This window comes from Agrobacterium sp. CFBP 3001 (assembly GCF_027871605.1).
GTDB classification, from domain to species: Bacteria; Pseudomonadota; Alphaproteobacteria; order Rhizobiales; family Rhizobiaceae; genus Agrobacterium; species Agrobacterium leguminum.
In genome coordinates this window covers 56,838-98,503 of the sequence record NZ_JAQAHD010000018.1, presented here as the reverse complement: position 1 = coordinate 98,503, position 41,666 = coordinate 56,838, and the positions used below count along the sequence as shown (strand labels likewise).

Genomic DNA, 41,666 nt, shown 5'->3' with positions numbered 1-41,666 from the left:
ACGTCAGAAAATGCCGTGCGCATCCAGATCGCTGTCGCCCTGATCGCTTACCTGCTCCTGCGATTGGCGCAGGCTGACCAGAAGACCGTGCCAAGCCCACTCGCCTTCGCCCGGCTGGTACGCGCAAACCTCATGCACCGGCGACGCACCGATCGGCTTCTAAACCCGCCACCAGACAAACCCAGAAACCAAAACCAGATGGCCTTCCAATGGCCGCAAATTTAAACCGGACAGTAGTGGGACAAGCCCGAGCATGACGTGGAAAGAGCGCACATCGCCCGATCCAGCGCCTATATTACTGACCCTTTCCGTTCCTTACTCCGCAGCTGCCAGCAGCTTCTTTTCGCGGGCCGCACGCAGGCGCTCGAAATCGTCTCCGGCATGGTGCGAGGAGCGGGTCAGCGGGCTCGACGACACCATCAGGAAGCCCTTGGTGTAAGCCACCGTCTCATAGGACTTGAACTCTTCCGGCGTCACGAAGGCCTCGACCTTGTGGTGCTTGCGGGTCGGCTGCAGATACTGACCGATGGTCAGGAAGTCCACATCGGCGCTGCGCAGGTCGTCCATCAGCTGCAGCACTTCGTTGCGCTCTTCACCGAGACCGACCATGATGCCCGACTTGGTGAACATGGTGGGATCGAGTTCCTTCACCCGCTGCAAGAGGCGCACGGAGTGGAAATAGCGCGCGCCGGGGCGAACCGTGAGGTAATTGCCCGGAACGGTTTCCATATTGTGGTTGAAGACATCGGGCTTGGCGGCCACGACACGCTCCAGCGCGCCGGGCTTCTTCAGGAAGTCGGGCGTGAGGATTTCGATGGTCGTCGTCGGAGAAGCGGCGCGGATCGCCCAGATCACCTTTTCGAAATGTTCAGCACCGCCATCGGCGAGATCGTCACGGTCAACCGAAGTGATGACGACGTGAGAAAGGCCCATCTGCTTGACGGCCTTGGCGACGTTCTCCGGCTCGTTCATATCCAGCGGATTGGGCTTGCCGGTCGCGACATTGCAGAAGGCGCAGGCGCGGGTGCAGATTTCACCCATGATCATGAAGGTCGCGTGCTTCTTGTCCCAGCACTCGCCGATATTCGGACAGCCGGCTTCCTCGCACACCGTCACCAGCTTGTGCGAACGCACCAGTTCACGCGTCTCGTGATAGCCCTTGGAGGTCGGCGCCTTGACGCGGATCCATTCCGGCTTGCGCATGACCTCGGTATCGGGCTTATGCGCCTTTTCCGGGTGGCGAATGCGCTTTTCGTCGGACGACGTCCTGTCGAGAATAGTGACCATTAAAAACCTGCTTCCATCGCCCCTGGCGACCTAAACATCTGTTGGCCCGATGCTTTAGAACAATTCCAGAAAAAGCGTAAGCCCCTTCCGGCCACGAAGCCTGTCAGCGCCGTACTAGCTTCGCCAGAAACAGCAAAAGGCTGGCGCCGAGGAACGAGGTGACGAAATAGCCGAGCCTGCTGTCCTGCACGAAAACATCGAAGGTTCGCAGCACGGCGACAGCGACCACCGAACCGACAATGCCAAGGACGATGTTCATGAAAATGCCGAAGCGCATATCCATGAGCTTGCCCGCAAGCCAGCCGGCGAGACCGCCGATGATGATTGCTGCAATCCAGCCTACACTTTCCATTCCCACGCTCCCTGAAAGAACCAGCCCCTTTTAAGGAGCCTGCATCGAGACATATGGGACACCCGGCATGGTTAGACAATGCCGGGTATCACGGAGCACTTATGCGTTCAGCACACGCCCATAGGCGTCAAGCACGCTTTCTTTCATCGATTCCGAAATGGTCGGATGCGGGAAGATCGTGTGCATCAGGTCTTCTTCAGTGGTCTCGAGGTTCATCGCAACAACGAAGCCCTGAATGAGTTCGGTCACTTCCGCACCGACCATATGCGCGCCGAGCAGCTCACCCGTTTTCTTGTCGAAGATGGTCTTGACCATGCCCTGGTCTTCGCCGAGCGCAACCGCCTTGCCGTTTGCCGCAAAGGAGAAGCGGCCAACGCGGATGTCGCGACCCTGCTCCTTGGCCTTGGCTTCGGTCAGGCCCACCGAGGCGACCTGCGGATTGCAATAGGTGCAGCCCGGAATCTTGAGCTTGTCCATCGGATGCACATTCGGCAGACCGGCGATCTTTTCGACGCAGATGACAGCTTCGTGCTCGGCCTTGTGGGCGAGCAGCGGCGGGCCGGCGACGTCGCCGATGGCGTAGATGCCGGGAACGTTGGTCTTGCCGTAACCGTCGATAACGATAAAGCCGCGATCGGTCTTCACACCGGCAGCCTCAAGGCCGATGCCTTCGATGTTGGCAACGACGCCGACGGCGGAGATCATGCGGTCGGCGGTGATCTTCTCGGAAGAACCGTCCTTCTTCTCAAGCGTCGCGGTGATGGAGTTCGCGCCCTTCTCCACCTTGGAAACCTTGGTCTCCAGATGAATTTTCATGCCCTGCTTTTCGAGCTGCTTCTTGGCGAAGGTGGAGATTTCCGCATCCTCGACCGGCATGACCTGGCTCATGATCTCGACGACGGTGACGTCGACGCCCATGGTGCGGTAGAAGCTGGCGAATTCGATGCCGATGGCGCCCGAGCCCATAACGAGCAGGGACTTCGGCAGTTCTTCCGGCTTCATTGCCTCGAAATAGGTCCAGATCAGCTTGCCATCGGGCTCAATGCCGGGCAGCGCGCGCGGGCGGGCGCCTGTGGCGACGATGATGTGCTTGGCTGTGTAAGTGCCCTCGCCCAGCGTGTTCTTCGGCACGGGACCTTGCGGCTGAACCACCGGCTTGGTGGACTTGCCGACCACGATCTCACCCGGCTTGGTGATCTTTGCTTCACCCCAGATGATGTCGACCTTGTTCTTTTTGAACAGGAAACCGACGCCATTGTTCATGCGCGCTGCAATGCCGCGCGAGCGCGCCACGATTGCCTTGACGTCAGGCTTGATCGAGCCTTCCAGCGTCAGGCCGTAATCCTTCGCATGGGTGGCGGTGTGCATGACATCGGCGGTGCGCAGCAGCGCCTTGGTGGGAATGCAGCCCCAGTTGGAGCAGATGCCGGCCAGATGCTCACGCTCCACGACGGCAACCTTCATGCCGAGTTGGGCTGCGCGGATCGCGGCTATGTAACCGCCCGGTCCCGAACCGATGATGATGACGTCATATGATTGAGCCATTGGAAATCCTGCCTTGTCCTATCGGGTCGCGAGCAGCGCCACGACCGGGAATTGTTCTTAAAGTCCGAGCATCATGCGGACGACGGGCTCCAGCCCTCGCCCGATGGCCCGCGTATTTTCAGCATCGAGATGGACGCCATCCACCGGCGTCGTTCGGGCAACGGAGCCCGCATCAAAAAAGCCGCAATCGAGCTCGTCGGCCAGATCCCGATAAACGGACGCCAGCATTGCCGATTCATCGATCGCATCACGAAAGATCGCGCCCATGAAAGGATTTGCCGTCTCGCAAAGCTGCGGCGGAGCGACGATCAGCACATCGGGCGCTTCCCAGTCCGGCACCTGCCAGATGTGGTTGCGCGTGAGCTTCACCAGCCGCTCGACGCCCTTCATGGCAACAATCGCCGACCCATGGATCGCCGGTTTCATGTCGTTGGTGCCAAGCATGATAATCACCAGATCAAGAGGCGCATGGCTGTGCAACAACGTCGGAAGAATCCGCGCACCGTTGCGGTCGCAATCCGCGGTATTGTCGTCATAGGCGGTGGTGCGACCGCCAAGACCTTCGTGGATGACATGCACGTCAGGGCCAAGCGCCTTTTGCAAGACGCTCGGCCAGAGATCGTCATGGCTATGCCGGCCACCCGTTTCCGCGTTCGATCCCCATGTCAGGGAATCGCCAAAGCAGAGGACCGACTTCACCATGTCACTCTCCGATCAAACCAGCATGCCCATCGGGTTTTCGATGTAGCGCTTGAAGGCGCCGATCAGTTCGGCTCCGAGCGCGCCATCGACGCAACGATGGTCGGTGGAGAGCGTGACGGTCATGACGTTAGCGATCTTGATCTCGCCGTTCTTGACGACCGCGCGTTCTTCACCCGCGCCGACTGCCAGAATGGTGGCATGCGGCGGGTTGATGACGGCGGAGAAGCTCTTGACGCCCATCATGCCCATGTTGGACACGGCGGTCGTGCCGCCCTGATATTCCTCGGGCTTCAGCTTGCGCTCCTTGGCGCGCTTGCCGTAGTCCTTCATCTCGTTGGAGATGGTGGAGAGCGACTTCTCTTCCGCCTTGCGGATGATCGGCGTGATCAGGCCACCCGGAATGGAAACGGCAACGCCGACATCCGAATGCTTGTGCTTGACCATGGCGCTTTCCGTCCAGGAGACGTTGGCGTCAGGCACGTCACGAAGCGCCAGCGCCAGCGCCTTGATGACCATATCGTTGACCGACAGCTTGTAGGCTGGCTTGCCGTCCTTTTCAGGGGCAGCGGCGTTAAGCTGGGCACGCAGCGCCAGAAGCGTATCCAGTTCGCAATCGACAGAAACGTAGAAATGCGGAACGGTCTGCTTTGATTCAACCAGACGCTTGGCAATCACCTTGCGCATGCCGTCATGCGGCACGAGCTCGTAAGAACCCTGTTCGAACAGCTTGAGAACGGCTTCGTCCGACTGGCCCTTAGCGAGGGCCGGAGCCGGTGCGCCTGCGGATGCGGCAGCAGCTGGTGCGGCCTTCGCACCGCCGGAAGCGGCAGCCTTTTCCACGTCGGTCTTGACGATACGGCCATGCGGGCCGGAACCGGAGACGGCCGTGAGGTCGAGACCGGCTTCCTTGGCGAGACGACGTGCCAACGGCGAAGCGAAGATGCGCTCGCCGGACTTTGCGACCGGAGCCGGCGTGGACGATGCGACAGCCTGATCGGCCACGGGCTTTTCAGCATTGGCCGGGGCAGGTTCTTCCTTCGGCGCTTCAGCCTTTGCAGCTTCCTGCTTCGGAGCCTCGGCCTTCGCGGGAGCGGCAGCGCCGCCCTTTGCCGCCTCGGCAACATCCTCGCCATCGGCGGCGAGGATTGCAATGAGGGCGTTGACCTTGACGGCTTCCGTGCCGGCCGGAACGACCAGCTTGGCAACGGTGCCTTCGTCGACGGCTTCCACTTCCATGGTCGCCTTGTCGGTCTCGATCTCGGCGATCACGTCACCGGGAGCGACCTTGTCGCCTTCCTTGACCAGCCACTTGGCCAGATTGCCCTCTTCCATCGTAGGAGAAAGGGCAGGCATGGTGATGTTTATCGGCATCGAAACGCCTCCCCTTACTTGTAGCAGACGGTTTTGACGGCCTGAACGACTTCATCGACGTTGGGCAGAGCCAGCTTTTCGAGGTTTGCCGCGTAAGGCATCGGAACGTCCTTGCCGGCAATCGTCAGGATTGGCGCATCGAGATAGTCGAAAGCGGCGCGCATCACCTGGTTGGCGATGAAGTCACCGACCGATGACTGCGGGAAACCTTCCTCGACGGTGACCAGACGACCGGTCTTCTTGACCGATTCGATGACGGTGGGCAGATCCATCGGACGGATGGTGCGCAGGTCGATCAGTTCGACATCGATGCCGAGCTTTTCGAGTTCCGCAACGGCCTTGATGGCATAGGTCATGCCAATGCCGAAGGAAACGATGGTCGCATCCTTGCCCTTGCGGTGAATGCGCGCCTTGCCGATAGGCAGCACGAAATCATCGAGCTTCGGCACTTCGAAGCTCTGGCCGTAGAGAATTTCATTCTCGAGGAAGATGACCGGGTTCGGATCGCGGATAGCCGCCTTCAGCAGACCCTTGGCGTCGGCTGCCGTGTAAGGCATGACCACCTTGAGGCCCGGAATATGGCTGTACCATGCGGCGTAACATTGCGAATGCTGTGCGCCGACGCGGGCAGCGGCACCCGAGGGGCCACGGAACACCATCGGCGCGCCCATCTGGCCACCCGACATGTAAAGCGTCTTCGCCGCCGAGTTGACGATCTGGTCGATCGCCTGCATGGCAAAGTTGAAGGTCATGAATTCGACGATAGGCCGCAGGCCCGTCATCGCCGCACCGACGCCGATACCGGCAAAGCCATGCTCGGTGATCGGGGTGTCGATAACGCGACGCTCGCCGAATTCCTGCAGCAACCCTTGAGTGATCTTGTAGGCGCCCTGATATTCGGCGACTTCTTCACCCATGACGAAGACTTTTTCGTCGGCGCGCATTTCTTCGGCCATGGCGTCGCGCAGCGCTTCACGCACCGTCGTCATCACCATTTCCGTGCCTGCCGGAATATCCGGATCGGCTGCGGCTTCGATCTTCGGTGCTGCCGGAACCTTGGCGGCTTCCTTGGCAGCGCTCGGCTCCTCGGTCGCTTCGCGGGTCTTGCCGCCGGCCGCATCCGAATCGGAATTTGCGGCTTCGGCCTTCGGCTCTTCTTTCTTCGCGGAGGAAGAAATGTCGTCGGCGCTTTCGCCGTCCTGAAGGAGAACGGCGATTGCCGTGTTGACCTTGACGCCTTCGGTGCCAGCCTCGATCAGCAGCTTGCCGATGACGCCTTCATCCACAGCTTCCACTTCCATGGTCGCCTTGTCGGTCTCGATCTCGGCGATCACGTCACCGGATGTAACCTTGTCGCCTTCCTTTTTAAGCCATTTGGAAAGCGTGCCTTCCTCCATGGTCGGAGAAAGGGCGGGCATAAGAATTTCTACTGGCATTGGTTTCCCTTTCCCGATCAGAGCAGAATGTCGGTGTAAAGCTCGGATACATCCGGCTCTGGGTCGTTCTGGGCGAAGTCGGCGCTATCGGCAACGATATCACGGACATCCTTGTCGATGGCCTTGAGTTCGTCTTCGCTTGCCCAGCCCTGCTCCAGAAGCCGTGCCTTGACCTGCTCGATCGGGTCATGTTCGGAGCGCATCTTCTGCACTTCATCCTTGGAACGGTATTTCGCCGGGTCGGACATGGAGTGACCACGGTAACGGTAGGTCAGCATTTCCAGAATGATCGGACCCTTGCCGGAGCGGCAATGTTCCAGTGCCTGGTCGGCTGCGGCCTTGACGGCGCGCACATCCATGCCATCCACCTGAACGCCGGGAATTCCGAAGGACTGGCCACGCAGCGAATAGTTCGACTGGGCCGTGGCGCGGGCGGTCGAGGTGCCCATGGCGTAACGGTTGTTTTCAACGATATAGATGATCGGCAGTTTCCAGAGAGCAGCCATGTTGAAGCTCTCATAGACCTGGCCCTGGTTGGCCGCGCCATCGCCGAAATAGGTCACGGAGACATTGTCGTTGCCGCGATATTTGTTGGCGAAAGCAAGACCGGTTCCAAGCGAAACCTGAGCGCCGACGATGCCGTGGCCGCCATAGAAATGCTTCTCCTTGGAGAACATGTGCATGGAGCCGCCCTTGCCTTTCGACAGACCGCCGCGGCGGCCGGTCAATTCGGCCATGACGCCACGCGCGCTCATGCCCAGAGCCAGCATGTGGCCATGGTCGCGATAGGCGGTGATGACCTGATCGCCTTCCTTCTGCGACATCTGCATGCCGACAACAACGGCTTCCTGACCGATGTAGAGGTGACAGAAACCACCGATAAAGCCCATACCGTAGAGCTGGCCGGCCTTTTCCTCGAAGCGGCGGATGAGCAGCATTTCACGGTAAGCGTGAAGTTCGTCTTCCTTGGAGAAGTCGGGGCTGTTCTTGCCGGTGAATTCGGTTGCAGCCTTTGCCGTGGTCTTGCGGCCGGATACGGTCGCTGATTTTCGCGGCGCCATTCATCCCTCCCTGAGTTGCCATTTGAATGGATAGAGTGGCGCGTACCATATGCAAGAAAATGCCATGCAGCAATGCTTTAAACGCATGGCACATATTCACGCTAAGATGCTGTGAATAAATCAGAAATGTTAAATTAACTTGATTCAGGTTAATCAGAAATATGTGTTCATGATGACGATTTCGTCCGTGCGGGACATATTCAGCTGGTAACGGGAAATCTCGTCGATCATGTCCCGCTCCAGCGAGCCATCGCTCATCAATTCCACCTGCCGCTCCAGCGCCACACGCGCCTGCGTCAGCTTTGCAAGCTCCGCAGTGCGGGTGATACGCTGCCGCTCCAGCCGCTCCGTCGCCTGCAGGCCGAAGTCGCCATGGATGGAATGATAGCCGAAATAGGAAAGAAAAGCGATCGTGATGGCCGGAACGATCAAACGGCCGAATCGTCTCTTTTTATGATGTCTGGTCCACATGCCGGAGAGAAGCCTTAAAACGCATAACGTGAGTTTCGAGACTAAGGCGGATTGTTTAACTATCCGTTGACCTTAACGGGCGATTGGCAAATGGGCATTAAAAAGCCCGCCGAAAGGCGGGCTGGATTGGCAAAGACGCTAAAAGAACGCTCGTCATGCCGGACTTGATCCGGCATCCAGCCACAGCGCGTCTGCGCTGTGAGAAGAGTCTTTCGCGATCAAGGACTTGATCGCGCTGGACCCCGGATCAAGTCCGGGGTGACGGAGTGCGGACCATACCACTCGCCGCTTAAACGAACCCGCCAGGCAACGGGCCACATCAAGAAACCCGAACGCGAATTAACCGCGCAGGATCGAACGGCCGGCGTAGGCAGCCTGCGGGCCCAGCATTTCCTCGATGCGGATCAGCTGGTTATACTTTGCGAGCCGGTCGGAACGGGCAAGCGAGCCGGTCTTGATCTGACCGCAGTTCGTCGCAACAGCGAGATCGGCGATGGTGGAATCTTCGGTTTCGCCAGAACGGTGAGACATGACGGCGGTGTAACCGGCCTTGTGCGCCGTCTCGACCGCATCCAGCGTCTCGGAGAGCGAACCGATCTGGTTGACCTTGACGAGGATGGAGTTTGCAACGCCCATCTTGATGCCGTCGCGAAGACGCGCGGAGTTGGTGACGAAGAGATCGTCGCCGACCAGCTGGCACTTGTTGCCGATGAGATCGGTCAGCGTCTTCCAGCCTTCCCAGTCGTCTTCGGCCATGCCGTCTTCGATGGAAATGATCGGGTACTTGGCAACGAGTTCGGCCAGATATTCCGCCATTGCGCCCGGCTCCAGCGTGCGGCCTTCGCCTTCGAGAACGTATTTTCCGTCCTTGAAGAATTCGGTCGAGGCACAGTCGAGACCGACGAACATGTCGTCGCCCGGGCGGTAGCCGGCCTTTTCAATCGACTTCATGATGAAATCGAGCGCGGCCGGTGCGCTTTCGAGACCCGGTGCGAAACCGCCCTCGTCGCCGACATTGGTGTTGTGACCCTGTGCCGCCAGTTCTTTCTTCAGCGTATGGAACACTTCAGAACCCATGCGCACGGCTTCGCGGATGTTTTCCGCGCCGACCGGCAGGATCATGAATTCCTGGAAGTCGATGGGGTTATCGGCATGCGCGCCGCCATTGATGATGTTCATCATCGGAACCGGCAGCAGATGTGCGTTCGGGCCGCCGACATAACGGTAAAGCGGCAGGCCGGAAGCTTCGGCGGCAGCCTTGGCGACAGCGAGCGATACGCCAAGAATGGCGTTGGCGCCGATGCGCGACTTGTTCGGCGTGCCGTCGAGCACGATCATCGTCTGGTCGATCTGGATCTGGTTTTCGGCGTCGAAACCGCCGATGGCGTCGAAGATTTCCGTATTGACGGCTTCGACCGCCTTTTCCACGCCCTTGCCGAGATAACGCTTGCCGCCATCGCGCAGCTCAACCGCCTCATGCGCGCCGGTGGAGGCGCCCGAAGGAACGGCGGCACGGCCCATGGAGCCGTCTTCGAGGTAAACATCGACTTCAACGGTCGGGTTGCCGCGGCTGTCGAGGATTTCGCGCGCGATGATATCGGTAATGGCAGTCATGGTCTCTCCCTTGGGAATGGAACAGATATTTTCCGTCGCCTGTCTTAGACGATGGCGAAGAAATTACAATGACGACGGGCGGCAGAAACGGCCCGCCCGCCATTAAAATCGATTGGCACAGACTGTGCCCGCCGTAACGCCTCCGCCCCTCAGGCCTTGGTAATGGCGTCGAAAGCAAGCAGCTTTTCGAGCAGTTTCGGCATGTCCTTCAGATGAACCATGTTGGGGCCGTCGGACGGCGCATTGTCCGGGTCCTCATGGGTTTCGATGAAGAGCCCGGCGACACCGACAGCAACCGCCGCCCGCGCGAGCGTCTCGACGAATTCGCGCTGGCCGCCCGTGGAGCCGCCCTGCCCGCCCGGCTGCTGAACCGAATGCGTGGCGTCAAAGACAACAGGCGCGCCGAGCGAAGCCATGATCGGCAGCGAGCGCATGTCGGAAACAAGCGTGTTGTAACCGAAGGAGGCGCCGCGCTCGCACAAAAGCACATTCGGATTGCCGCTCTCATTCAGCTTGGCCAGCACGTTCTTCATGTCCCAGGGGGCGAGGAACTGGCCCTTCTTGACGTTGATAACGCGGCCGGTTTTCGCGGCGGCGACGAGAAGATCGGTCTGGCGGCTGAGAAAGGCCGGGATTTGCAGCACATCCACCACTTCGGACACGATGGCGCATTGTTCTTCGGTGTGAATGTCAGTCAAAACAGGAAAGCCGAATTCCTTCTTGAGATCGGCGAAAACCTGCATAGCGCTGTCAAGGCCGATACCGCGCTTGCCGGAAAGCGACGTACGGTTCGCCTTGTCGAAGGACGACTTATAAACGAGCCCGATCCCCAGCTTGTCGCAAAGCTCCTTCAGGACACCGGCGATCATGAAAGCATGTTCCCGGCTTTCCATCTGGCAGGGGCCGGCAATCAGGGAAAATCGCTCGCTATTGGAAAAGGAAACCGAATTGGCGCCGTCGCCGGCGGTGACTTTGAGATTGTTCGTAACGCTCATCATTTTTCCTCGAAGGCGAATGCAACGCCCTGACCGGGCGCGGCGGACACCACAAGACGGCCGTCCGCTTCTGCGCTGGAGACGCCATTAGCAGCAAGCACCGCTTCTGTCACGGCAAGATCGTGAACGGAAAAGACGACGCCTGCTCCGTGCAGGCCATTCGGAGAATTGGGCAGGCTTTCGCTGAAGGCCGGTTTTTGGTTCAGCCTGATGTGCGCGTTGCCGGTCGCAAAAATAATATCTCCATCCGGAGACATCTCCTCCTGACAGGCAAATACCGTTTCGATCAGACGGACCGCGTTCGGATCGCCGCCGGAAAACAGAACGATCTCGCTGATGCCGGAAGCACCATTGGCGTGGCGCTCCAGCGCCGCCCGGTCGTTCGGCAAAGCCAGCAATCGCTGGCAGCTGAACAGAAAGAAATCCGAAGCCGCGCCGCTCGCTGCGAATGCCAGCCGGAATGCCGCCTCACTCTGTGAGCCGTCCGGCATCCGCACGGGCCGTGAAAATTCAAAGATATCGCCTGCCGAGAAGCCGGATGCGGAAAACCTGTCATGATCGGCAATGGCGCTTTCGCTTCTTGCCACCAGGGCCGAAAAACCCTCATCGCCATGACGCTGCCGAAAGGCCCGATCCCTGCCGGTGAACACGTCGCCCCTGTTCACCGATTCATTATATTTAGCCGGGTCAGCAATCGCGAGCGGTTCCAGATAGGTGCCGTCCGTGAAGAAAACGCAGGCATTCTGCGTTCCGAAGGGATGGAGAGCCTCCGGCGCGACGGTGAAGCCGAGAAGCTCAAGGCGGTCTTTCGCCACGGCAAGAGCCTGTACCGGCAAAACGAGATGATCGACACTATTTCGGTTCGCCATTTTCGAGCCCCTGTGCTGCGGGTTTGTGCGTGACAAAAGCACAGATGACGCCAGCAATGCAAACGATCAGCTTCGCCGGGCCGGTCTCGTCACGCACCTATGGCTTACCGGCATGCATCGAGACGGTTGATCGCCTCCACGTTTTTCGCCGAAGACCCTTTCGGATCGAAATCCGATGCCAGCCAGGTGTCGACGATAGCTTTCGCCAGTTCCGGGCCGATCACGCGGGCGCCCATGGTAATGATCTGGGCGTTGTTGGATTTCGCCGCCCGTTCGGCGGAATAAGTATCATGGGTCAAGGCGGCGCGGATGCCGGGCACCTTGTTGGCGGAAATGCAGACGCCGATGCCGGTTCCGCAAAACAAGAGGCCGCGATCGAATTCACCGGCGATGATGCTGCCGGCCACGGATTCGGCCAGATCGGCATAAAATCCGTCCTGGCTTCGATCCACGACGGTCAGCCCTTGCCTGCCCGAGAGATGGGCGAGCACCGCATCCAGCAGGGGTTTTCCGGCGCTGTCGGCGCCCGCGACAATTCTCATTTCGGTGTCTCCCGTTATTCGCGTGCGAGCCTCGTCGGCTTCAGCAGACATGTCCTATTTTCAAGATTGCAATCTGGCCTGCGCGCCTTCGGCAAGGCTGCGCAGGATGAGCGCGCAGGAGGTGGCGCCCGCATCGAGAACACCAAGCGAGCGCTCGCCGAGACGGCTGGCGCGGCCGATCTTCGCCACGAGATTGATGGTCGAATCCCTGCCGGTTTCGGCGGCAGCGACAAGCGCTGCGGCAGCATCGTGGAATGACGCGCCCGAGGCGGTGGCGGTGTCGAATGCCGTCACCGCCGGCACCAGCGTATCCAGCAGCGTCTTGTCGCCCACCTTGGCCGAGCCGATGGAACTGACGCCTTCGAGGCCGGCATGCAGCATTCTGCTGAAGGACGGCGCATCGATAACCTCGGCATTTTCGATCTTCTCGGCGAATTCCGTAAACATCACCCCATAAAGAGGCCCCATGGAACCGCCGATTTCCGTCATCAGGATCGTGCCGAGCGTATCGAGCGCCTTGGCAAGCGAGGCGTCCTGCCCTCTCAGCCGGTCTGCCGCCATGCCGAATCCCTTGGCCATGTTCACGCCATGGTCGCCATCGCCGATCTTGCCGTCGATCTCGCTGAGATAGGCGCGGTTTTCGATGATGCTTTCGGCCATGGACAGAACGATGTCGCCGGCCTTGGCGTTCTGAAAAGACTGCATGAATTTTCTCCTCACAGCATAACGGTGCAAAGCGCTTCGGCATCGAGCAGCGGTTTCAGCTCGTCATCCAGCGCCATCACGGTCAAAGTCGCGCCCACCATCTCAAGCGACGTGAAATAGTTGCCGATATAGGTTTTGTGGATTTTCAGGCCACGCGCCGAAATCTCGGATTCTATCGTGTCGTTGAGGATGTAGAGTTCGTTGACCGGCGTCGCGCCAAGGCCGGAGACCAGCACCGCCACCTCGCTGCCGGCCGGCAGGTTGTGATCGTCGAGCACGATCTTGCACATGTCCTTCGCCACATCGGCGGCGGATTTCAGCGTCTCAACGCGAACGCCGGGTTCGCCATGGTGGCCTATGCCCACTTCCATCGTGCCCGGTTCGATCTGAAAGTTCGGATGGCCGACCGCCGGCAGGGTGCAGGGGCCGAGACCGACGCCGATGGAGCGGCAATTGTCGATGGCCTTCTGGGCGGTGGCGCGCACCTCCTCCAGCGAAGCGCCGCTTGCCGCCTTGGCGCCGCCGATCTTCCACATGAAGATTTCGCCAGCGACACCGCGGCGTTTCTCACGCTCCTCGGGGGCAGCGGAACACACATCGTCATTGGCGACGACGGTGGCGATCTCGATGCCGTCTTTGGCGGCGAGTTTTGTCGCCATCTTCACATTCATATTGTCCCCGGCATAATTGCCGTAGAGCACGATCACGCCCCTGCCGCCATTGGCTTCGCGGATCGCGTCGTGAAAGCTCTTGGCCGTGGGTGATGAAAACAATTCGCCAACGGCGACGGCATCCAGCATGTTGCGGCCGGTGTAGCCGATAAAGGCCGGCTCATGGCCGGAGCCGCCACCCGTGACAACACCGACCTTGCCGGCGACCGGCGCACCCCTGGCAACGACGACACGCGGATTGTCCGCAAGGCGCACGATGTCGCGATGGGCTTTGACGAAGCCTTTCACCGTATCCTCGACCACCTCGTCGGGGTTATTCACAAATCTCTGCATTACTCTCCTCCTTTATGCCGTCTACGCGCCAGCCCCTGCCGAGCTTGCGGCTCCGCCCCCGGCCAATCCTCTTTTGACTGCGTCAAGCGAAGCCGTCAGCGCCTGCTCTATTTCCCGAAGTGATGCAGGGCTGATGCGCCTTACCGGCTGGGCATCCGCGCGACGGTGCAGGCGGGCTGGAAACTCGATGCTGATCGGCATCTCCGGCTTTTTGGCAATCTCACCGAGCAGCTTGTGGCAATCGATATCGCCTTCGCCCACCGGCACGAAAAACCAGCCTTCCGGCGTTCGTTTCACGTCCTTGATATGCGCGTGGACCGAGGCAGGCAGCGCCGCCACCGCGTCATCGGCAAAATTTTTGAGTTGCGGACGATGGGACGCGGTATTAGCCGCGTCATAATTCAGCCCCAGCCATGGGGAGCCGAAACGACGCGTGAGCGCGACGCCCTCCGGCGCGATGTTGAAAACGCTCTCGCTGCCATCGCCGGGATTTTCCAGCCCGATCACGATGCCGAAGGCCTCGGCACGGCGCAGAAGCACCTCGATATTGCGCAGGAACCGGTCTTCGCGCTGCCGGGCCGATGCATTGGTGGCGATTACCCTCGCGCCGATTCCCGCTGCAAAAGCCATTCTGCCGGTGAAAATTTCTACGGAATCGTCCAGTCCAAGATCGATATGCGACGACATGGCATGGCAGCCCAGCCCGGCATCATCAAGCGACCGGCGCCATGACGCCATTTCAGCCGGCAGGAACGCGCTTTCATCAAATGGTTCGGTGTAACCGACGATAAAGGCAGGCTCCACATGGCGAAAACCGATCCTGGCGATGCTTTCCAGCATCTCCTCGCGCCCATAGCCGTCATATGGCGCGCCGGACGCCGATATGATGCGATCTTTCATGCGATCCTCCCCTTGAGCCGCAGCCGAAGGGACGATGCCAATCACGCTGCAACCTCATTATTCCGACCGGAAAATGACGGAGAGCTCCGTTCGTGAGCAAGCGGAAAAAATTAACGCGCCAGTGAATTCAATTCACGTAACAACCGCATTCCTATTCAAATGCGGGATCCTGAAGATCTTCGATCAGCCAGTCGGCAAACCGTCTTGCCAGCCTGCGCTGGCTGCCGGATTTGGGATAGGCGAGATAATGGCCGACATAGTGGAGGTCCTGCGTCGCGCCGCTCAGGGGCGCGACCAGCCGCCCGGATTTTATCTCGCGATGGGCAAGCCGTGTCGATTCCAGCGCCACGCCGACGCCATTGGCGGCGGCATCGATCGCCAGGAAACTGCGGTCGAAACTCATGGCCTGAATGGGCGGCTTGCCGAGCCCATTAGCCTCGAACCAGTCCGGCCATTGCAGACGTTTGTTGTCGCTTCGAATAAGCAATTGACGGTTCAAATCGCGGGGTGTCCTGATCTCGTCCGCGAGCGACGGCGAGCACAGCGGCGTGACACGCTCTCTGCCCAGCGGAATGATGATGAGATCGTCTCCCTGCGGTTCGCCATAGATGATATCGGCATCGAATTCACCATCGACGAAACGCACATAGGCGGTGCTGGCCGCCAGCCGCACTTCAATGCCCGGATTGGCGTTTAAAAATTGCGGCAGGCGCGGCGACAATACCTGCGCCGCATAGCTCGGCGCGCAATGCAGGCGCAGAAGATGGGAGCGGTTGGAGGACACCACCTCGATGCCCTGCCGCAACTCCTCGAAGGCGTTCGATGCATGTGCCAGAAGCGTCTGCCCCGCCGCCGTCAGGCGCACGGTTCGCGTGGTGCGCTCGAAAAGCGGTGTACCGAGCACCCTTTCGAGCTTGACGATGGCATGGCTGACGGCGCTCGCCGACAGGTTGAGCTCATCGGCAGCGGCCCGGAAAGAGCCAAGCCGGGCGGCAGATTCGAAGGCGCGGATGGAGGTTAGTGAAATGCCGTTCAACATTCGATTACTGAAGCAGATTCATGAGATGATGTAAACTTCGCGTTTGAAGCGCCCTCTGCCCATCTGCAATATCGAGGCTGCATTCGTCGCAGGACGGGATGCGGCGGCAGGTCGGGAGCACCGCCGTCAAGCGTATGAAGCCGGCCCGCCCGGCTTGGGAGGATTGCTTATGTTGTTGAATGGAAAGACCGCGGTTATTTCAGGCGCCGCCAGCAAACGCGGCATCGGCCGCGCCACGGCGGAACTTTTCGCCCGCCACGGCGCCCGCGTCGCCATCGTGGATCTGGATGAAGCCGGCAGCATCGAAGCTGCGGCCTCGCTTGAAAAAGTGGATGGCGGCGAGCATCTCGGGGTCGGCGGCAATGTGGCGGATCGCGCCTCCTGCGAGGCGGCCGCGCAAAAAGTCATCGCCGCTTTCGGCAAGATCGATATCCTCATCAATAATGCCGGCATTACCCAGCCGGTGAAGACGCTCGACATTACCGGCGCAGACTGGCAGCGCATCGTCGATGTCAACATGACCGGTGTGCTGAATTTCAGCCAGGCCTTCATTCCCAATATGCGCGACAATGGCGGCGGCTCGATTGCCTGCATGTCGTCCGTCTCCGCGCAACGTGGCGGCGGCATTTTCGGCGGGCCGCATTATTCGGCGGCCAAGGCGGGCGTTCTGGGTCTCGCAAAGGCCATGGCGCGTGAATTCGGCCCCGACGGCATTCGCGTCAACTCCGTCACTCCCGGCCTGATCCAGACCGACATTACCGGCGGCAAGCTGACCGACGATATGCGCCGCGACATTCTCAAGGGCATTCCGCTAAACCGTCTCGGCGACGCCATCGATGTCGCCAATATCTATCTCTTCCTCGCCTCGGATCTCTCCTCGTACGTCACCGGCGCGGTTGTCGACGTGAATGGCGGAATGCTCATTCACTGACAAAGCCCTTTCGAAGCCGGAAAATCGGCTTCGATTTTTCTGACCGGGAGGAGGAAACCATGGCTCAGGCGTATTCGGACACAGATGCAACGAAGGAAGCGGCGCTGGCGAATGTATCGCTGGCGGAACGCGCCTGGCGGATCCGGCGCAACGCCCTTTTGATGGGTGAGGTGCAGGGCCAGGGTTATGTAGGCCAGGCGCTCGGCATTGCCGATGTTCTGGCGGTGGCCTGGTTTCACACCATGCGTTACCGGGCGGACGATCCGCATTGGGAAGGCCGCGACCGGTTTCTGCTTTCCATCGGCCATTATGCGATTGCACTTTACGCAGCGCTCATCGAGGCGGGCATCATTCCGGAAGATGAGCTTGAGACCTATGGCTGCGACGGATCGCGCCTGCCCATGTCCGGCATGGCCTCCTATACGCCGGGCATGGAAATCACCGGCGGATCGCTCGGCCATGGGCTTGGCATAGCGGTCGGAATGGCTCTTGGCCTCAAGCGCAAGAATTCCGACCGGTTCATCATCAACCTGATGTCGGATGGCGAGTTGGGCGAAGGTTCCACCTGGGAGGCCGCCATGGGCGCATCCCATCACAGGCTCGGCAATCTCATCAATCTTGTGGATTTCAACAATCAGCAGGCGGACGGCCCTTCCCGCGAGATGCTGTCCTCCGAACCTGTGGACGCCAAATTCGCGGCCTTCGGCTGGCATGTGCAGCGCGTGGACGGCAACGATATCGACAAGGTTCGCGAGGCCTTCGATATCGCAATGTCACTTACCGATGACAGGCCGCGCGCCATCATTTTCGATACCCGGATGGGCCGCGGCGTGCCCTTTCTCGAAAACCGCGAAATCACCCATTTCATTCGCGTGGAAGCGCATGAATGGAAACTGGCGCTCGACGCCCTTGAGGAAGGACGGCCGCAATGAGTACAGCAGCCCCGCAGAAGCGCCTCACCACATCGGCGATGATCGCCTCCATCGCCGCCGAAGGCCAGCCGACACGGCCTGCTCCCTTCGGTCACGCCCTTGTTCAGCTGGCGAAGGAACGGGAGGATATTGTCGGCCTCACTGCCGATCTCGGCAAATATACCGACCTGCATATTTTCGCCAAAGCCTTTCCCGAGCGCTTTTATCAGATGGGCATGGCCGAGCAGCTCCTGATGAGCACTGCGGCCGGTCTGGCGCGCGAAGGTTTCGTGCCCTTTGCGACCACCTATGCGGTCTTCGCCGCCCGCCGCGCTTATGATTTCATCGCCATGGCGATTGCCGAGGAAAACCTGCCGGTGAAGATCGTCTGCGCCCTGCCCGGCCTGACGACGGGCTACGGCCCCAGCCATCAGGCGACCGACGATCTGGCGATTTTTCGCGCGCTGCCGAACATGACGATCATCGACCCGTGCGATGCGACCGACATAGAAGGCGCGGTGCCAGCCATCACGGATTTTAACGGCCCCGTTTATATGCGCCTGCTGCGCGGCCAGGTGCCGGTGGTGCTCGAAGAATATGGCTATCGGTTCGAACTCGGCAAGGCGAAGCTTATCCGCGATGGTGCGCAGGTTCTTTTCATATCGTCCGGCATATTGACGATGCGGGTTCTCGAAGCGGCTGCCCTGCTTGAGAAGGAGGGCGTCGGCTGCGCCGTGTTGCATTCCCCCACCATCAAGCCGCTTGATACCGCCTCGATCTTCGCGGAAGTGGACCGGGCGGATCGTCTGGTCATCGTGGCGGAAAACCACAGCGAAATCGGCGGGCTTGGAGAGGCCGTGGCGATGGCGCTGATGAAAAGCGGCCGGGTGCCGCGCCTGCGGCAGATCGCCCTGCCCGATGCTTTTCTGGATGCAGGCGCGCTGCCCACCCTGCATGACCGCTACGGCATCTCCACGGCGATGATCGTGGCGCGCGCAAGGGCGTGGCTGGAGAATGAAAATTTTGAAGTACCGCACGGTTCGGTCTAAAGGCTGAAGCTCAGACATGGTGCGGAATCAGCCCGGGGGGAGCCGGCGGTTTCAAGGGAGTGGAGCGCGTTATCCGCGTGGTCGGACAACGCCGAGAGTGTTTAAATCCAGGGAGGAGAAAAATGAGTATTTCCATCAACAGGCGTATGTTCCTGACCGGTACCGGACTGGCGCTGGCTGCGCCGGCCGTTCTGACGACGGCCCGCAACGCCCGGGCCGCCACGACGCTGACGCTCGGCCATGGGGCTGCGCCGGGCAATCCGCGCACGCTGGCGGCCGCGAAATTCGCGGAACTCGTTGCCCAGAAAACCGAAGGCCGCGTGGCGATCAATGTCGCCGGTTCGGAAACGCTTGGCAGCGACGCCGCCATGCTGACCAGCCTGCGCACCGGGGCGCTGGATTTCACCGCCAACAGCCAGGGTCCGGTTTCGAGCGTTGTTCCTGAACTTGCGGCGCTCGGCCTGCCCTTCCTGTTCAGCAACGCCGATCAGGCGATCAAGGTACTCGAGGGCGATGTCGGCGCATCGCTCGATGCGCGTTTCCAGAAGGTCGGCATCGTGCCGCTCGACTGGTGGGACAACGGCATCCGCCATGTCTCCAACTCCAAACACGCCATCACCAAGCCGCAGGACGTCGCGGGCCTGAAAATCCGCACGCCGGCCGACCCGATGACCATGGATATTTTCAAGGCGCTGGATGCGGCGACGGTTCAGATCGCGTTTGGCGAACTCTACATCGCGCTTCAGCAGGGCGTCGTTGACGGGCAGGAAAATCCGCTCGTGAATATCGAAAGCTCCAAGCTTTACGAGGTCAACAAACATATCAGCCTCACCGCCCATAAATGGGAGTCCACCCCGTTCCTGATGTCCAAATTCGCCGAGGGGCGGCTGGGCAAGGATTTTGAGGCGGTCAAGGCGGCTGCGAAGGAGGCAGGCGCGCTTCAGCGCAAACTCTCGGCGGAAAAGGCAAGCGCGTCTCTGGCTGCCTTCAAGGCCAATGCCGCCATCGAGGTGGTGGAAGACATCGACCACGCGGCTTTCGCGAAAGCGACCGCGCAGGTGCTGGAGACATGGAAGCAGAAGCCCTTCGGCGATTTCGTCGCCGAGCTGGAAAAGGCTGCCAAGGGCTGATGATCAGGACGCCGGGTCGGTTCATGCCCCCCGGCCTCGCCTTCATGTCCACCGACAGGATCGGCGGGAGCCTCGCTCACGCCGACATTCATACGGTTTCAGTTTTCAGGAGATGCGCCAATGCTCGAAGGAGCCTTGTCCGCCGCCAATCGCGTTGACAGTTTCATCGCCATCCTCTGCCGCATCATCATCGTGGCAACCGGCATTCTGCTCACGGTCATCATGACGGCAAACGTCATCGTCCGCTATCTATCGACTTCCGGCGGGTTGGACTTTGCGGAAGAACTGCCAACCATGCTGTTTCCATGGTTCATCGTCGCCGGCATTACCCTTGCCGCGCAGAGCGGCGCGCATATGGCGGTTGAATGGATCTATGACAAGTTCGACGAACGCGGCAAGGTGGCGGTTCTGCTGTTCGCCAATCTCGTGACGGTCGCAAGTTTCGTCATTCTCGCGCAGCAGGCGCTTGTCGTCGCCGAGATCGCCGGCGCGGAAATCAGCCCTGTGCTGCAATTGCCCAATAGCATCGGATATTATTCCATCGCCTTCGGCGCGGCACTGGTCTCGGTCACGACCGCAACGGCAAGCCTGCGCATTCTCTCCAGCGGCTGGCATGCCCGCCCGCACGGTGCAACCGAGGAGATGCCGCTATGACCATCGTGATGATCATTGCATTTTGTATTCTCATGATGATTGCGGTTCCGGTCGGTTATGCGCTGATCATCTCTGCCGGCGTCGCCGTGCTGTGGAACGGTTATGTGCCGCTTTCGATCGTGGCGCAGCAGGTGTACGACCAGACGCAGTCTTTCCCGATGCTGGCGCTGCCGTTCTTCATGCTCGCGGGCACGCTGATGCTCGGCGGCAAACTCGGAACCCAGCTTCTGGAACTCGCCTCCAAGGCCATGCAGCGCTGGCGCGGCGGCCCGCTTTCCACCACCGTCATTTCGTCGGTCGTGTTCGGTGGCGTGTCCGGCTCCGCGGTCGCCAATGCGAGCGCACTCGGTTCGGTGCTCATTCCATGGCAAAAGCGCCAGGGTTACCCCGCTCCCCTCTGCGCGGCCAACAATGCCACTTCAGCGGTCATCGACGTACTCATTCCGCCGTCGATCCCGATGATCCTCTATTCATTGGTCAGCGGTGTCAGCATCGCCAATCTGTTCATCGCGGGCATTCTGCCGGGCCTGCTTATGGCCGCCGGTTTCATCTTCGTCTGCTGGGCCATTGCCGTGCGGCGTGGTTATGCGGTGCGTGACGAAAGCACCCGCAAGCGCGATCTGGCGCTACTTGCGTTCCGCAGCCTGCCGGCGATCCTCCTGCCGATCCTGATCATCCTCGGCCTCCGCTTCGGCTTTGCAACGCCAACCGAAGTGGCCGTTCTTTCCGTCGTCTATTCGCTCGTGCTCAGCATCTTCTTTTATCGCGATCTGACGTGGAAGCGTTTCTGCGACAATTTCGTCGAAGCTGGTTCCGCAACCGGCGTCGTCATGCTGGTCATCATGGGCAGTGCGGCGGTGGGCTGGGTGCTGACCTTCGATCAGGCGCCCCAGCATTTCGCCACCTGGGTGGCCGAGAATATCTCCAACCCGATCCTGATCATTCTCATGATGAACATCCTGATGCTGATCATCGGCATGCCGCTCGATCTGCCGCCGTCGATCCTGCTGCTCGGACCGATCTTCGTGCCGCTTGCGGATATGATCGGGCTCGACCGGGTGCAGCTCGGCATGATGATGGTCATCAATCTCGGTATCGGGCTCTATACGCCACCGATCGGCACCACGCTCTTCATCTCGTCCTCCATAGCCAGAGCGCCGCTCGGCGCGACGACGAGGGAATTGTGGCCGTTCTTCACCATGGCGATGCTGCTCCTCATCGCGGTCAGCTTCATTCCTGCGCTCACGATCTACTGATATAAGAGCCGTAGCAAACGGCAGCCAGAAACCACCGGCCGGGTCTCTCCGATCGGTGGTTCCTGGTATTCAAGATGCGGCACACATCGTTAGATCTGCTTTGTTGATAGTTTCGACGATCAAATCACGATCTGCGATGCACCCTTCACGAAATTTTAGGGGATTGCGGAACACATATGGAACATATAGTGTTCGTTCTGTATTTGTTTCGCGACTTCAACGACGATTCTCAAGGGTGTTTTCCTCATGCTCACGCGCAAACAGCAGGAATTGCTTCTCTTCATTCATGAAAGAATGAAAGAGTCCGGCGTGCCGCCCTCCTTCGATGAAATGAAGGACGCACTCGATCTTGCATCCAAATCCGGCATCCACCGGCTGATCACCGCACTCGAGGAGCGCGGCTTCATTCGCCGGCTACCTAACAGGGCGCGGGCGCTGGAAGTGATCAAATTGCCTGAGGCCTATGCGCCGGGTGCAAGGCCGCAGCGCGGCTTCTCGCCGAGCGTCATCGAAGGCAGCCTTGGCAAACCGAAGACGCCGGAGCCGGCCCCTGCCCCCAAGGCGCCCACCAATGATTTCGCCGGCGCCGCCACCGTGCCGGTCATGGGCCGCATCGCCGCCGGTGTGCCGATTTCCGCCATCCAGAACAACACCCATGATGTGGCCGTCCCGGTCGACATGCTCGGCTCGGGCGAACATTACGCTCTTGAGGTCAAGGGCGACTCGATGATCGAAGCCGGCATTTTTGATGGCGATACCGTCATCATCCGCAACGGCAACACGGCCAATCCGGGCGATATCGTCGTAGCACTGGTGGATGATGAAGAAGCGACCCTGAAGCGTTTCCGCCGCAAGGGAGCCTCCATCGCTCTCGAAGCCGCCAACCCCGCCTATGAGACCCGCATCTTCGGACCGGACCGGGTGAAAATCCAGGGCAAGCTCGTGGGGCTGATCCGCCGTTACCATTAATTGGCAGCCCGCCTTTTTTCGCCAGGGGCGTCATCGAGAAGATGACGCTCCCTTTGAGGCATCTTGGCTTGTTCCCTGGAACAATGCGGCCCTGCGGAAGTAAAGAGAGGGGGTGTTTCGCCCTCATCTCCGGGCGGTGACGTGGACATGCCTCCTTCTCCCTTCCCTCACCTTCCCATTCATCAACGCGGCTTATGGGAGCCATGGATTATTTGCAATATTCCAAAGGCCATCCGCCGGTATAGAAATGCGCGTCATATCGGGGAAACACATCATGTACGATCTTTATATCGCCAACAAGAATTACTCCTCATGGTCGCTGCGGCCCTGGGTGTTGATGCGCACGCTCGGCATCGCCTTCGATGAAAAACTCGTTCCCTTCGGAGAAGGCGTTTCCTTCTCCACCTTCTCGCCGACGGGCAAGGTGCCCTGCCTTGTCGATGAGGGCGTGACGGTTTGGGAATCGCTGTCGATCGCCGAGTATCTGGCGGAAAGACACCAGGGCGTCTGGGCGAGCGACAAGCAGGCACGGGCCTGGTCACGTTCGGCGGCGAGCGAAATGCATGCGGGCTTTTCCTCGCTGCGCAATCTCTACCCGATGTCGGTCGGCATTCGCGTAAAGCCGAAGGGTGGCGATACCGGGCTTGCGGCCGATATAAAGCGCATCGATACGCTGTGGAGCGAAGGCCTCGCGAAATTCGGCGGGCCTTTTCTTGCCGGCCAGAAATTCACGATGGTCGATGCCTTCTTCTGCCCGGTGGCATTTCGTTTCCAGACTTATGGCGCGGAACTTTCGCCCGCGGCGAAAGCCTATTGCGACCGGCTGCTCGCCCTTCCCGCCATGCGCGAATGGTACGAGGCCGGACTGAAGGAAGTCTGGCGCGATGCGGCGCATGAAGAGGAAATTAGCGGGATCGGCGAATTGACCGCGGATCTGCGCATCAAGCCCTGACGGTCCATGCCGGCGGCACTTTATTGCGATGCCGCCAGCAACCGCATGACGGCATCAGGCACGTCGTGATCGAAACGTCCGCTTTTCCAGTCGTAATAGCGATGTTCGCTCCAGGGCCTGTCCATTCCGGCGATTGCGGCGCGCAGCCTGCCGACGACCGCTGCCTGCTCGTTGCCGGCAAAGTCCATTTCCAGCGAACCGGTCCGTCGCAGGATATCCCGGTTCAGCAGAAGTGCACCCGAGCGGCATTGGGAGAAGGACGTTCTGCGGGAGACGATAACGATATCGGCGATATCGCAAGCCTTTCCGGCAAAGCGGCCATCTTCCAGAACGATGATCCATTCGCCGCTTCCCGCGCGCGCAACGCACCATGTGCCTTTGCTGCAGGTGAAAACACCGGGCTCGGCGTCTCTCAGGGCCGCCGTCATCTGCCGTGCAACCGCGCTCATCTCTTGCGGATCAAGCTTCGCCTTCGGGGCCAAAGCCACGGTGTTTGCCGTTGCCTCGGTCTTTAGAAGGACCGGCGGCACAGGCTGCTCCGGTAAAAGCAGCGCCCTTTGCCATTGGCCATAAACGAAACCCTGCGGCTGAGCCTTCGTCGTATAGGCTTTGCCGTCCTCCAGCAGCGCCACCAGCTCGCCATCCTCATGAACAAGCAAATCGGGCGGATCGCGATAGGCCGTGGCGGCCGACAGGCCAAAGGCAAGGAACAGAAACGGCATGCCCAGAAGCGCAAGCCGGCTGCGCAGCAATGTCAACATTAGAAAGCCAGCCGAGGCGAGCCCCAGAAACCACCCGTGCGGCCGGCCCGTCGCAGCGCTTCCGCCCCAGGACGCCACCTCCTGCGCAACCTCGATGACGAGGGCCATGCCGTACCCCATGACTTTCAGAAATGGCGCGTCCAGCCCGAAAGGCATCAGCAGCATGGCGAAAAGGCCGAAAGGCATGACAATCAGCGACATCAGCGGCATGGCAGCCAGATTGGCGAAAAGTCCATAGGTGGTGACACGCTGAAAATGCTCGGCCGAATAGATTGCCGTCGAAAGACCGCCGATCAGCGACGTCGTGATGACACCGCCAACGATGGCGCCCGCCGTTTGTGCCACCGTCATCCATGCCGGTTTGCGCCCGATAAACAGACGCTCGCGATCGATACGCCAGCGGCTCCAGGCGGCATAGGAGGCGACGAGCGCGATGGTCGCGGCAAAAGACATCTGGAAGCTCGGACCCATGATTTCCGAGGGCGAAAAAGCGAGAATGACCAAAGCGGAAAGCGCAACATTCCTGAGGCTGAGCGAGGGTTGATCGAACAGTACCGCGATCAGCATCACCGACATCATCAGCCAGGCGCGCTCGGCGGAAACGGCGAAACCTGAAATCAGATAATAGGCAAGCGTCATCAAGAGCGCGGCGAAAGCCGAAATCTTCTTCACGGGCCAGCGCTGCGCAAATGCCGGAAAAAGGCTGAAGGCAAGCCTCAGCCCCACGAAGAATATGCCCGACGCCAGCGCCATGTTGAGCCCGGATATGGCGACGATATGGGCAAGGCCGGAGAGCCGCAACGCTTCCATCGTTTCGGCGGATATGGCCTGTCTCTCATCGGTGACGATGGAGGCGGCAAAGGCGCCGGCATCGCCGCCGATGGTGTTGCGGATGCGCTCGGCAATGGCGGTGCGAAGGCCATAGAGCCGCATGTCGGCCCATTCCAGCCAGCCCGTCTTCGCGTCGATGCCGGGTGGAGTTACCGTCTGTGGCGGCTTATAGAAGAATCCGGTCGCGCCTATGCCCCTGAAATAGGACGCGAAGGCGAAATCGTTGAGCCCCGGCAGAGCCGGGCCGGATGGCGGCGAAAGCCGCGCCTTGCCACGAATGGTCGCGCCGAGGGCGGCGGGCTCGCCTCCTCCGCGTGACAGGAGCGAGACCTTACCCGGCGGGCGTGACAATGCCGGCGCTTCCGTTGCGGTGAGTTGCACCACATATCGCCAGTCCCCGCGCGCATCCACCTCCCTTCGGGTCACCGTGCCGGTAATGGTGGTGGTGACGGGCGTATCCAGCACCACTGTTCCCGCACGCCACGTTTCGACCCCGGCGAAAAGCATGCCCAGCAAAAGCAGCGCGAGAAGGCCACAGGCCGTGGCTGCAAAGCCCGAGCGATATTTCGCGAAAAACGCCAGACCGGTGGCGATAAGACATGTGATCGCCAGAGCGGAGAATGAAGGCGAGGTGTTGAGGGAAAACCAGAGGATCGCACCGCAGCCGATGAAAACCGGAACGAAAAGAAAATCGTGGCCGAATGCGCGCTCCTCGGCGACGCATGCGGCGATTTTTTGGGAGGCGATGGTTCGCAGGTTCGGCTTGCCGACAAGAGCGGGCATGTCATATGTCGCGACATCGCCGGTTCTGCGAAGCGGATAAAGGATTTCCGCCGTGCCGGGCAAATCGCCCTGCATCGTTTCGGCATATCTGAAATGCTGTTTTTCCCCTTGACCGAGCAATCCGCGCCGCGCCCCTGCCGCACCGGGAACAGGTTTGCAGGCGGATGCGAGGGATTGCAATCCTTTCCTTTAACCCTGCGTTGACTGAGATTGAATTGCCATCGCCGGGAAAGACGAAAGCAAGGCAATTGCGTTTGCCGCAATGCACAATTTGACCTTTGGATAGCTTGGCATCTGCGCAAGGATCATATAGCTAATCGGTAGACGCTTAACCGCGGGGCGTGTCTCAACGCCCCCACCCGCATGTTTTCGGAGGATCAGTATGACGGAAAAAAGCGCTACAGTGACACTTGGCGAAAAGCAGGTCGAACTCCCGGTCAGGGAAGGCACGATTGGACCAAGCGTCGTCGATATCGCCACGCTCTACAAGCACACGGGCTCCTTCACTTACGACCCGGGTTTCACGTCGACGGCCTCCTGCGAATCCAAGATCACCTATATCGACGGTGACGAGGGCGTTCTCCTTCACCGTGGTTTCCCCATCGAGCAGCTCGCCGAACAGGGCGACTTCCTGGAAACCTGCTATCTGCTGCTTTACGGCGAACTACCGACCGCTGCGCAGAAGAAGGACTTCGACACCCGCGTCACGCGCCACACCATGGTGCATGAGCAGATGAGCCGCTTCTTCACCGGCTATCGCCGCGATGCGCATCCGATGGCCGTCATGTGCGGCACGGTCGGCGCTCTCTCGGCCTTCTACCACGACTCGACCGACATCACCGATCCGCACCAGCGCATGGTCGCTTCGCTGCGCATGATCGCCAAGATGCCGACAATCGCCGCCATGGCCTACAAGTACCATATCGGCCAGCCCTTCGTTTACCCGAAGAACGACCTCGATTACGCCTCCAACTTCCTGCACATGTGCTTTGCCGTGCCCTGCGAGGATTACAAGGTCGATCCGGTTCTGGCCCGCGCCATGGACCGCATCTTCATCCTGCATGCCGATCACGAGCAGAATGCCTCCACCTCCACGGTGCGTCTTGCCGGTTCTTCGGGTGCGAACCCGTTCGCCTGTATCGCAGCTGGCATCGCCTGCCTCTGGGGCCCGGCTCACGGCGGCGCCAACGAAGCGGCGCTCAACATGCTCAACGAAATCGGCACGGTTGACCGCATCCCGGAATATATCGCCCGCGCCAAGGACAAGAACGATCCGTTCCGCCTGATGGGCTTTGGTCACCGCGTCTACAAGAACTACGACCCGCGTGCCAAGATCATGCAGAAGACGATGTACGAAGTGCTGGAAGCCACCGGCAACTCCGACGATCCGATCATGCAGGTCGCGCTGGAGCTGGAAAAGATCGCCCTTTCCGACCCCTACTTCGTCGAAAAGAAGCTCTACCCGAATGTCGACTTCTATTCGGGCATCACGCTGAAGGCGCTCGGCTTCCCCACGACCATGTTCACCGTTCTCTTCGCTCTTGCCCGCACCGTCGGCTGGATCGCACAGTGGAACGAAATGATCGAAGATCCGCAGCAGCGCATCGGCCGTCCGCGCCAGCTCTATACGGGCGCCGGCAAGCGCGACTACGTTCCGGTTTCCAAGCGCTAAGCCGCGAAACCCTATAAGATCAAAGGCCGGCAGGTTTTCACCCGCCGGCCTTTTTTGTTGGGCATCCGAATAGTTCTCAGTGGCGTGCCGCAACGCCCAGGAACTGCTTGAGTTCGGGTGTAGCGGGATTGGAAAACACCTCCTCCGGCGGGCCAATTTCATGCACCCTGCCCTCATGCATGAAGACGACGCGGGAGCAGACGTCGCGCGCAAACTTCATCTCATGCGTAACCATCAGGAGAGTCATGCCTTCACCGGCCAGTTCACGCACCACCGCCAGCACCTCCGAGACCAATTCGGGATCGAGTGCCGAGGTGATCTCGTCGCACAGCAGCGCAATCGGCTGCATGGCGAGAGCGCGGGCAATGGCGACGCGCTGTTGCTGGCCGCCGGACAATTCATCGGGATAGGCATCGAATTTATGCGCCAGCCCGACCCGTTCCAGCATCTTGCGGGCAACGGCTTCCGCTTCCGGTTTCGGCGTCTTCTTCACCACGGTCTGCGACAGCATGACGTTGCCGCCGACGGTCTGGTGCGGGAAAAGGTTAAACTGCTGGAAGATCATGCCGACCTTCAGCCGCAGGGCTTTCAGATGCAGATCGTCTTCGAGAAGCTGCGCGCCGGCGACCGATATGGAACCGGCCGAAATTGTCTCTAGCCCATTGATGCAGCGAAGCAGGGTCGATTTTCCCGATCCGCTCTTGCCGATGATGGCGATGACCTCACCGGGCTCTACATCGAGGTTGATGCCCTTCAGAACCTCGTTGCTGCCATAGCTTTTGCGGACTTCAGTGATTTCGATGAGCGACATTGAGCTTCCTTTCGAGGATCTGGCTGCTCTTAGACAGAGGCCAGCACAGCGCGAAATAGATGAGGGCGACGAGGCCATAAACGGTGAAGGGCTGGAAGGTGGCGTTGGTGACGACCGTGCCGGCCTTGGACAGTTCGACGAAACCGATGATCGAGGTCACGGCCGTTCCCTTGATGACCTGCACGAAGAAACCGACGGTTGGCGGAATGGCGACCCGCAGGGCCTGCGGCAGGATGACGTAACGCATTTGCTGCAGGCGTCCCATGGCAAGGCTTGCCGATGCCTCCCACTGGCCCTTGGCTACGGATTCAACGCAGCCGCGCCAGATTTCCGTGAGGAAGGCCGCCGCCCACAGGATCAGCGTCAGGCCCGCCGCCAGCCAGGCCGGCACATCGATGCCGAACAGGCCGAGGCCGAAAAAGGCGATGAAGAGCTGCATCAAAAGCGGCGTGCCCTGAAAAAGCTCGACGTAATAACGTGCGAAAGCCCGCATCGATTTTTTCCGGGAAATGCGCATGAAGAGCAGAAGCAACGCCACCAGACCACCGCCGGCAAAAGAGACGAGCGAGAGAAGGACGGTCCAGCGCGTGGCGAGCAGCAGGTTTCTGAGAATATCCCAGGTGGAGAATTCGATCATCGGACACTCCTGCGCGGAAAGATGAGGTTGCCGCCCATCACCAGCACCTGCCGGAGAAGGATGGCGAGCACGAGATAAATGACGGTGGAGACCATATAGGCTTCGAAGGCGCGGAAGGTGCGCGACTGGATGAAATTGGCCGCGAAGGTCAAATCCTCGGCGGCGATCTGCGATACGACCGAAGAGCCGAGCATGACAATCACCACCTGCGACGAAAGCGCCGGCCAGATGCGTTGCAGCGAGGGCACCAGAACCACATGCCGGAAGGTTTCAAAGCGGGTCATGGCAAGGCTTGCCCCCGCCTCGAACTGCCCCTTTGGCGTCGCCTGAATACCGGCCCGGATGATCTCGCAGCTATAGGCCCCGAGATTGACCACCATGGCGATGTTGGCGGCGGTCAGTTCCGACAATTGCAGGCCAAGCGATGGCAGGCCGAAAAAGATAAAAAACAATTGTATGAGGAATGGCGTGTTGCGAATGAGCTCCACATAGGTCGCGACCGGCGGCCGCAGCCATTTGGGGCCTAGCGCGCGCACCCAGGCGCAGACGATGCCGAGGGCGATGCCGAGAACGCCGCCGATGGCAATCAATTCCAGCGTAACGGCGATGCCTTTGGCGATCTGCGGATAATAGTCGAGAAGCCATCCAAAATCGAATGTGTATTTCACCCGATGCTTCCTTTCGGCGAGGACAAACCATGCGCCGGTCCTGCCTCAAGGCGAGGCCGGCGCATGCGTTTTTCCGGGTTGCTCAGAGATCCTTGGGCAGGTCGGTTTTCAGCCATTTCTGCGCGATCGTGTTCAAGGAACCATCGGTCTTTGCGGTGGCGATGATGGCGTTGACCTTTTCAAGCAGCGCCGGCTGTTCCTTGTTCAGACCGATATAGCAGGGCGAATTCTTGATCAGGAACTTCAGCTCGGGGCGCTTTGGCGGGTTCTTGGCGAGAATGGCGGCGGCCACGACATTGCCCGTGGCCACGGCTTCTACCTGGCCGGCGAGGAAGGCGGAGATCGTGCCGTTATTGTCCTCATAACGCTTGATGGTCGTATCGGCAGGCGCCACCTTCGTCAGCTCCAGATCCTCGACCGCGCCACGGGTGACGCCAATGGTCTTGCCGGACAAATCTTCCGCCTTGGTGACGGCAACCGAATCCGGCGCGAACACGCCGTTGAAGAAGGGCGCATAGGCGGTGGAGAAGTCGATGACCTTTTCACGGTCCGGGTTCTTGCCGAGGCTCGAAATCACGAGATCGACCTTGTTGGTCTGCAGATAGGGAACGCGGTTAGCGCTGGTGACCGGCACGAGTTCGACCTTCACGCCAAGCTTCTCGCCGATCAGATTGGCGACGTCGATATCATAGCCCTGCGGGGCCATATCCGTGCCGACGCTGCCGAAGGGTGGGAAATCCTGCGGGACGGCAACGCGGATCGTGCCGCGGGAGGTGATATCACCGAGCGCATCGGCAAAGGCTGCGGGCGAAAAACCGAGCGTTGCGGAAATCGCGGCAATGGCAAGCAATGAACGTCTGGAAATCATTGAGAATTACTCCTTAGGGCTTGAGGAAAGAGGCTGAAGTGAAAGGGAATTGCGAAGCTCGTAGAGCGGATCCGGCCTGCGGGTGAGATCGAGACCGGTTTCGACTTCGTCGAGATGGCGGATGGCGAGTTCGGCGGCGCCATGGAAATCGGCCGCCTTGATCGCTTCGAAGATACGGCAATGTCCGTCATGCGATTGCTGCGCATGGAAATCGGACTGATAGAGCATGGAGATGAGGATGGTTCTGGCCGTCAGGTCGCGCAGCGTTTCGACGATGATGTCGTTTCCAGCGATTTCGGCGATGCGGATGTGAAAATCGCCCATCAGGCAGGTCAGGCGCTGGCGGTCGCCTTTGGAAATCGCCGCCTTCTCCTCATCGAGATGATCGGCGAGGATGGCGATGCCTTCCGGGCTGACGCCGGAAAGATTGCGCAAAAGCCCATATTCGATGATGCGCCGCGCCTCATAGACCTTGATGGATTCTTCGGCGGAAGGCTCCACCACGAACCAGCCGCGGCGCGGGCTGACGGTGACGATGCCGCGCGTCTCCAGCCGCATCATGGCCTCGCGGATGCGCGTGCGAGACACGCTGAAAAGGCTGGCGAGCTGGTTCTCGCTGAGGCGGGTTCCCGGACGAATGCGGGCGGAAAGAATGCCGGAGATGATGGCGTCTTCTACCGCGCTCTGGGCGCTTTCTGATGTATGGCTATCTTGCATACAAGATTGAAAGCAAGAGGTGTGCCAGACGGAAATTTATGGGCCGGGAGCCGTCTGACGGTCAGCCGTTTGCCGCCCTAACGATCAAATGCAGTAAAATCGCGCCCTCGCCTGCCTGCATCGGCAGCAGGACGGCAGCCCGATGGAGAGAGTGCCTATATGATTATTGTGAGGGGCGAGCTTTGCTCTTCATGACATCCAGAAGAATGCGCGCGCCGGTTTCGCCCGGAGGCACATCCGTGTGCAAACGCTGCTGCACGAGTGCATAACCTTCGAGCATTGCCTGCCGCTCGGTGGTGTCGGAAGACAGACGCTCTGCCCAGCGCAGCATCGAACCTGCCCTTACCACCTCGTTGAAATATTCCGGCACGACGGCGTAATCGGCAATCAGGTTCGGCAGAGCGCCTGTCCAGGTCTTCACCCGCTTGCTCAGCATGGTAAAAATCCAGTCCGTCTTGTAGACCGAGATCGTCGGTACGCCCGCGAGCGCGAGTTCCAGAATGACCGTGCCGGAAGCGGCAATCGCCGCATCGGCTTCAGCAAAGGCATTCCATTTGAAAGCGGAATCGATACCGATTTCGGGCCTGATATCCTCTGGCCATGAGGCCGCCAGTTCGCGGATGCGTTTTTCCTGACGCGGCACGGTGGGCAACAGGAACCGCGTCGGACCATTGCGCTCCACAAAAGCTCTCGCCGCCGCCTGAAACGGCTCCATCAACCGCGTCGTTTCCGTGGAACGCGACCCTGGCAGGAGGAGAATGGTCTTCGGTTCGCCATTCGCCGGCAGAGAACGTTCCGCCCGCTTTTGACGCACGGAGAGCACATCGGGGTCGACGCTGAGGCGATGACCGACAAAAGTTGTCGGCGGACCGCCGAGACGGCGCATGGCTTCCGGCTCGAAGGGCAGCAGCGCCAGCACGTGATCGACATAGGAGAGCATCGCCGTAGCGCGATATTCCTTCCACGCCCAGACGCTGGGGCAGACGTAATTGACGACCGGCAGATGCGGCAATTGCTGCCGGACTTTTTTCGCAACGCGATGGGTGAAATCCGGGCTGTCGATGATCAGCAGAATATCGGGCTTTGCGGCGGCGATTGCCTGAGCGGTCTGGTTGATCCGCGCAATGAGCTTCGGCAGTTTTTTAAGAACCTGCGTAAAGCCCATGATGGAGAGTTCGGAATAGTCGAACAGGGAAACCAGTCCCTGCGCTTCCAGCGCTTCGCCGCCGACACCGACCAACTCGACAGGCCCCGTATATTGGGCCTTAAGCGAGCGGATCAGATCCGCGCCTAAAAGATCGCCGGATACTTCCCCGGCTATGACCGCCACTTTTAATGCCGCCGTCATCCGATCATGTCTCCGCCAAGTGATGTATCGATGCCGCAGACGAATATGCCCGCCTCATCGGCCGCTTTCAACATCGCCTCGCGATCAAGCACCAGCGCCCGCCCGGCTTCGACGGCAATACCCGCCAGCCCGGCTTTTCGCGCATTCTCCACCGTTTCCACACCGATTGTCGGCAGGTCGGCGCGCACATCCTGCTGCGGCTTGCACAGCTTTACGAGCACACCCCTGCGGCGCGGGGATATCCGTCCTTCGGCGCGCAATGCCGCGACGCGCCCCAGCATGGCATCCGTGCCCTCGACGCCTTCCAGCGCGACGATGCGGCCGCCGACGGCGACGGCGCCCTGCCCCACATCGAGCTTGCCAAGTGCAAGCGCGGCCTCAGCCGCCTTGCGTATATCGCGCAGATCATCCTCGGCAGGTTTTTGCGCACCGAAAGGGCCTATAGCGGCCAGCAGGCCGGGGGCGATCTCGTGAGCGCCGATGACTTTTGCGCCGAGCGTGCCGATGATCTTGATGACCATCTGCAGAACGGCGTCGTCGCCGCTGGACAGCAGCGTCCTGACAATGGACGGCAGTTTGAGCAGGATGCCGAGTGTGGGGCGGATCTCGCGCCATTCCGGCCGCCGCGCCACACCACCGGACAGCACGACGCGGTCTACCCGGTTTTCGCGCAGCAGACGGCCAAGCCCGGCGACATCGCCGACACTGATGACGGCATTGTCGAAACCGCTCCAGTCGAAACGGGAATCATCACGCAGGCGCACGATAAAAGGGTTTTCGCCCATCTCACGGGCAGCGGCCGCCACATAAAGCGGCAGCTGGCCGCTGCCGGCCACAATGGCGAGACGCCCGCCGCCTGTCACGGCTCACTTGCCCCGGTTGGGCGAAGAGATCGCGCGGTCGCTATCCGCACCGATGAAATCGATGACTTCAAGCGCCTGCGGGCAATCCAGATAGTCGTTACGGTCGATGGCCGCCGCATTGCCGCGGATCGTGCCTTCGGCTTCGAAAATCGCCTTGTAGACGCGTCTGACCTTGTGGATATCGGCACGCTCGATGCCGGCACGGGTCATGCCGACGACGTTCAGGCCGCCGAGGATGCCGGGATTGCCATTCAGCATGCCATAGGGAATGACATCGTAATTTACCGCCGAAAGTCCGCCGATAAAGGCCTGGCGGCCGATGCGCGTGAACTGGTGCACGGCGCAGCCACCGCCGAGAATAGCGCGGTCCTCAATGGTGACGTGGCCCGCCAGCATCACATTGTTGGAAAGCACGATGTGGCTGCCGAGGCGGCAATCATGCGCCACATGCGAATTGGCGAGGAAGAGATTATCGTCACCGATAATGGTCTTGCTGCTGCCATCGGAACTGCCGGCGTTCATCGTCACGCCTTCACGCATGATGCAGCGCTCACCGATCTCGAGGGTCGTTTCCGAACCGTCATGGCGAATTGCCTGCGGCGTGCCGCCGATGACCGCCATGGGATGGACAACCGAGCCACGGCCGATCACGGTCAGGCCGGAAACAACGGCGTGATTGTGCAGCTGAACATCGTCATGCAGCGTGACTTTCGCGCCGACATAGCTCAGCGCGCCGATGACGACGTTTTCACCGATCACCGCGCCGTCTTCGATCACGGCGCTCGGGTGAATTCTGGCCGAGGCGGCAATCGTGCTCATTGCTGATCCTCGGGGATCATCATGGCGCCGACATCGGCCTCCGCCACCAGCGCGCCGTCCACCTTCGCTTCGCAATGGAATTTGAAGACATTACCGCGCTGGCGCTGCTTGACTACATGGATTTCCAGACGATCGCCAGGGATTACCGGTTTACGGAAACGCGCATTGTCGATTGTCATGAAGTAAACCAGGTGACCGCCCTCACCCTGGCTGCGAGCGCAGATCGCACCCGCCGTCTGGGCCATGGCTTCGACGATCAGAACGCCCGGCATGATTGGCCGGTCCGGGAAATGACCGGTGAAATGCGGTTCGTTGACCGTGACGTTCTTGATGCCAATCGCCGAGTTGTTACCGTCGATCTCGATGATCTTGTCGATCAGCAGGAATGGGTAACGATGCGGCAGAAGCTTCATGACTTCCAGAATGTCAGCCGCGCCGAGCGCCGTCTTCGTTTCTTCAGTCATTGTTTTTCTCTCCTGTTTTTTTATCACGCCCTTCAGCGCGTGCCAGAATTTCGGCCATGTCGCGCAGGAAATATTTCATCGGACGCGCGGGCGTGCCGCCATAACGGGCGCCTGCCGGAACGTCCGCCACAACGCCGCTCATCGCCGCGATCTGTACGCCGTCGCCAATGTTGATATGGCCATTGATGCCGGCCGCGCCGCCAATCATCACACCGTCGCCGATGCGGGTGCTGCCCGCAATGCCGACCTTGCTGACGATGCCGCAATGGCGGCCGATGCGGACGTTGTGGCCGATCTGAACCTGATTGTCGATCTTGGTGCCTTCGCCGATGACCGTGTCATCCATGGTGCCGCGATCGATCGTGGTGTTGGCGCCAATCTCGACATTGTCCTGAATGATGACCCGGCCGATCTGCACGATCTTCAACATGCCGCGCGGACCGGGCGCATAACCGAAACCGTCCTGTCCGATGCGTGCGCCGTTATGGATAATCACATTATTACCGATAAGGGCTGCAAGAACGCTTGCGCCGCCGGCAATGGTGCAATCGCGTCCGATCTGCACATCCTGCCCGATGATGACGCCGGGACCGATGCGCGTACCAGCGCCGATATGGGCGCCAGCTCCAATCACGGCGAGCGACTCGACGATGACGCCCGCCTCCAGCTTCGCGGATGGATCGACATGCGCAGCGTGGGAAATTTCAGCTTCCATCCGCGCGATCGGACCCGGACGCATGGCGGAGGGATGCAGCAAGGCACCAACCTGCGCAAAAAGCGTATGCGGGTTTTTCGATATCAGCGCAGGGGTATGAGACGGAAGCATGTCTACAAGTGCGGCGTCACAAATGACGGCGCCAGCGTCGCAGGTCTGCAGCTCATCTCGGTTCTTGCGCGAAAGGATATAGCAGAGCTGATCGGGTTTTGCCCGGTAGACCGGCGCAACGGACCGAATGATCCGCTCTCCCGCCGCGTCATCAGACAGTTCCGCCCCAAAACGGTCTGCGATATCTTTCAATCGCAGTCCCTCGTGGGGCGGAAAAAAGGCGTTGTATTCCATCAGCCGGAAACTCCAGAACGTTCAAAGTTGCAGTTCTGGACTGCCGATATCAGAAAGTGTTGGACATGCCAAACCGGAAACGCTGTTCCTCGTCGTAGTCTTCCTTGGCGAAAGGCACGGCGTAGTCGACGCGGATCGGACCGAAGGGCGACGCCCACATCACGCCGATACCGGCGGATGCGCGGATGGAGTTGTCGTCCTTCACACCTGCACTGTTGGCAACCTTGTTGCCATAGAGCGTGCCGGCATCCACGAAGCCAGCGAGGCGCAGGCCGAAATCTTCCGGAACGCCAGGCATCGGAGCCGTGACTTCAGCAGAAGCGGCGAAATAGGTCGTGCCGCCGATGGAGTCGGAACCGATGCGAGGACCGATACCGTCGTTCTTGAAGCCGCGAACCTGACGGCCACCGAACTTGAACTGATCGAATACCAGCAGATTGTCGCCTGTCGGCACCACGTGACCGGCCTGGCCGGTCAGCGAGCCGATGACATCGTACTCATCGGAGAGCGTGTAGAAGAAGCGAGCCTTGGCGTAAATCTTGTAATATTCGGAATCGCCGCCGAGACCTGCAAATTCGTTCGTCAGAGCAGCCTGCCAGCCTTCGCGCGGCATGTTGCGGTCGTCGAGCGTATTGTAGTTCAGCGTGTTCGAAATGATGGACTGTGTCCAGTCACCGCCACGGATCAGGTCCTTGTAGGGAGCGGCAAGGTTGCTGCCGGTTTCCCAGTCGCCTTCGCCGTCATAATTGAGCTGCTTGTAGGTGTACTTGAACGTCGTCGAGAGGTCTTCGGTGATCGGCGCGGTCACGCGCAGCGAGAAGCCCTGCTCGTCGTAGTCATAATAGTCTTCGCTGCGGCTCTGGCTCTTGAACAGGTCGAAACCTGCGGCAAGACGGTAGCCGAGGAAATAGGGTTCCGTGAAGGACAGCGTATAGCTGCGCGCATCATCTTCACCCGCACCAGCGGCGAGACGGATGTACTGGCCGCGACCGAGGAAGTTCTTCTCTTCGATGGAGGCTTCGAGCAGCACACCGTCGTTCTGCGAGTAGCCGGCGCCGATACCGAACGAACCAGTCGACTGATCTTCTACGTCAACAACGATGACGACACGGTCAGGCGCGCTGCCGCCGGCGGTCGAAATATTGACCTTCGAGAAATAGCCGAGGGCTTCGAGACGGCGCTTTGCAGCCGTGATGACCGTCTGGTTGAATGCATCGCCTTCGGAAATATCGAACTCGCGACGAATGACGTAGTCACGCGTACGGGTGTTGCCGCGGATTTCGATACGCTCGACATAGGCGCGCTCGCCCTGGTCAACGATGTAGGTCACACCGATGGTGTTGCCAGCCATGTCGCGGTCGCCGCGCGGCGTTACGCGGGCAAAGGGATAACCCTCGCCGGCCACGCGCTTGGAAATCGCTTCCATGCTCTGCTGAACTTCCTTGGCGCTGTAGCTTCCGCCCTGGTGGGTTTCCACGAGGCCCTGAAGTTCAGAACCGTCGACGCCCGGAACGGTCGATTCGACCGCGACGTTGCCGAAGTTGTAACGCTGACCTTCATCGACCGTGATGGAGATGGTGTATTCGTTCTTGGACTCGTCCAGCACAGCCTCGGAGGACACGACCCGGAAGTCGGCATAACCGCGGTTGTAGTAGAACTGGCGCAGCGCCTCTTCGTCGGCGCGCAGCTTGTCCTCGTTATAGACGTCCTTACGCGTCAGGAACGACAGCATGTTGGACTTCTTGGTGTTGATAACGGCGGCCAGACGGCCATCGCTATAGGCATTGTTGCCAATGAAATCGATGCGGCCGATCTTCGTGCGCTCGCCTTCATTGATGACGAAAGCAATGTTCACACGGCCCTGACCGACGGAAACGGTCTGCGTGGTGACTTCAACATCGCTACGGCCGATGGCGGCGTAGGCTTCCTTGATGCGGGCAATATCCGCAGTCACGATGGCCTGATTGAACGGGCCGAGGGACTGGGTCTGCACGACGCCGGCGAGCTTGTCGTCCTTGATCTTGCGGTTACCGTTGAAGACCACCTGGTTGACGAGCTGGTTTTCATTGACGGTCACGACCAGCGTGCTGCCGGAAACGCGCATGGAAACATTCGAGAAGTAACCGGTGGCGTAAAGACGCTTCACCGATTCATCGATGTCCGAATTGGAAAAGTTCTTACCCGGCGCAATGGTAATGTTGGAACGCACGGAGTCCGCACCGGACCGGTCGGCCCCGCGAACATCGATCCTGCTGATGACGGCCGCATTTGCAGCGCCAGCAGAGGCAAGCACGCCAAGGCCCGCAACCGAAGCAACACCGGCAGACAGAGCAACCGCCGACACAGCGTTCAAAAATCTTGAACCAGCCTTCATTTCAATTCTTACCTTTTTACGTTGTCCCTCAGCGGGCGGAACCCGACTCCGGCCATGTGCGTCGTTTTACCTGCTTTTCCCCTACAAGCAAGCGCGAACGTTAAATTCTGTTTACTTCGTGCTCCAGAGTGGCTCATTCGCCACTTCGGCATAAAAACAAGGTAAACAAATAACTAACAAAACCGTTAAAACACAATCCTCAGCCGATCAAGCTGCTGATATCATTCCATGTTGCAAAAACCATAAGACCCAAAATCATCATCATCCCGATACGGAACGCGACTTCCTGCGCGCCCGCACCAAGCGGCCTGCCACGAATGGCCTCGATGGCGTAGAACACCAGATGCCCGCCGTCCAGAACCGGCACAGGCATCAGGTTCAAAAGACCGATGGAGACGGAAAGAACGGCGGCAAGCTGGATAACGGCGGAAATGCCGAGCGTCGCCATCTGGCCGGACGCCTGCGCCACACGCACCGGACCGCCAAGCTGATCGGCATTCATGCGCCCTGTCACGAGATTGCCGATATAGTTGAATGTTCCGGTAATGACGTGGCCGGTTTCACGCACGCCTTCGACCAGCGCCTCGGACGGCGAATATTCGATATGGCGGAAATTGCCGCTGGTCTGGTCGGTGACGATGCCGATAATGCCCATTTCCAGCTTGTTGCCGAACTGGTCTGTGGTTTCGGTGCGAGTCGGGACCATCGGCAGCTTCAGCTCCTCGCCCGCCCTTTCGACCGTCACCGTGATCGGCGTGCCCGGCCGGATGCCGACGTAACGGCGGACATCCTCGAAGGTCATCACTTTTTCGCCATCGATCGCGATGAGCCGGTCGCCGGGCTGCACGCCGGCGGCAGCCGCCGCGCTGTTTTCACGGACTTCCGCCACGACCGGATCGGCGATCATCCGGCCGTAAATGCCGAAGAGCACCGCGAAGATGAGAATGGCGAGAATGAAATTGGCGATCGGGCCTGCGGCAACCGTGGCCGCCCTTTTCCACAGCTTTGCGCCGGAAAGCGTCTGCGCCCTCTCCTCCAGCGACATATGCGACAGGCCGGAACTATCCGGCTTGCTCGCCGCATCCTCATCGCCGAAGAACTTGACGTAACCGCCGAGCGGGATCGCCGAAATCTTCCATCGCGTGCCGCGTTTGTCGGTGAAACCGATCAGTTCCGGGCCGAAGCCGATGGAGAATGCGGTGGAGCGGATGCCGCACCAGCGACCGACCAGATAATGGCCCATTTCATGGACAAAAACGAGCAGTGACAGCACCAGGATGAAGGGCACGATATAGCCGGTCAGAAAGCCGGTCGCCGCCATTACTGTGTTCATGACAATCTGCCCTTTGTGTCGTGACCCTTCGCGCCGCTCAGAAACCCGGCAACAGACCGCCGCCCGATCCGGGCACGTCGCCGGTTGCCGCCGCATGCACGAAAGCAATGAGGAATACCGTAAAGCAGGCGAAAACAAGACCGTCGACACGGTCCATGAAGCCGCCGTGGCCCGGAATGAGATGACTGGAATCCTTGACCTGGAAACGCCGTTTCACGAAAGATTCGAAGAGATCGCCGATCTGGCTGAACACCGAAAGGATAAGGGCGAGCCCCAGCACCAGCACGCTGATCCTGCCGTGATAGGCCATGGACACCGCGCCGCCGCCGATCACGGCCGCCACCGCCCCGCCGATCGCGCCGGACCAGGTCTTGCCGGGCGAGATCGAAGGCGCAAGCTTCGGCCCGCCAATGGCGCGTCCGACGAAATAGGCGAGAATATCCGTCGACCAGACAACGGCGAAGATAAACAGGATGGACACGAAGCCGGTCAGCTCGTCACCACGGATGGCTGCCAGCGATATGCCGCTCAGGCCCGCATAAAAAATGCCGCCCACCAGCCACCAGTTTCTGCCGCGCAAAATTGGAAACAGCGCCGCCGTCAGCGTGAAGCCGGATAAGAGCGGCAGATCGAGCGAGGATTCGCCGAATATCGTATTGCCGGCGATGACGGCGACCGCGAACCAGCCCCAGGCATTGCCGGTCGAATTGGTTTCCGACAGCCGGGTAATCGTCGACCATTCATAATAGATGAGGATCGCCAGGAGGCCCGCGACGATGCGGAACAGAATGCCACCATACCAGGTCGCGGCCAGAATGACCGCCGCCATGACGATTGCGGACACGATCCGCAGTCTGAGTTCACGGCTCATCAGGCGCCTGCCACGGCAACCTGCTCGGTGAGTGCACCGAAGCGGCGGTCACGCGTTGCATATTGCTCGATTGCGGAGAAGAATCGCTGGCGGTCGAAGTCCGGCCAATATTCGGGAACGAACAGGAACTCGGAATAAGCGGCCTGCCAGAGCAGGAAGTTCGACAGGCGCTCTTCGCCGCTGGTGCGGATGATGAGATCAGGATCAGGCATACCCGACGTGTCGAGTCTGGCCGAAATCATCTCCGGCGTAATGGATTCGGCATTAAGCCTGCCTTCGGCGACATCGCGCGCAATCGCCGCCGTCGCGCGCGCAATCTCGTCGCGGCTTCCGTAGTTGAAGGCGATCACCAGCGTCAGCTTGGTATTGCCCGCCGTCATCTGCTCCGCCTCTTCGAGGAGAGAACGGATGTCGTGCTTCAGCCCCTGCCGGTCGCCGATGATCCGCACGCGGACATTTTCGCGGTGCAGTTCCGCAAGGTCACGCCGGATGAAGGCTTTCAAAAGCCCCATCAGATCGCTCACCTCGGATTCGGGCCTGCGCCAGTTTTCCGACGAGAAGGCAAAGAGCGTGAGATAGCGTATTCCGCAATCGCCGGCCGCGCGCACGGTCTCGCGCACGGCCTCCACACCGCGGCGATGCCCCATCACGCGCGGAAGACCGCGCTGCTTTGCCCAGCGTCCATTGCCATCCATGATGATGGCGACGTGCTCGGGTATGGAGGAACGTGTCGTCGTCGGCATATCGATCCAGTAACAGGGCAGCGCGGAATTAAAACGAATAAAATACAGGTCTATCGCAAGCGATATCAGACCTGCATGATTTCCTTTTCCTTCTCGGCAAGCAAGCGGTCAATTTCCGAAATCGTGTCATCGGTCATTTTCTGAACCTTTTCCGACTGTCCACGGCTTTCGTCCTGACCGATGTCACCGTCCTTTTCGGCTTTTTTCAGACCATCCATGCCATCGCGGCGAACATGGCGAATCGCCACCTTTGACTTTTCGGCATAATCATGGGCGACCTTGACGAGCGATTTGCGGC

At 60.0% G+C, this 41,666-nt stretch carries 41 protein-coding genes and 1 pseudogene (1 of these 42 only partly in view); 10 read left to right on the top strand and 32 right to left on the bottom strand.

The genetic code is table 11. The features are described 5' to 3' along the window. Window positions 1-225 (top strand): annotated as a pseudogene (locus PH605_RS19965) (IS4 family transposase); the annotation flags it as partial. A 90-nt stretch (window positions 226-315) separates the two neighbouring features. On the opposite strand, the gene lipA reads toward PH605_RS19965, so the two are convergent. From lipA to PH605_RS19885, 16 genes are all read right to left on the bottom strand, one after another. Beyond that, on the bottom strand, window positions 316-1,287 hold the full coding sequence (lipA, locus tag PH605_RS19960; protein ID WP_078053954.1) for a lipoyl synthase: 972 nt from the start codon (window positions 1,285-1,287) through the stop codon (window positions 316-318). A gap of 103 nt (window positions 1,288-1,390) precedes the next feature. After that, window positions 1,391-1,639 (bottom strand): GlsB/YeaQ/YmgE family stress response membrane protein, encoded by a 249-nt coding sequence (locus tag PH605_RS19955; protein ID WP_042619429.1) that lies wholly within the window; start codon window positions 1,637-1,639, stop codon window positions 1,391-1,393. 99 nt (window positions 1,640-1,738) lie between these two features. Then, window positions 1,739-3,184, bottom strand: a complete 1,446-nt coding sequence (gene lpdA / locus PH605_RS19950; protein WP_003502607.1) for a dihydrolipoyl dehydrogenase — start codon at window positions 3,182-3,184, stop codon at window positions 1,739-1,741. Between the two features lie 57 nt (window positions 3,185-3,241). After that, the gene (locus tag PH605_RS19945; protein ID WP_142845823.1) at window positions 3,242-3,886 is read right to left on the bottom strand and encodes an SGNH/GDSL hydrolase family protein; all 645 of its coding nucleotides are present in this window, start codon (window positions 3,884-3,886) and stop codon (window positions 3,242-3,244) included. Window positions 3,887-3,898: 12 nt separating this feature from the next. Beyond that, on the bottom strand, window positions 3,899-5,257 hold the full coding sequence (locus tag PH605_RS19940; RefSeq protein ID WP_142845822.1) for a pyruvate dehydrogenase complex dihydrolipoamide acetyltransferase: 1,359 nt from the start codon (window positions 5,255-5,257) through the stop codon (window positions 3,899-3,901). Between the two features lie 14 nt (window positions 5,258-5,271). Next, window positions 5,272-6,693 (bottom strand): pyruvate dehydrogenase complex E1 component subunit beta, encoded by a 1,422-nt coding sequence (locus PH605_RS19935; RefSeq protein ID WP_142845821.1) that lies wholly within the window; start codon window positions 6,691-6,693, stop codon window positions 5,272-5,274. Between the two features lie 17 nt (window positions 6,694-6,710). Then, on the bottom strand, window positions 6,711-7,754 hold the full coding sequence (gene pdhA, locus PH605_RS19930) for a pyruvate dehydrogenase (acetyl-transferring) E1 component subunit alpha (RefSeq protein WP_065653902.1): 1,044 nt from the start codon (window positions 7,752-7,754) through the stop codon (window positions 6,711-6,713). Window positions 7,755-7,907: 153 nt separating this feature from the next. Further along, the gene (locus tag PH605_RS19925) at window positions 7,908-8,225 is read right to left on the bottom strand and encodes an FtsB family cell division protein (RefSeq protein ID WP_003502598.1); all 318 of its coding nucleotides are present in this window, start codon (window positions 8,223-8,225) and stop codon (window positions 7,908-7,910) included. Window positions 8,226-8,564: 339 nt separating this feature from the next. Next, a complete protein-coding gene (eno, locus tag PH605_RS19920; RefSeq protein ID WP_142845820.1) occupies window positions 8,565-9,839 on the bottom strand; it encodes a phosphopyruvate hydratase in 1,275 nt (424 codons plus the stop codon). 149 nt (window positions 9,840-9,988) lie between these two features. After that, window positions 9,989-10,834: a 3-deoxy-8-phosphooctulonate synthase gene (gene kdsA / locus PH605_RS19915; RefSeq protein WP_080856313.1), complete on the bottom strand. Its 846-nt coding sequence runs from the start codon at window positions 10,832-10,834 to the stop codon at window positions 9,989-9,991. After that, window positions 10,834-11,703 (bottom strand): VOC family protein, encoded by an 870-nt coding sequence (locus PH605_RS19910; protein ID WP_142845819.1) that lies wholly within the window; start codon window positions 11,701-11,703, stop codon window positions 10,834-10,836. Before PH605_RS19910 ends, kdsA begins: the two co-directional genes overlap by 1 nt. 104 nt (window positions 11,704-11,807) lie before the next feature. Beyond that, complete coding sequence (gene derI / locus PH605_RS19905; RefSeq protein ID WP_142845818.1) at window positions 11,808-12,245, bottom strand: D-erythrulose-4-phosphate isomerase; 438 nt, start codon at window positions 12,243-12,245, stop codon at window positions 11,808-11,810. Between the two features lie 60 nt (window positions 12,246-12,305). Next, the gene (gene dhaL, locus PH605_RS19900; RefSeq protein WP_142845817.1) at window positions 12,306-12,950 is read right to left on the bottom strand and encodes a dihydroxyacetone kinase subunit DhaL; all 645 of its coding nucleotides are present in this window, start codon (window positions 12,948-12,950) and stop codon (window positions 12,306-12,308) included. Between the two features lie 11 nt (window positions 12,951-12,961). Next, on the bottom strand, window positions 12,962-13,954 hold the full coding sequence (locus PH605_RS19895; protein WP_142845816.1) for a dihydroxyacetone kinase subunit DhaK: 993 nt from the start codon (window positions 13,952-13,954) through the stop codon (window positions 12,962-12,964). Window positions 13,955-13,975: 21 nt separating this feature from the next. Continuing rightward, on the bottom strand, window positions 13,976-14,854 hold the full coding sequence (locus PH605_RS19890) for a sugar phosphate isomerase/epimerase family protein (RefSeq protein WP_142845815.1): 879 nt from the start codon (window positions 14,852-14,854) through the stop codon (window positions 13,976-13,978). A 151-nt stretch (window positions 14,855-15,005) separates the two neighbouring features. After that, window positions 15,006-15,893, bottom strand: a complete 888-nt coding sequence (locus PH605_RS19885) for a LysR substrate-binding domain-containing protein (RefSeq protein WP_080856307.1) — start codon at window positions 15,891-15,893, stop codon at window positions 15,006-15,008. Between the two features lie 169 nt (window positions 15,894-16,062). Here PH605_RS19885 and PH605_RS19880 point away from each other — a divergent pair, with 169 nt between their 5' ends. From PH605_RS19880 to PH605_RS19845, 8 genes are all read left to right on the top strand, one after another. Beyond that, window positions 16,063-16,824: an SDR family NAD(P)-dependent oxidoreductase gene (locus PH605_RS19880; protein WP_035262426.1), complete on the top strand. Its 762-nt coding sequence runs from the start codon at window positions 16,063-16,065 to the stop codon at window positions 16,822-16,824. A gap of 59 nt (window positions 16,825-16,883) precedes the next feature. Then, window positions 16,884-17,756: a transketolase gene (locus PH605_RS19875; RefSeq protein ID WP_125147001.1), complete on the top strand. Its 873-nt coding sequence runs from the start codon at window positions 16,884-16,886 to the stop codon at window positions 17,754-17,756. Further along, on the top strand, window positions 17,753-18,784 hold the full coding sequence (locus PH605_RS19870) for a transketolase family protein (protein ID WP_142845814.1): 1,032 nt from the start codon (window positions 17,753-17,755) through the stop codon (window positions 18,782-18,784). The genes PH605_RS19875 and PH605_RS19870 overlap by 4 nt, the downstream gene beginning before the upstream one ends. A gap of 122 nt (window positions 18,785-18,906) precedes the next feature. Continuing rightward, the gene (locus tag PH605_RS19865; protein WP_142845813.1) at window positions 18,907-19,914 is read left to right on the top strand and encodes a TRAP transporter substrate-binding protein; all 1,008 of its coding nucleotides are present in this window, start codon (window positions 18,907-18,909) and stop codon (window positions 19,912-19,914) included. Between the two features lie 120 nt (window positions 19,915-20,034). Then, window positions 20,035-20,568: a TRAP transporter small permease gene (locus tag PH605_RS19860; protein WP_142845812.1), complete on the top strand. Its 534-nt coding sequence runs from the start codon at window positions 20,035-20,037 to the stop codon at window positions 20,566-20,568. Then, the gene (locus PH605_RS19855; protein WP_080856302.1) at window positions 20,565-21,824 is read left to right on the top strand and encodes a TRAP transporter large permease subunit; all 1,260 of its coding nucleotides are present in this window, start codon (window positions 20,565-20,567) and stop codon (window positions 21,822-21,824) included. Before PH605_RS19860 ends, PH605_RS19855 begins: the two co-directional genes overlap by 4 nt. A gap of 246 nt (window positions 21,825-22,070) precedes the next feature. Further along, window positions 22,071-22,793, top strand: coding sequence for a transcriptional repressor LexA (gene lexA / locus PH605_RS19850; protein ID WP_080856301.1), 723 nt, complete (start codon window positions 22,071-22,073; stop codon window positions 22,791-22,793). 274 nt (window positions 22,794-23,067) lie between these two features. Next, on the top strand, window positions 23,068-23,745 hold the full coding sequence (locus PH605_RS19845) for a glutathione S-transferase family protein (RefSeq protein WP_142845811.1): 678 nt from the start codon (window positions 23,068-23,070) through the stop codon (window positions 23,743-23,745). 20 nt (window positions 23,746-23,765) lie between these two features. Here PH605_RS19845 and PH605_RS19840 read toward each other — a convergent pair whose 3' ends face one another. Further along, the gene (locus tag PH605_RS19840; RefSeq protein ID WP_142845827.1) at window positions 23,766-26,195 is read right to left on the bottom strand and encodes a ComEC/Rec2 family competence protein; all 2,430 of its coding nucleotides are present in this window, start codon (window positions 26,193-26,195) and stop codon (window positions 23,766-23,768) included. A 307-nt stretch (window positions 26,196-26,502) separates the two neighbouring features. On the opposite strand from PH605_RS19840, the gene gltA reads away from it, so the two are divergent. Next, a complete protein-coding gene (gene gltA, locus PH605_RS19835) occupies window positions 26,503-27,792 on the top strand; it encodes a citrate synthase (RefSeq protein WP_003502585.1) in 1,290 nt (429 codons plus the stop codon). 76 nt (window positions 27,793-27,868) lie between these two features. Here gltA and PH605_RS19830 read toward each other — a convergent pair whose 3' ends face one another. From PH605_RS19830 to frr, 15 genes are all read right to left on the bottom strand, one after another. After that, window positions 27,869-28,603, bottom strand: a complete 735-nt coding sequence (locus PH605_RS19830; RefSeq protein WP_065653920.1) for an amino acid ABC transporter ATP-binding protein — start codon at window positions 28,601-28,603, stop codon at window positions 27,869-27,871. Then, window positions 28,581-29,240, bottom strand: a complete 660-nt coding sequence (locus tag PH605_RS19825; RefSeq protein ID WP_078053972.1) for an amino acid ABC transporter permease — start codon at window positions 29,238-29,240, stop codon at window positions 28,581-28,583. The genes PH605_RS19830 and PH605_RS19825 overlap by 23 nt, the downstream gene beginning before the upstream one ends. Then, window positions 29,237-29,908 carry an amino acid ABC transporter permease gene (locus PH605_RS19820; protein ID WP_035261720.1) on the bottom strand — a complete coding sequence of 224 codons (672 nt, stop codon included), beginning with the start codon at window positions 29,906-29,908 and terminating at the stop codon, window positions 29,237-29,239. Before PH605_RS19820 ends, PH605_RS19825 begins: the two co-directional genes overlap by 4 nt. An 82-nt stretch (window positions 29,909-29,990) precedes the next feature. Further along, window positions 29,991-30,776 (bottom strand): transporter substrate-binding domain-containing protein, encoded by a 786-nt coding sequence (locus tag PH605_RS19815; protein WP_035261717.1) that lies wholly within the window; start codon window positions 30,774-30,776, stop codon window positions 29,991-29,993. A 6-nt stretch (window positions 30,777-30,782) separates the two neighbouring features. Then, complete coding sequence (locus PH605_RS19810) at window positions 30,783-31,493, bottom strand: GntR family transcriptional regulator (protein WP_080856296.1); 711 nt, start codon at window positions 31,491-31,493, stop codon at window positions 30,783-30,785. 163 nt (window positions 31,494-31,656) lie between these two features. Next, window positions 31,657-32,841 (bottom strand): lipid-A-disaccharide synthase, encoded by a 1,185-nt coding sequence (lpxB, locus tag PH605_RS19805; RefSeq protein WP_142845810.1) that lies wholly within the window; start codon window positions 32,839-32,841, stop codon window positions 31,657-31,659. After that, a complete protein-coding gene (locus PH605_RS19800) occupies window positions 32,838-33,704 on the bottom strand; it encodes an LpxI family protein (RefSeq protein WP_161987963.1) in 867 nt (288 codons plus the stop codon). Before PH605_RS19800 ends, lpxB begins: the two co-directional genes overlap by 4 nt. A 3-nt stretch (window positions 33,705-33,707) precedes the next feature. Further along, entirely contained in the window at window positions 33,708-34,523 is an 816-nt protein-coding gene (gene lpxA, locus PH605_RS19795) for an acyl-ACP--UDP-N-acetylglucosamine O-acyltransferase (RefSeq protein WP_003521399.1), read from the bottom strand. Continuing rightward, window positions 34,520-34,987 (bottom strand): 3-hydroxyacyl-ACP dehydratase FabZ, encoded by a 468-nt coding sequence (gene fabZ, locus PH605_RS19790; protein ID WP_003521400.1) that lies wholly within the window; start codon window positions 34,985-34,987, stop codon window positions 34,520-34,522. The genes lpxA and fabZ overlap by 4 nt, the downstream gene beginning before the upstream one ends. Beyond that, window positions 34,980-36,047 carry a UDP-3-O-(3-hydroxymyristoyl)glucosamine N-acyltransferase gene (gene lpxD, locus PH605_RS19785; RefSeq protein ID WP_003521402.1) on the bottom strand — a complete coding sequence of 356 codons (1,068 nt, stop codon included), beginning with the start codon at window positions 36,045-36,047 and terminating at the stop codon, window positions 34,980-34,982. The genes fabZ and lpxD overlap by 8 nt, the downstream gene beginning before the upstream one ends. Window positions 36,048-36,096: 49 nt before the next feature. Continuing rightward, window positions 36,097-38,421 carry an outer membrane protein assembly factor BamA gene (gene bamA / locus PH605_RS19780; RefSeq protein WP_065653926.1) on the bottom strand — a complete coding sequence of 775 codons (2,325 nt, stop codon included), beginning with the start codon at window positions 38,419-38,421 and terminating at the stop codon, window positions 36,097-36,099. Window positions 38,422-38,620: 199 nt separating this feature from the next. Continuing rightward, on the bottom strand, window positions 38,621-39,742 hold the full coding sequence (gene rseP, locus PH605_RS19775) for an RIP metalloprotease RseP (RefSeq protein WP_003521404.1): 1,122 nt from the start codon (window positions 39,740-39,742) through the stop codon (window positions 38,621-38,623). 49 nt (window positions 39,743-39,791) lie between these two features. Next, window positions 39,792-40,625, bottom strand: coding sequence for a phosphatidate cytidylyltransferase (locus tag PH605_RS19770; RefSeq protein WP_003521405.1), 834 nt, complete (start codon window positions 40,623-40,625; stop codon window positions 39,792-39,794). Then, window positions 40,625-41,368 (bottom strand): isoprenyl transferase, encoded by a 744-nt coding sequence (locus PH605_RS19765; RefSeq protein ID WP_065653927.1) that lies wholly within the window; start codon window positions 41,366-41,368, stop codon window positions 40,625-40,627. Before PH605_RS19765 ends, PH605_RS19770 begins: the two co-directional genes overlap by 1 nt. 65 nt (window positions 41,369-41,433) lie before the next feature. Further along, on the bottom strand, window positions 41,434-41,666 hold the final stretch of the coding sequence (gene frr, locus PH605_RS19760; RefSeq protein ID WP_003521407.1) for a ribosome recycling factor. The gene runs 325 nt beyond the window's last position; the window shows 233 of its 558 coding nt (coding positions 326-558); its start codon lies beyond the right edge, outside the window — the gene reads right to left on this strand; the stop codon is at window positions 41,434-41,436.

Coding starts and splice junctions, on each gene's coding strand:
- lipA (WP_078053954.1), bottom strand. CDS start 1,287: ATGGTCACTATTCTCGACAGGACGTCGTCCGACGAAAAGCGCATTCGC.
- PH605_RS19955 (WP_042619429.1), bottom strand. CDS start 1,639: ATGGAAAGTGTAGGCTGGATTGCAGCAATCATCATCGGCGGTCTCGCC.
- lpdA (WP_003502607.1), bottom strand. CDS start 3,184: ATGGCTCAATCATATGACGTCATCATCATCGGTTCGGGACCGGGCGGT.
- PH605_RS19945 (WP_142845823.1), bottom strand. CDS start 3,886: ATGGTGAAGTCGGTCCTCTGCTTTGGCGATTCCCTGACATGGGGATCG.
- PH605_RS19940 (WP_142845822.1), bottom strand. CDS start 5,257: ATGCCGATAAACATCACCATGCCTGCCCTTTCTCCTACGATGGAAGAG.
- PH605_RS19935 (WP_142845821.1), bottom strand. CDS start 6,693: ATGCCAGTAGAAATTCTTATGCCCGCCCTTTCTCCGACCATGGAGGAA.
- pdhA (WP_065653902.1), bottom strand. CDS start 7,754: ATGGCGCCGCGAAAATCAGCGACCGTATCCGGCCGCAAGACCACGGCA.
- PH605_RS19925 (WP_003502598.1), bottom strand. CDS start 8,225: ATGTGGACCAGACATCATAAAAAGAGACGATTCGGCCGTTTGATCGTT.
- eno (WP_142845820.1), bottom strand. CDS start 9,839: ATGACTGCCATTACCGATATCATCGCGCGCGAAATCCTCGACAGCCGC.
- kdsA (WP_080856313.1), bottom strand. CDS start 10,834: ATGAGCGTTACGAACAATCTCAAAGTCACCGCCGGCGACGGCGCCAAT.
- PH605_RS19910 (WP_142845819.1), bottom strand. CDS start 11,703: ATGGCGAACCGAAATAGTGTCGATCATCTCGTTTTGCCGGTACAGGCT.
- derI (WP_142845818.1), bottom strand. CDS start 12,245: ATGAGAATTGTCGCGGGCGCCGACAGCGCCGGAAAACCCCTGCTGGAT.
- dhaL (WP_142845817.1), bottom strand. CDS start 12,950: ATGCAGTCTTTTCAGAACGCCAAGGCCGGCGACATCGTTCTGTCCATG.
- PH605_RS19895 (WP_142845816.1), bottom strand. CDS start 13,954: ATGCAGAGATTTGTGAATAACCCCGACGAGGTGGTCGAGGATACGGTG.
- PH605_RS19890 (WP_142845815.1), bottom strand. CDS start 14,854: ATGAAAGATCGCATCATATCGGCGTCCGGCGCGCCATATGACGGCTAT.
- PH605_RS19885 (WP_080856307.1), bottom strand. CDS start 15,893: ATGTTGAACGGCATTTCACTAACCTCCATCCGCGCCTTCGAATCTGCC.
- PH605_RS19880 (WP_035262426.1), top strand. CDS start 16,063: ATGTTGTTGAATGGAAAGACCGCGGTTATTTCAGGCGCCGCCAGCAAA.
- PH605_RS19875 (WP_125147001.1), top strand. CDS start 16,884: ATGGCTCAGGCGTATTCGGACACAGATGCAACGAAGGAAGCGGCGCTG.
- PH605_RS19870 (WP_142845814.1), top strand. CDS start 17,753: ATGAGTACAGCAGCCCCGCAGAAGCGCCTCACCACATCGGCGATGATC.
- PH605_RS19865 (WP_142845813.1), top strand. CDS start 18,907: ATGAGTATTTCCATCAACAGGCGTATGTTCCTGACCGGTACCGGACTG.
- PH605_RS19860 (WP_142845812.1), top strand. CDS start 20,035: ATGCTCGAAGGAGCCTTGTCCGCCGCCAATCGCGTTGACAGTTTCATC.
- PH605_RS19855 (WP_080856302.1), top strand. CDS start 20,565: ATGACCATCGTGATGATCATTGCATTTTGTATTCTCATGATGATTGCG.
- lexA (WP_080856301.1), top strand. CDS start 22,071: ATGCTCACGCGCAAACAGCAGGAATTGCTTCTCTTCATTCATGAAAGA.
- PH605_RS19845 (WP_142845811.1), top strand. CDS start 23,068: ATGTACGATCTTTATATCGCCAACAAGAATTACTCCTCATGGTCGCTG.
- PH605_RS19840 (WP_142845827.1), bottom strand. CDS start 26,195: ATGCAGGGCGATTTGCCCGGCACGGCGGAAATCCTTTATCCGCTTCGC.
- gltA (WP_003502585.1), top strand. CDS start 26,503: ATGACGGAAAAAAGCGCTACAGTGACACTTGGCGAAAAGCAGGTCGAA.
- PH605_RS19830 (WP_065653920.1), bottom strand. CDS start 28,603: ATGTCGCTCATCGAAATCACTGAAGTCCGCAAAAGCTATGGCAGCAAC.
- PH605_RS19825 (WP_078053972.1), bottom strand. CDS start 29,240: ATGATCGAATTCTCCACCTGGGATATTCTCAGAAACCTGCTGCTCGCC.
- PH605_RS19815 (WP_035261717.1), bottom strand. CDS start 30,776: ATGATTTCCAGACGTTCATTGCTTGCCATTGCCGCGATTTCCGCAACG.
- PH605_RS19810 (WP_080856296.1), bottom strand. CDS start 31,493: ATGCAAGATAGCCATACATCAGAAAGCGCCCAGAGCGCGGTAGAAGAC.
- lpxB (WP_142845810.1), bottom strand. CDS start 32,841: ATGACGGCGGCATTAAAAGTGGCGGTCATAGCCGGGGAAGTATCCGGC.
- lpxA (WP_003521399.1), bottom strand. CDS start 34,523: ATGAGCACGATTGCCGCCTCGGCCAGAATTCACCCGAGCGCCGTGATC.
- fabZ (WP_003521400.1), bottom strand. CDS start 34,987: ATGACTGAAGAAACGAAGACGGCGCTCGGCGCGGCTGACATTCTGGAA.
- lpxD (WP_003521402.1), bottom strand. CDS start 36,047: ATGGAATACAACGCCTTTTTTCCGCCCCACGAGGGACTGCGATTGAAA.
- bamA (WP_065653926.1), bottom strand. CDS start 38,421: ATGAAGGCTGGTTCAAGATTTTTGAACGCTGTGTCGGCGGTTGCTCTG.
- rseP (WP_003521404.1), bottom strand. CDS start 39,742: ATGGCGGCGACCGGCTTTCTGACCGGCTATATCGTGCCCTTCATCCTG.
- PH605_RS19770 (WP_003521405.1), bottom strand. CDS start 40,625: ATGAGCCGTGAACTCAGACTGCGGATCGTGTCCGCAATCGTCATGGCG.
- PH605_RS19765 (WP_065653927.1), bottom strand. CDS start 41,368: ATGCCGACGACGACACGTTCCTCCATACCCGAGCACGTCGCCATCATC.